Source organism: Staphylococcus schweitzeri (assembly GCF_002902405.1).
Taxonomy (GTDB): domain Bacteria; phylum Bacillota; class Bacilli; order Staphylococcales; family Staphylococcaceae; genus Staphylococcus; species Staphylococcus schweitzeri.
Genome location: NZ_PPQS01000008.1, coordinates 1 through 57,016, shown reverse-complemented (window position 1 = coordinate 57,016; position 57,016 = coordinate 1). Strand labels below are relative to the sequence as shown.

The window sequence follows — 57,016 nt, the reverse complement described above, 5'->3', positions numbered from 1 at the left end:
GTAAGCCACGACGGTGACGGATACCACGGTATGATGAAATTTCCATTAAACGTTTAATATTTAAGTTAGTTTCACGACGTAAGTCACCTTCAACTTTATAACCGTCTACAACTTCACGGATGCGACCTAATTCGTCATCAGTTAAATCTTTCACACGAGTATCAGCTGATACGTTAGCTTCTTCAAGAATTTTTTGAGCAGTTGCCGTACCGATACCGTATATATAAGTTAATGAGATAACTACGCGTTTTTCACGTGGAATATCTACTCCTGCAATACGTGCCATATTAATTTACACCTCTCTTTTATTAACCTTGTCTTTGTTTGTGTTTTGGATTTTCACAAATTACCATTACTTTACCTTTACGTTTAATGACTTTACATTTTTCGCAAATAGGTTTTACTGATGGTCTTACTTTCATTTTTATACCTCCCTATATTATGGAGTGACGATTATTTATAACGATAAGTAATTCTTCCGCGTGTTAAATCGTACGGAGACATCTCAACAGTTACTTTGTCGCCAGGTAGAATACGAATGTAATTCATTCTGATTTTACCACTTACGTGAGCTAAAATCTCATGACCGTTTTCTAATTCTACTTTAAACATTGCGTTCGGTAAAGTATCTAATACAGTACCTTCTAATTCAATTACATCTTGTTTAGCCATTGATTAACTTCCCCCTTTTTGCAATAGTAAGGTAATCGTCAATAGACAACTTTATTGTTACGAATCTATCAGTGATTAATTTTATAAGTTAAACAAAAATTACGGGAATTAATTATCGTTAATTGCCACTCTCATCTATCTAATATGATTAAATCATGCCTCACTTAAAATAGACCGCTTAAAGTTGATCTATTACAAATGATCTAAAATATCAATGACATCTTTGGTAACGTCGCTAATGTCTTTTGAACCATCAATATTTTTCAATACACCTTTTTTATCATAGAATTCTAAAATAGGTTTAGATTGTTTAATATTGACACTCAAACGATTAGCTACCGTTTCAGGATTATCATCTTCTCGTTGATACAATTTACCACCATCGATATCACAAATACCTTCGACCTTCGGAGGATTAAATACAAGATGATACGTTGTACCACATGACTCACAGATTCGACGACCTGTAAGACGGTTCATTAATTCTTCTTCCGGAACTTCGATATTGATAACAGCATCAATGTTTCTGCCAAGCTCAGACATAATGTTATTTAATGCCTCAGCTTGCTCGATTGTTCTTGGGAAGCCATCTAATAAAAAGCCTTTTTTTGCATCGTCTTCAGAAATTCTTTCTTTAACGATACCGACAGTAACTTCATCAGGAACTAATTCGCCACGATCCATAAAGGACTTAGCTTCTTTACCTAATTCAGTTTCTTCTTTTATAGCTTTTCTGAACATGTCACCAGTTGAAATGTGGGGTATTGGGAATTTCTTGACAATTTCACTTGCTTGAGTTCCTTTACCTGCACCAGGTAAACCCATCAAAATGATATTCATAAGTGCCCTCCTAAAATTATCTACCACCAAAGCCTTTATATTCTTTTTGAGTTACTTGAGCTTCTAGAGACTTCATTGTTTCAATTGCTACACCGATAACGATAAGTAAACTTGTACCACCAATCTGAATTGATTGCGGTAATCCCATAAACTTAGTTGCTAAAATCGGTAATATTGAAATAACGGCTAAGAAGATAGAACCTACAAAAGTTAAACGATATAAAACTTTGGTAATATATTTTTTGGTTTGTTCACCAGGTCTAATACCTGGAACATAACTACCTTGCTTTTTAAGGTTGTCAGCCATTTTTTCCGGATTAACTTGTACAAATGCATAGAAGTACGTGAATAGTATGATTAGCACGATATATACTACCATACCTACATTACTTGAAGGATTTGCAGCATTCGCAATGTTTTGTGCCCATTCTTTATCTGGATAGAACAATGTTAATGTTCTAGGCAATAAGAAGAATGCCATTGCAAAGATTACAGGAATAACACCGGCTGAGTTAACTTTTAAAGGTAGATAAGTTGCTTGTGAACCTAATCTTTGAGCAGTTTGTTTCTTAGCATATTGAATCGGAATTTTACGAACGGCTTCAAGTACATAAATAGCTCCGACAGTTAATAGTATTAATGACACTAATAGTCCTAGTACTTTCAACCAAGCTAAAGATGTATCTTCTTGCCCAACGAACGCAGATTGTCCAAATTGAATTAGACTAGCTGGTAACGTTGATAAAATACCTGCGAATATGATAATAGAAATACCATTACCAACACCGAACTGAGTGATTTGATCACCAAGCCATATTAAGAAAGCAGTTCCTGCTGTCAAAACTAGTGCAATTAATAAATAGCTCATAATTGACTGATTAATAATCAGTGCACCTTTGAGATAATTATTAAATTGGAATGCCATACCTATAGATTGGATAAATGCTAAAGAAATTGCTAAATAACGTGTAACGTTATTTAATTTTCTTCTTCCTACTTCACCTTGTTTTGCCCATTCTGAGAATTTAGGAACAATATCCATTTGTAATAATTGCATTACGATGGATGCAGTGATGTAGGGCACAATACCCATTGCAAAAATAGAAAATCGTTTCAAGGCTCCGCCACCAAAAGTATTTAATAACTCAGTGGCACCTTGAGAACCTTGGGGATTATCAAAAGCTGCAGGATTAACTCCTGGAGCTGGTATATAAGTCCCTATTTTAAAAATTACTAACATTGCTAGTGTGAAGAAAATCTTGTTACGAACTTCTTTTGTTCTAAAGAAATTCACAAGGGTTTGAATCATTAGATCACCTCGTGTGCTCCACCTTTAGCATCAATAGCTTCTGCTGCTGAAGCTGAGAATTTATGAGCTTTCACTGTCAATTTCTTATCAAGTGAACCATTACCTAGTATTTTAATACCAGATTTTTCATTCTTAACAACACCAGATTCTACTAATAAAGCTGGAGTTACTTCAGTACCATCTTCAAATTTATTAAGTTGGTCTAAGTTAACAATAGCATATTCTTTACGATTTATGTTAGTAAAACCACGTTTTGGTAAACGACGGAATAATGGTAATTGACCACCTTCAAATCCTGGTCTTACACCACCGCCTGAACGAGCTTTTTGACCTTTGTGACCGCGACCACTTGTTTTACCGTTACCTGTCGCAACACCACGTCCAACACGATTGCGTTCTTTACGTGAACCTTCTGCCGGTTTTAACTCATGTAATTTCATTTCGGCACCTCCTTGATTATTTTTCTTCTACTGTTAATAAGTGCTTAACTTTGTTGATTTGCCCACGAATAGCAGGGTTATCTTCAACAACTACTGAACTGTTAGTCTTTTTAAGACCTAAAGCTTCAACAGTTTTACGTTGTGTTTCAGGACGACCAATAACACTACGAGTGAGGGTAATTTGTAATTTAGCCATAACTAGTTTTCCCTCCTTAATTGTATAATTCTTCTACTGTTTTGCCACGTAATTTCGCAACATCTTCAGCATTTTTAAGGTTTTGTAAACCATTGATTGTCGCACGAACCATGTTAATTGGAGTGTTTGATCCTAATGATTTACTTAAGATATCTGTAATACCTGCTAATTCAAGCACGGCACGAACAGGACCACCAGCGATAACCCCTGTACCAGGTGCAGCCGGTTTCATAAATACGCTTCCTGAACCGTAACGGCCAGTAATTGTGTGTGGAGTTGTACCTTCAACACGTGGAACAACTACTAAATCTTTTTTAGCTGCTTCTACAGCTTTTTTGATTGCTTCAGGTACTTCTTGTGCTTTACCAGTACCGAAACCTACACGACCATTTTTGTCTCCAACTACAACTAATGCAGTGAAACGGAAACGACGACCACCTTTTACAACTTTTGCTACACGGTTGATTGTAACAACGCGTTCTTCAAATTCTTTCGTCTCTTCTTCTCTACGAGCCATGTATTTGTCCCTCCTTTAAATTAAAATTCTAATCCGCTTTCTCTTGCAGCTTCTGCTAATGCTTTAACACGTCCGTGATATAAATATCCTCCACGGTCAAATACGATTTCTTTAATGCCTTTGTCAGCAGCTTTTTTAGCAATTGCTTCACCGACTTTAGATGCTAATTCAACTTTAGTTGCTGAAGTAGCAATGTCGCTATCTTTTGAAGAAGCTTGAGCTAATGTTACGCCTTTATTATCATCAATAATTTGAGCGTAGATATGCTTGTTTGAACGATATACGTTTAAACGTGGCTTTTCAGCTGTACCTGATAAGTTAGTACGAACACGAGCATGTCTTTTTAAACGCACTTTGTTTTTATCAATTTTACTGATCATTTCAATACTCCTTTCTGTAGAGTTTTATCTATTATTTACCAGTTTTACCTTCTTTACGGCGAACATATTCACCTTGGTAACGAATACCTTTACCTTTATAAGGTTCTGGAGGTCTTACTGAACGGATGTTAGAAGCTAATGCTCCAACTTGTTCTTTTGAAATACCTTCAACTTTAACAACTGTGTTTTTCTCAACTGAGAAAGTAATATTCTCTTCAGCTTTAATTTCAACTGGGTGAGAATAACCAACGTTAAGGATTAAGTCTTTACCTTGCATTTGAGCACGGTAACCTACACCAACAAGCTCAAGTACTTTTTCGTATCCTTGAGAAACACCTTGCACCATATTGTTTAATAAAGCACGAGTTGTACCATGGTTTGTTCTATCTTCTTTAGAATCAGATGGTCTTACAACTTCAATTGTGTTTTCTTCTTGTTTGAATGTCATTCTTTCATTTAAAGTTCTTGATAATTCACCTTTAGGACCTTTAACAGTTACATGATTTCCATCAAAAGTTACTGTTACGTCACTAGGAATGTCAATAATTTTCTTACCAACACGACTCATGTTATGGCACCTCCTTATTTTTTATTACCAAACGTATGCGATAATTTCTCCACCAACATTACGTTTTCTTGCTTCTTTATCAGTGATTACACCTTCAGAAGTTGATACTAATGCGATACCTAAACCATTTAATACTTTAGGCATTTCGCTAGCTTTTGCATAAACACGTAAACCTGGTTTTGAAATACGTTTTAATCCTGTGATAACACGCTCATCGTTTTGACCATATTTTAAGAATAAACGAAGTACACCTTGTTTATCATCTTCTACGTATTCAACATTTTTAATGAAACCTTCACTCTTTAAGATTTCAGCAATTTCTTTTTTGATATTTGATGCAGGTAATTCTAATTTCTCGTGACGCACCATGTTTGCGTTTCTTACACGAGTAAGCATATCTGCGATTGGATCTGTCATTGTCATTGATTGTTGCCTCCTTTCAGACTCTTTTTTATTACCAGCTAGCTTTACGAACGCCAGGGATTTGGCCTTTGTAAGCTAATTCACGGAAACAAATACGGCATAATTTAAATTTACGATATACAGAATGTGGACGGCCACAACGTTCACAACGAGTGTATTCACGAACTGCATATTTTTGTTTTTTTTGTTGCTTAGCAACCATTGAAGTTTTAGCCACTTAATTAGCCTCCTTTAAATAATTATTTACGGAATGGCATACCGAAGTTAGCTAACAATTCACGAGCTTCTTCATCAGTGTTAGCAGTAGTTACGATAACAATATCCATTCCTCTAACTTTACTTACTTTATCATAGTCGATTTCTGGGAAAATTAATTGTTCTTTAACACCTAAAGTGTAGTTACCGCGTCCGTCAAATGCTTTTTTAGAAACACCTTGGAAGTCACGTACACGTGGTAATGATACTGAAATTAATTTGTCTAAGAATTCATACATTCTTTCACCGCGAAGTGTTACTTTCGCACCGATTGGCATACCTTCACGTAAACGGAAAGTCGCGATTGATTTTTTAGCTTTAGTTACTAATGGTTTTTGACCAGTGATTAATTCTAATTCTTCAACAGCATTGTCTAATACTTTAGAATTTTGTACTGCGTCACCTACACCCATGTTCACAACGATTTTATCTATTTTTGGTACTTCCATCACTGAACTATAATTGAATTTTTTCATTAAACTTTCAGTAACTTCAGTATTAAACTTTTCTTTTAAACGGTTCAAAGTGGGATCCTCCTTTCAACTTGTTATTAATTATTAGTTTTGATTTCTTCGCCAGACTTTTTAGCGATACGAACTTTTTTACCATCAACAAATTTGTAACCTACACGAGTTGGTTCGTTTGTTTTAGGGTCTAATAATTGTACATTAGAAACATGGATTGCTGCCTCTGTTTCTAAGATTCCACCTTCAGGATTTAATTGAGTTGGTTTTTGGTGTTTTTTCATAATGTTAACACCTTCCACAACGACACGGTCTTTTTTAGGTAGAGTAGCGATTACTTTACCTTCTTTACCTTTGTCTTTACCTGCGATAACTTTAACGTTGTCACCTTTTTTGATATGCATGTGGGCACCTCCTTATTTGTATTGGTTGTTATTTATTAAAGTACTTCTGGTGCTAATGATACGATTTTCATGAAGTTGCCTTCACGTAATTCACGAGCAACAGGTCCGAAGATACGAGTACCACGTGGGCCTTTGTCATCACGAATGATAACACATGCATTTTCATCAAATTTAATATATGAACCGTCATTACGACGAACACCTGACTTAGTACGTACGATTACAGCTTTGACAACGTCACCTTTTTTAACAACGCCACCTGGTGTTGCATTTTTAACAGTACATACGATAACATCGCCGATGTTTGCTGTTTTACGACCAGATCCACCTAATACTTTGATTGTAAGAACTTCACGAGCACCAGAGTTGTCTGCTACTTTCAAGCGTGTTTCTTGTTGGATCATTAGTTAAACCTCCCTTATCTCTAAACTTGTATTAAATAATTACTGACTCTTCAACAATCTCTACTAAACGAAAACGTTTTGTTGCTGATAAAGGACGAGTTTCTTGAATTTTAACAATGTCTCCTAATTTAGCTGAATTGTTTTCATCATGAGTTTTGTATTTTTTAGAGTATTTTACTCGTTTACCGTATAATTTGTGTGTTTTGTAAGTTTCAACAAGCACTGTAATAGTCTTGTCCATTTTGTCTGAAACAACTTTACCTACATAAACTTTACGATCGTTTCTTTCGCTCACTTTTGTAACCTCCTCTTACTTAATTATTGATTAGCCTTACTTTGTTCAATTTCTCTTTCACGAGCAACAGTTTTTAGACGTGCAATCGTTTTTCTTACTGTACGAATACGTGCAGTTTCTTCTAATTGACCTGTAGCTAACTGAAAGCGTAGGTTAAAAAGCTCTTCTTTTGAAGATTTGATTTGTTCTTCGATTTCTGAAGTGGTTAAGTCTCTAATTTCCTTAGCTTTCATTTGTTTCACCACCCAATTCCTCACGTTTTACAAACTTAGTTTTTACTGGAAGTTTGTGACTTGCTAAACGTAGTGCTTCACGCGCAACTTCTTCAGATACGCCAGCAACTTCGAATAAAATTCTACCTGGTTTAACAACTGCGATCCAGCCTTCAACCGCACCTTTACCAGCACCCATACGTACTTCTAAAGGTTTTTTAGTATATGGTGTATGTGGGAAGATTTTAATCCAAACTTTCCCGCCACGTTTCATGTAACGTGTCATTGCTATACGAGCAGATTCGATTTGACGAGATGTGATCCAAGACGTTGTAGTTGCTTGTAAACCAAACTCACCAAATGTTACGTAGTTACCGCCTTTAGAACGACCAGTTGTTTTAGGACGATGTTGACGACGATATTTTACACGTTTTGGTAGTAACATTATTATTTTCCTCCTCCACTAGTGTTCTTAGTAGGAAGAACTTCTCCACGATAGATCCATACTTTAACGCCTAATTTACCGTAAGTAGTGTCAGCTTCAGCATGTGCATAATCGATGTCAGCACGTAATGTATGAAGTGGAACAGTTCCTTCTGAATATTGTTCAGCACGAGCGATATCAGCTCCGCCTAAACGACCAGATACTTGAGTTTTGATACCTTTAGCACCAAGTTTCATAGCTCTAGTAATTGCTTGTTTTTGTACACGACGGAATGAAGCACGGTTTTCTAATTGACGTGCGATGTTTTCTGCTACTAAACGAGCATCAAGATCAACTTTTTTGATTTCAATTACGTTGATGTGTACTTTTTTATCAGTTAACGCATTTAATTTGTTGCGTAATTTTTCGATTTCTGAACCGCCTTTACCAATTACCATACCAGGTTTACCAGTATGAATTGCAATGTTGATACGGTTTGCAGCACGTTCAATCTCTACGTGAGAAACTGATGCTTCTTTTAATTCATTATCAATAAATTTACGGATTTTTAAATCTTCGTGTAAAAGTGAAGCGAAGTCTTTTTCAGCGTACCATTTAGCTTCCCAATCACGGATAATACCAACACGAAGTCCGATTGGATTAATTTTTTGACCCACAGTATTCCCTCCTTAAAAGTTAATTAAGCTTCTTTAGCTTCTTCTTTACCGTCACTTACGACGATTGTAATGTGGCTTGTACGTTTGTTAATCGCACTTGCACGACCTTGCGCACGTGGACGGAAACGTTTTAATGTTGGTCCTTCGTTAGCATATGCTTCTTTAACAACTAATTCATCTGTGTTCATGTCATAGTTATGTTCAGCATTAGCTAAAGCGGACATTAATACTTTTTCAATTACTGGTGATGAAGCTTTGTTTGTTAATTTTAAAATTGCAATAGCTTCAGCAGCATTTTTACCTCTGATTAAGTCAAGAACTAATCTTACTTTACGAGGTGCGATTCTTATTGTTCTAGCAACCGCTTTTGCTTCCATTAGGATGTCCTCCTCTACTTAATAAATATTATCTTCTTGTTTTCTTGTCGTCTGCAACGTGTCCTTTGAATGTACGAGTAGGAGCAAACTCACCTAATTTATGACCTACCATATCTTCAGTTACATATACAGGTACGTGTTTACGTCCGTCGTATACTGCAAAAGTATGTCCGATGAAATTAGGGAAAATTGTAGAACGACGTGACCATGTTTTGATTACTTGTTTCTTTTCGCTTCCTTCTTGAGCTTCAACTTTTTTCATTAAATGCTCATCGACGAAAGGTCCTTTTTTAATACTACGAGCCATTTGGGCGCCTCCCTTCTTATTATGTGCGTGCAGCTTTAAGCCGCACACCCAAATAAGTTGATTATATTATTTTTTCTTACGTCCACGAACGATAAGTTTGTCTGATGATTTTTTACCACGACGAGTTTTCTTACCAAGCGTAGGTTTACCCCATGGTGACATTGGAGATGGTCTACCGATAGGAGCACGACCTTCACCACCACCGTGTGGGTGATCGTTAGGGTTCATTACAGAACCACGAACTGTAGGACGGATACCTTTCCATCTTGAACGTCCAGCTTTACCAACGTTTACTAATTCGTGTTGTAAATTACCAACTTGACCGATTGTAGCACGGCAAGTAGATAAGATCATACGAACTTCACCAGATCTTAATCTGATTAAAACGTATTTACCTTCTTTACCAAGTACTTGAGCACTTGCACCAGCTGAACGAGCGATTTGTCCACCTTTTCCTGGTTTAAGCTCGATGTTGTGTACTACTGTACCAACTGGGATATTTTGTAATGGCAATGCGTTACCAACTTTAATGTCAGCTTCTGCACCACTTTCAACGATTTGACCTACTTCTAATCCTTTAGGAGCAATGATATATCGTTTTTCACCGTCTGCATATACAACTAATGCAATGTTTGCTGAACGGTTTGGATCATATTGAATAGAATCAACTTTAGCATTGATACCATCTTTGTTACGTTTGAAATCGATAACACGGTATTGACGTTTATGTCCACCACCATGGTGTCTTACAGTCAATTTACCTTGGTTGTTACGTCCCGCTTTTTTCGGTAGCGGTTTTAATAATGACTTTTCAGGTGTAGTTTTCGTGATTTCAGCGAAATCTAACGAAGTCATATTACGACGACCATTTGTTATTGGCTTATACTTTTTAATAGCCATTGTCGCTTACCTCCTTAATGGTAATTGGTTTATTAGTTAAATAAGTCGATTGAACCTTCTTTAAGTTTTACAATCGCTTTTCTTCTTTTGTTTGTATAGCCTTGGTAACGGCCCATACGTTTTTTCTTAGGTTTGTAATTCATGATATTAACACTTGCAACTTTTACGTTGAAGATTTCTTCAACAGCCATTTTTACTTGTGTTTTGTTAACACGAGTATCAACGTCGAAAGTGTATTTGTCTTCAGCCATTGCTTCAGAAGATTTCTCAGTGATTACGGGGCGCTTAAGAATATCTCTTGCTTCCATTATCCGAGCACCTCCTCAACTTTTTTAGCAGCAGCTTCAGTGATTACTAAGCTGTCAGCATTAGTGATATCTAATACATTTAAACCTTGAGCAGTTGTTACTTGAACGCCAGGAATGTTACGTGCTGATAATTCAACATTTACATCTTCGTTTTCAGTAACTACTAATACTTTTTTAGGTTGTTCTAATGTAGTTAATACATTTTTGAATTCTTTAGTTTTTGGTGCTTCGAAGTTGAATGCGTCAACTACAGTTAAGCCGTTCTCTTGAACTTTGAAAGATAATGCTGAGCGTAAAGCTAAACGACGCATTTTCTTAGGCATTTTGTATGCATAACTTCTTGGAGTTGGTCCGAATACGATACCACCGCCACGCCATTGTGGAGCACGGATTGTACCTTGACGAGCACGACCTGTTCCTTTTTGCTTCCATGGTTTACGTCCGCCACCACTTACTGCTGAACGATTCTTAACAGCATGTGTACCTTGACGTAATGAAGCACGTTGTAAATGAATAGCTTCGAAAAGAACGCTATTATTAGGCTCGATACCGAATACTGCATCGCTTAATTCGATTGAACCTGATTTAGTTCCGTCTAATTTTAAAACATCATAATTAGCCATTATGCATTTCCTCCTTTCACTTCTTATTATTTATTACCTTTTTTGATTGAAGTTCTGATTTCTACTAAACCTTTTTTAGGTCCAGGTACGTTACCTTTTACTAAGATAACTTTGTTTTCTGTGTCAACTTGAACTACTTCTAAGTTTTGCACAGTAACTGTGTTTCCGCCCATACGTCCTGGCATTTTTTGGCCTTTAAATACTCTTGAAGCATCTGAAGCCATACCTACAGAACCTGGCGCTCTGTGGAAATGAGAACCGTGTGACATAGGTCCACGAGATTGTCCGTGGCGTTTAATTGCACCTTGGAAACCTTTACCTTTTGATACGCCTGTTACGTCAATTACGTCGCCAGCTACAAAAGTATCTACTGAGACTTCTTGACCTACTTCGTAAGCATCCACGTCTACATTGCGGAATTCACGAATGAAGCGCTTAGGTGCTGCGTCAGCTTTTTTAGCGTGACCTTCAGCTGGTTTATTAGCATATTTATTAGATTTTGCATCTTTTTTGTATGCTTTTTTGTCTTCAAATCCAACTTGGATTGCGTTGTATCCATCAACTTCAACAGTTTTCTTTTGTAATACAACATTTTCTTTAGCTTCTACTACTGTTACAGGGATTAATTCACCGTTTTCTCCGAATACTTGTGTCATCCCAATTTTTCTTCCTAAGATTCCTTTGGTCATCGAAAGTCCACCTCCTAAAATTGTCTATTATAATTTGATTTCGATGTCTACACCAGATGGTAAGTTTAAGCCCATTAAAGCATCAACTGTTTTTGGTGTTGGGTTAACAATATCGATTAAACGTTTGTGTGTACGTTGTTCGAATTGTTCACGTGAATCTTTATACTTATGCACGGCACGGATGATTGTGTAAACTGATTTCTCAGTTGGTAACGGAATTGGTCCAGAAACATCTGCACCAGAACGTTTCGCTGTTTCTACAATCTTCTCTGCTGATTGATCAATCACGCGGTGATCATAAGCTTTTAATCTGATTCTGATTTTTTGTTTTGCCATAATTTTCCCTCCTTATTCGTCTACATTTAGTGATAGACTTCTCCACGAAAACTATCTTACACAGCGCCATGGCAAAGCGGCCGGGTGTGTCAGTAACCTTTCGCTTCATCGCTTTTCTTAAAGTCCAACGTTAGTTATGTTACACGAAAAACATCGATAAATCAAGGCTTTTCACATAATTTTTCTATCTGTCTAACACATACTTTTATATTTTACTTTATATACTAAGCCAGTTCAACTATTTTCGAGATATTTTTTATTTGTTCTTTTATTGTAAAATGCTATCTTGAATCTTTTTATTATTATCCTTGAAAATTATTCTATATAATTAGTCTTAAGGATGGTGGTGAAGTAATATGAAGAATGGACCAAAATTAACTTTAGCGATTATAGGGATCTTTTTAATATTATGTGAGTTTTTCTATGGGATACCATTTTTAGGAGCAGCATTTATTTTAAGCTTTGGATGGCAACCGTTAACATTTAATGCATTACTTTATTTAATTCTCACTATTATTTTATTAGTAAATAGACAAAATGCTATTAGACCTATTGTCGTTATTCCTTTAATAGGTCTTGCAGGTAGCTTTTTAGCTATAATCCCTTTCTTAGGTATATTAATTCATTGGGTTTTATTTTTCCTAATGATTTTATTTGTGCTAGTAGTTCTATCAGCACCAACATATATACCTAATAAAAATGCACGTGTTATTTATACTCAATACAAGGACGGTCATAAAGAATAACAATTTCATCTAAAGCTTAAATTGTTGTATATAATATAGAAGAAACGCGTTCAACTTTTTTCAATAATCACTTCTAAATATGCAATGTAACTTTGTGTTGATGCCTATTAAACACTATATTCGTTAATTTTTATAATAGCGCTTAGTAAGTATGTCGATTAACGCAAATTAAAAACGACTCCCCAGCATGTTGGGCAGTCGTTTTATTTTGTCACGTTTTAGCCATGAACGAATATAAAATAAAGAATGAATAACACCATTAAAACGTACATTATCGGATGTACTTCTTTATGTTTTTTAGAAATAAGCATTGTAATTGGATAGAAAATAAAGCCACATGCAATACCAGTAGCAATTGAATATGATAAAGGCATCATAATAATTGTAATAAATGCTGGAACTGCCACTTCAAAACTTTTCCAGTTTATTTCAGCAAAGTTTGCAGCCATCAGTACACCTACAACTACCAATGCTGGTGTTGTTACTGCACTCGTTACCACTGCAATTAATGGGCTGAAGAAAAGTGCTAATAGGAAACAACAACCCGTTACTATACTAGCAAAGCCAGTTCTAGCACCTACTGCTACACCTGATGTTGACTCGATATAAGAAGTTGTTGTAGTTGTTCCAAAAATCGACCCTACAATCGTAGCCAAAGAATCTGAGAACAAAGCACGCCCAGCTCTTGGTAACTTATTATCTTTCATAATACCTGCTTGTGTAGCTACGGCTACTAATGTACCTGCAGTGTCAAAGAAATCAATAAATAAGAATGTTAGTATAACAATTAAAAATTGTATCGTTAATAATTGACTTGGATCTTTAAATGCTTCAAATGCAGCACCAAAAGTTGGTTCAATACTAGGAATCTTACCAACAATTCCATTTGGCATTTGAATCAATCCTGTAAACATACCTACGATTGCCGTGATAATCATACCGATAAATATAGAGCCTGGTAATTTAATTGCATATAAAATAACTGTGATAACAATACCGAAAATAGCTAAAAGTACTGGTGCATCTGTCAAATGCCCTAATGTTACTAAAGTAGATTCATTTTTAACTATAATACCTGAACTTTGGAGACCAACAAATGTAATGAATAGTCCAATACCAGCCGAAACAGCCATCTTCATTTGGTATGGTATCGCATTAATAATAACTTCTCTAAATCCTGTAACGGTTAATATTGCAAAGAATATCCCCGAGAATAATACGCCCGTCAAACCAACCTGCCAAGGAATACCCATTGTTAACACAACAGTAAATGCAAAGAAAGCATTTAAGCCCATACCCGGCGCTAATGCAATTGGATATTTAGCTATTAACCCCATAAATAGCGATCCTACAAATGCCGCTAATGCTGTCGCTACGAAAATGGCCCCTTGATCCATTTTCATGCTTTCAGATACGCCTTTAACGCCAGCTAAGCTTAGGACTTGTGGGTTAACCGCTAAAATATAAGCCATTGATAAGAAAGTCGTAATACCACCTAGAATCTCTCTTTTAAAGTTTGTTCCATATTTATCGAACTGGAAATAGTTTTTCACGAATGGATGCTCCTTTTTTTAAAATACTTTAATAGTTTAATATCATTCTTAATAAAAAACAATACTAAAAGCGAACTTTTCATTTTTTCAATTCAACTTTGTTCGATTTTAACTATAAATTCAAGTTTTTCAATGCATCTTTAAACGGATTATTGTCCAATCCTTCATCTTGGTTCATGTATTTCTTCATTTCTTTACGTGATACTTTACCAGAAGTCTTATTCTTCATACGTTGATCCATATGTGCCTGCGTTTCAGAATGACCACACACACAACGATATACTGCTTCTTTACCTCTACCAAAAAGTGTTAGTTTTTTCTTACAGTTCGGACATCTTGCATTTGTTTTACGTTGAATATTCTTCTTCGTCTTACACGATGGATCTTGACAGACTAACATTTGACCATTTTTAGTTTTAACTTTAATCATGAATTTTCCACACGTTGGACATTCAGTCGTCGTTAAATTATCATGCTTATATTTTTGTTCGCTATTTTTTATTCCGTTTACAACATCTTTCGTAAAATCTTTCATTTCATTTATGAATTTTTTCGATTGATATTTACCACGCTCAATTAACAATAGCTTTTCTTCCCACTGCGCCGTCAAAAGTGGCGATGTTAATTCTTCTGGTGCTAATTCTAAAATTTGTTTACCTTTCGACGTTACTTTAATTTTACCGTCTCTTGATTCGATGGCATTCATATTAAATAACTTATCGATAATATCTGCCCTTGTTGCAACCGTTCCGATTCCCCCTGTTTGCTTTAATGTTTGTGCATATTTTTTATCTTTCAATTGAATAAAGTTCTGCGGATTTTCCATCGCTTTTAGTAATGAGCCTTCATTGAAATATTCGGGTGGTGTTGTTTCATGTTCTTTAATTTGCACTTTCTTAATAGACACATTAGCACCTTCAACAAATGGTTGTTGCTTTTCGGTTACTGAGTCACCTTGTCGCAATACTTTAAACCCTAATGCTGTCGTTACGTTTTCTTTTAATACGAAAGTATAATTTGCTATTTTCAGTGTCACAGTAATAGCATCGTATTCATGCGGAGGCATTAATGCTTCTAAAAAACGTTCTACAATCATTTCATATAGCCTAGTTTCCCTATTACTCAAATCTGATATCATAGGCCTAACTTCTGTCGGAATTATTGCGTGATGATCTGATACTTTTTGATTATTAAATATCGACATTTTAGACGTAATTGATTTAGACAACAATTGGCGTGCATAATTTTTGTAGTTTGTAGACATTGTTGCTTGGATACGTTCTTTCATTGTATCCACCATGTCTGTCGTTAAATAATTGGAATCTGTTCTTGGATAAGTAACTACTTTATGTCTTTCATATAAGCTTTGGAGCGTATTTAAAGTTTCTTTAGGGCCTATTTTATATCGTTTATACATATCTTGTTGCAAATCCGTTAAATTATATAATTGCTGTGGATATGACTTCTTATGTCTCGTTACAACTGACGCTATCGTTCCCGATTCATTTTTAAGTTTATCAACTATCTTTTCTAAAGTGCCCTTATCTTTAAAGCGTTCTTTCGATTCTAGTTGAAAATCAAATCCATTAACACTTATAGATAACGAATAATATTTCTGTGGTTTGAAAGTATTAATCTCTTGTTGTCTTGTATACACTAATTGAATTGTTGGCGTTTGAACACGCCCCAACGAAAGCTGTGCATCATATTTTGTTGTCAGCGCACGTGTCGCATTAATCCCCACAATCCAGTCGGCTTCACTTCTTGCTAAAGCCGCATGATATAAATCATCATATTGACGTCCATCCTTTAAGTTTTTAAAGCCTTGTTGGATTGCTTTTTTAGTAACTGAGCTAATCCATAAACGTCGTAATGGCTTCTTATTACCAATTTTATCTAAAATAAGTCGAGCAACTAATTCGCCTTCTCGTCCGGCATCAGTTGCAATAACAATGTCTTTCACTTTACTATCTAACATTAACGCTTTAACTGTTTTAAACTGTTTACTCGTTTTACCAATAACAACTGTTTTCATATATTTAGGTATAATCGGCAAGTCCTCTAATCGCCATTCTTTCAAATGCTTATCGTATTGCTCAGGCGTTGCATTTGTAACAAGATGACCTAATGCCCAAGTAACTATATATTCATTATTTTCAAAATACCCATTTCGTTTTTGATTTATTTGTAGTGCATCAGCAATATCTCTTGCTACTGATGGCTTTTCAGCTAATATTAAAGATTTCATAAATTATCCTTTCTCACGCGTTCTAAATCAATCGAGCGCATTTCATCCATTCACGCTAATCACTATTTTAAAATTACTGATTGCAAATGATGTGTTAAATGTATTGTAACATGTTAATATCACTATTAACTTTCATTTCAGTTGAAATATTATATAATTAAGGTAATAAAAAGTACGGAGGTCATGACATGGGCATTGTTCAGTTATATGATATTACACAAATAAAATCGTTCATTGAACATTCAAATTATGAATCAGCATCATACTTATACAAACTTCCTCAACAGTACAAAGAAATAGATGAGTTAATAACAAACGCAATTGAATTTCCAGGCGTATTCGCAATTCAAGAAAATGATTCAATCAAAGCAATTATTCTATCTTTCGCATATGATAAAGATAAATTTAAAGTAATCGGTCCTTTCATTACTGATAATTATGTCTTAGAAATAGATACATTTGAGTCATTATTTACAACAATGACATCTAGTCAGCCAGAAGATGCAGTTTTTAACTTTTCATTCGAAGAAGGTCTACAGCAATACAAACCTTTAATGAAAGCCATTCAAGCAAGCTACAATTTCACTGATTACTACATTGAAGCTCACAAAAGGTTAGAAGACGATATGCATCAACCGAATATTATTCCATATCATAAAGGCTTTTACCGAGCATTCAGTAAATTACATACAACTACGTTTAAATACCAAGCACAACATCCGCAAGAAATTGTTGATAGTTTAGATGAAACTCATCATCTATTTTTATTTGTTAGTGAAGGTCTACTAAAAGGTTACTTATATCTCGAAATTGATACACAACAGTCTATCGCTGAAATTAAGTATTTTAGTTCTCATGTTGACTATCGCCTAAAAGGTATTGCTTTCGAATTACTAGCCTATGCTTTACAATACGCTTTCGATAATTATGATATTAGAAAAGTTTATTTTAAAATACGTAATAAAAACAATAAACTCATTGAACGTTTCAATGGTTTAGGCTTCCATATTAACTACGAATACATCAAATTCAAATTCGAATCACGCAACGTTAAAAATCAGTCGATTCCCGAATAATATTTTCAATATGTTTCCCACAATATGCTATGAAAGTGTATTGTGGGTTTTTCTACTTTTTGTAAACATTGAAAACTTTAAGTAGTTGTTTTTTACTAATAGCACAGAATGCTTTACAATAACATGCAAGTGTCAATTAAGGGGAGCACTTGCATAAATAGCATAGGAGAGTGAGTAGTCTTGCAATTTTTTGATTTCTTAATAGCCCTTTTACCAGCTTTATTCTGGGGAAGCGTTGTTCTTATTAATGTGTTCGTCGGTGGCGGACCATACAACCAAATTCGTGGTACTACGCTAGGTGCCCTTATTGTTGGATTGGCTTTACTTATAACTGGTTACGCAAAATTCGATAACCCTACTGTCATTATTGTCGGTCTTATTTCTGGTGCATTATGGGCATTCGGACAAGCGAATCAGCTTAAATCAATCAGTTTAATTGGTGTATCTAATACTATGCCTGTATCAACAGGTATGCAGTTAGTTGGTACAACATTATTCAGCGTTATCTTTTTAGGTGAATGGAGTACAATGACTCAAATTATCTTTGGTTTAATTGCCATGATTTTATTAGTTACTGGTGTCGCTCTTACTTCACTTAAAGCTAAAAATGAACGTCAATCTGATAATCCAGAATTTAAAAAAGCAATGGGTATTTTAATTATATCTACAGTTGGTTATGTCGGATTTGTTGTGCTTGGTGATATTTTCGGGGTCGGCGGCACAGATGCATTGTTCTTCCAATCTGTCGGTATGGCAATTGGTGGATTTATCTTATCAATGAACCATAAAACTTCACTTAGATCAACAGCGCTTAATCTTTTACCAGGTATCATTTGGGGTATTGGTAACCTGTTTATGTTCTATTCACAGCCTAAAGTTGGTGTAGCCACAAGTTTCTCATTATCACAATTACTTGTCATCGTTTCTACACTAGGTGGTATTTTCATTTTAGGAGAAAGAAAAGATCGTCGTCAGATGAAAGGTATATGGGCGGGTATCATAATTATTGTCATAGCCGCGATTATACTCGGTAATTTGAAATAGTAGCATCTAGATATATGATTTGTATAACTACTTACCGGGTTCGATAAGTGCACTCTTTTCATTAAAAACTAGTTTATTCAGTGATATTTTAAAGCAAAATCATTTCTTGTATATATAGCCCAGAAAATATACGATTTGAAAAATGACTATGTGCCACTTCAAATTATCTTTGGTAAGTTAATGATGTTTTCAACATTCAATGAGACTTAGAATGAGAACTTTATTTAAATTAAAAACGCCTTTGATCCAACATGTCCTGTAGATAGTAATATCGTATGACACATAACATTTATCTATTGATTATCGTCATTTTAGTTAATTCTACAAATAAATCACATGTCACAAAATCCCCCTTTCTACAACAACCATTTATATGTTGAGGTAAAGGGGGATTATTTTATTAAAAAACGTCATGGTTTCATTTTCAAAAATATAGCCTACACAAACACAGCTTGATACACATATAAAATAATAATACTAATAATGATTGTCAAATTTGTCGTCATACCGATGAACGGCAGCGTTCGATATTTAAACTGGATACCATATGAAATAATTGCAACGCCAACTGGGAACATCCATGTAATAAGTAGCGTTGTCTTAATCATATCGTCAGATACAGGCAATAAAATGTGCACAAGCAACCCTGCAGACAATGCTAATCCATAATGTAAACATAGATATTTAATCGTTGCAGGAATAAATTTACGCTCAACTGTAAAATTCAACATGACACCTAGCAAAATCATAGACAGCGGCATGTTTGCGTGTGAAAGTACACTAAAAAAATCAATCGCCACGTGCGGCAAATGAATATGACTTAAATTCAAAATAAACATGATAATATATGTAACTAATGGTACCGATTGTAATAATTTTTTTGCTAAAAATTTAAAATCAAATTGATTACTACCTTCACTAAAGTAACTCCCTACAAAATAAGTAATTCCAAACATCACAAAAGCACCACCAATATCAGCCATACCAAAATATACAAGTCCTGTTTTAGGCCATATCGCTTCTATTAAAGGATAGGCAAATAATCCGATGTTCATAGCACCTGTCATCATCCCTACTGATCCACGCATTTGATTGTCATATTTTCTAAAAAACCAAATAGCAATGATTTTCGCTACAATGCCGTAAACTATCATCAAAATCGGCAAAATTGAGAATGACAATTTTAATTCTGCACTATTTAAATTAACAATAACTAAAGAGGGAAGTGTAACATTCAGCACTAATGTGGCAATGACTTGGCTATCTGTTGCCTTAATATAATTAATCCGCTTCAAAAAGTATCCTAGCGCAATTAATAAAATAATCATTGTAAATTGTTCGGTCAATGTTACCCCTTCTTTCAATAACCTTCATAATTTATTACTTTAACATATTTCACAGATGTTTTAGTAGTCCGCTATTTCATGCTATAATCAACAATAAATGCACTTAATTATATTTCAAAGGAGTGTCGTAGTATGTCTTTAGAAAGTCAATTAGCCGAACTTAAACATGATTATATTCGACTTCAAGGCGATTTAGAAAAGCAAGAATCACTTAATTTAGATACGTCAGCACTTGTTCGTCAACTTAAAGAAATTGAAAATGAAATTAGAAATGTTCGAGCTAAGATGGACAATTAACAAGTTACTGTTAGTTAATGCTGTTTTGCTATGCATTTTCACAGATTCAATTATAATACAATCTTTGGATTTCTATTCGTGATCATAGCAGACACTAAACAGCCCGCGTCATCAAGCTATACACATAAGTTTTCTATGATGAATACTATAGTTACATGTAACCTTTGAATTGGAGAGGAAGTTATCATATGCAATTTTATCTGATTTTACTAGCAATACTTTATTTAATTGTTAGTTTTATTAGTATTTTTAAAATGGAAGTTGTATTTACACGTATTTTGAGAATCATTATGGGTGTTTTGCTATTATTCGTCTTAGCATTAACGACGATGAGCTTCCCGAAGGAAAATTGGTGGGTCTTTATTGTCTTACTATTACTAGTTGGTAATGTTGAAGTAACAGGATTTAAAATGCTAAAAAAAGATTTAAAAGGTGTTAATATTTTAAATTTAATATCTCTATTTATCTTTGTTATATACTTTATCTTAACCATCGTATTATTCTAATTAGAAAATCAAACATGCAACAACATGATTTCAACCTTTAGTTCAGTGTCTGATTACACATCTAACCATTATACGTCTTTGTTAAATAACTAGATTGATTATCAGGGAGTGGGACAGAAATGATATTTTCGCAAAATTCATTTCGTCGTCTCACCCCAACTTGCACATTATTGTAAGCTGACTTTTCGCCAGCTTCTATGTTGGGGCCCCGCCAACTTGCATTGCCTGTAGAATTTCATTTCGAAATTCTCTGTGTTGGGGCCCCACCCCAACTTGCACATTATCGTAAGCTGACTTTTCGTCAGCTTCTTTGTTGGGGCCCCTGACTAGAATTGAAAAAAGCTTGTTACAAGCGCATTTTCGTTCAGTCAACTACTGCCAATATAACTTTGTAGAGCATAGAACATTGATTTATGTCTCAGGCTCTTCCCCAATTTTAAAAAGCCATCAAAACAGTCAACTTCATGACCGCTTTGATGGCTTTCTTATTATTTATCGTTTTGTAATTCGATTTTTAAAAGTAAATAAAATTTCGTAAATCACTGGTACAACTACTAATGTTAACAACGTTGATGAAATTAAACCGCCAATAACTGTAGCTGCTAAACCTTTTGATATAAGGATTGAGCTATCTTGACCGAATAATAAAGGAACCAATGCACCTATTGTTGCTATTGCAGTCATTAAAATCGGTCTTATTCTAGTGCCGCCCGCTTCAATTAAAGCCTCTTTCATCTCCATACCTTGCTGCTCATTATTGATAACTCTATCTATTAATACAATTGCATTTGTTACTACAATACCTATTAACATTAACATACCTATCAAACTTGGTACTGATATCGTTTCTCCAGTTATTAAAAGTGCAATGATCACACCAATAACTGTAAATGGTAATGAGAATAGAATCGTGAATGGTGCTAAACCACCTTTAAATGTAATAACTAAAATTAGGTACACTATAATAATAGCTGCTAACATTGCAAATGCTAATTGCGTCATTGCATTATTAATATCATCTGACGCACCACCAATATTTACTTTTACATTGTTCGGCTTGTCCAGCTTGTTTATCTTAGACATCACTTGGCGTGTTGTACCGCCTACATCTTTATTTGTTACTTTAGCTGATACTGTCGTTGCATAATCACCTTGTTCTTGCGTCAATTTACTTGGCGTTGTTGTTTTTACTAAAGTAGCTATATCTCCTAGTTTAATTGTACCTCCATCCGGCTTTTTCAAAGTAATATTATTCAACTTATCTTTTGACCAGTCTGTTTTCTTATTTTGCTTCACTTTAACATCGATGGATTTACCATTTTCCTTAACAGTCGTCACAGTTTTCTCTGGTAAGTTTTCATTTAAATGCATTGCAAGTTGACTTGCAGAAATGCCATTCTCTGCTGCTTTATTCTGATCTATTTTAATTTCAAATTGATCATATGTTTGAGATAAATCCGATTTAACATTCGCTAATCCTTTAACTCGTTTCATTTCTCGTTCAATGTGTTGTACAGTCGATTTAATTGCATCTGTAGATGGGCCTTTCACCGTAACTTCTACAGATTTATTACCTGCACCCGTTCCCAAATCTTGATTTTTCCATTCTCCAGGATGTTTAAAACTATCTACATGCTTAATAACTTTATCTGCTTCTACATCGAAGTTTGGTGTGTCATTATCATATTCGACCATAATTGCCATACTATTTGTGCTACCCGTTGGATCAACTGGACTGCTTCCACCCACTGAATATTGAATTGTTTTCACATGCTTTTTCTGTTTTAAATATTTTTCAACATCTTTCGCATGATTTAATACAGATTGTTCAGTTTCACCTGGCTTTGGTGTATACGTAATTGCTAAAAACTTATCATCTCCAGCTGAAATAAAGCTGGTTCCAAGTCTAGGCCCACCAAATACAATTGTTAAAATTAAAATCAAAGTACTTAAAATAATGACAATCCATTTGTGATTTAAAGACCATTTCAAAACTTTTTTATACGTTGTACTTACAACACCTAAACCTTCTTGATGTTGTTTATTTCGACGTTTAACACCCTTTTTAAATAGTGTTGATGCCAATGCAGGAACTAATGTAATTGAAACTAATAACGATGCTAATAAACTAAATGCAATTGCTAATGCAAATGGTCTAAACATTTCACCTACCGAACCTGAAACAAACACTAGCGGTAAAAAGACGATAATTGTCACAAGTGTTGATGACATAATCGGTTTAAAAACTTCTGATGTAGCACTGATAATAAGATTTTCACCTTTTATTTTTTCCTCTGGGTCTGTTAGACGTCGATAAATATTTTCCACTACAACAATCGAGTCATCTATAACCCGACCGATAGCTACCGTTAATGCCCCTAACGTTAATATATTCAAAGAAACATTACTTAATTTCAATGCAATAAGGGCCATTAGTAAAGATAATGGAATAGATATAATCGAAATTAATGTTGTACGAATATTTCTTAAGAATAATAGAATAACTATAATTGCTACAATTGTACCTAATGCTGCTTTTTCAACCATCGTGTATAAAGATTTTTCGACAGGTTTAGCAGTATCCATTGTTTTAGTTACATTTAAATCTTTATTTTCTTCAATAAATGTATCAATTTTATGTTGAACATCCTTGGCCACTTGAACGGTATTTGCATCTTGAGCTTTGGTAATTTGCAAATTAACTGCATCCTTACCATTTGTTTTAGAAATAGATGAACGTACATCGCCAATTGTGATGTCTGCTAAGTCTTTTAATTTCGCTGTCGGTATACCACTTACATTATTTGACGTAGCCGATTTCGACATTTGTTGTGAAGATGCTTGATTAACATCTGACATAGCTGAATTTTGTTTATTGTCACTTTGAGTCTGTGCCTGACCTTGTCCACCTACCAGCGTTAGTGGAATATTAATATTTTTAAACGCATCAACAGATTGGTATTGTCCGTCTACGACAATCGATTTATCTTTATCACCAAATTGGAATAATCCAAGTGGAGTTGTTCTAGTCGCTGTTTTCAAATAATTTTCAACGTCATCCGCAGTTAAACCATACTTTTCAAGTTCATCCTGCTTAAATTTAAGCGTAATCTCACGGTTCGTCTGACCATTCAATTGTGCGTTTTGAACGCCGTCAACCGTTTGTAATTTTGGTATTAACTGTTCATTCAATACTTTCGTCACTTTTTTCAAATCATTATCTTTATTTGAAAACGAATACGCTAAAACTGGGAAAGCATCCATTGAATTACGTCTTAATTCAGGCTGACTAACTTCGTCTTTAAATTTAATTTTATCAATTTCTTTTTTTAGTTGTTCTTCTGCTTTGTCCATATCTGTATTATTGTCATATTCTACTGTCACAATCGATGCATTTTGTATCGATTGTGTTTTAACATCTTTTACATATGCCAAAGATCTAACTTGATTATCTATTTTACTGCTTATTTCATCTTGCGTACTTTGCGGTGTTGCACCTGGCATTGTCGTTGTAACTGAAATAACAGGATTTTGAACATCTGGCAATAACTCTAATTTCAATTTAGCACTCGCATAGACGCCACCTAACACAACTAAAACAACCATTAAAAAGATAGCAAACTTATTTCCTAAAGAAAATTGTAGTAATTTTTTTATCACTGTAACTGCCCCTTTTTACTATTTTAAAAAAATTTTGCTCAACCAATCTATACTGTGTAAAAAAATCTGAACGCCAGTGCCAATCGTATAAGCGTTCAGATTTGTGTCTTTAATTTATTTACGTTTCAATTTACGTGATATTTTGATTTTAGCTTTCGTCAAGCGCGGTTTAACTTGTTCAATTAATTGATACAGCGGTTGATTTAGTACATAATCGAACTCACCAACTTTTTCACTTAAGTATGTTCCCCACACTTTTTTAAATGCCCACAAACCATAATGTTCAGAATCTTTATCTGGATTATTGTCTGTACCACCAAAATCATACGTTGTCGCACCATGATCACGTGCATATTTCATCATCGTATACTGCATATGATGATTTGGTAAGAAATCTCTAAATTCATTAGAAGACGCACCATATAAGTAATATGATTTCGACCCAGCAAACATTAGTAACGCACCAGAAAGATAAATACCTTCTGGATGTTCACGTTCTAATGCTTCCAAATCACGTTTCAAGTCTTCATTTTTAGCAATTTTATTTTGAGCATCATTAATCATATTTTGTGCTTTTTTAGCTTGTTTCTCAGATATTTCTTTCTTCTGTTGCCATTTAGCAATTTCAGCATTAAGTTCATTTAATTCTTGATTTACTTTAGCTATATTTTCTTTGGGATCTAATTTCACTAAAAATAATTCAGCATCCCCATCTTCATGTAATGCATCATAAATATTTTCAAAATAACTAATATCACGTGTTAAAAAGCCATCACGTTCTCCAGTAATTCTCATTAATTCAGCAAATGTCTTTAATCCTTCTCTATCAGAACGTTCTACCGTAGTGCCACGTTTCAAAGCTAGTCTCACTTTTGAGCGATTACGACGTTCAAAGCTATTTAATAATTCATCATCTGTTTTATCAATCGGTGTAATCATAGTCATACGTGGTTGAATATAGTCTTTTGATAAGCCTTCTTTAAATCCTTTATGTTTAAAACCTAGTGCTTTCAGATTTTGTAATGCATCTGTACCTTTATCGACTTCAACATCGGGATCGATTTTAATCGCATATGCTTTCTCAGCTTTAGCGATTTCTTTCGCACTTTCTAACAACACATTCAGTGCTTCTTTATTACTATAATCAACAACAAATCCACGTGAAATATAACATAACGTATAAGGTAATCTAGGAACCTTTTTAAATAATAACTGAGCAACCCCTTGAAGCTCACCGTTACGACCGACAGCGATTCTTCTTGCGTACCAACCAGTTAATTCTTTTGTTTCTGCCCATTTCGTTAATTGTAGTAAATCTCCATTAGGATGAGATTTAACAAATGCGTCATGTTCTTGATTAGTGATATGCATCTTTTCCATGATTTATGATATCTCCTTCTATTTAACAATACATATAATTATACAGTTTGTATCTTATAGTGTCGATTCAGACCATACTTATCAAATCGATATTTCTTTTTTAATGCTCTTGCTTTGCGTCGATAAAAATATGCACCTAAAGTCACTTCGTTACAAATACAATTATGATTTTAACGAAGTACCTTTTCACCGCCTTGTCTTTTCTGTATTTATATATTACTGTCCTTCACATTCAGAAAAATCATTGCAGATTAATAATATTTTCATCAAAAGCTCATATTAGCATCAAATTTAAATTTGAAATAGCTCAAACACTTTAATGTTCATACACAAATCCCCTTGTTATAATAGCAATAATCTAATTATGAGGTATTTTAAATGAGAACAATTATTTTAAGTTTATTTATAATAATGAACATCGTCGCAATTATCATGACACTTAGCCAACCACTAACAGTAAATTACTTTAGTTTACGTGTCATACTAATCTTTTTCACATTTATATTATCAGTCTTTTTCAAATTAATTAAGTCATCACGTTTAAACAATATGTTGACTATTTTATCTATCATACTCGCCATCATTCATATGGCCATACTTGCACATAGTACATACGTTTATCTATACTAATGGTTCGAACCGATATATAGCACCTCTTATAAAAATTGAATATGGTGAAGTTGCCTGTGAATCTTTAATAATCATAGTATGATATTTTGTAACTTTACCATCTTCAATTCTAAAATAAATATCATCATTTTTTAAAATCAAATCTGTATAATTTTCACTTTCTTCCACAATATCCATATCGTACCACTTCACCCAATTTTCTACTGTTTGTGACCGATTTGTACTTTTTATAATAATTGTCTCAACAGAAAATTGTGTTTGATAATATTTTTTAAGTTTTTCAGTTCGAACTGAATCACTTTCTTCCCATTGAATAAAAAATGGAGGTTTTATATCATTATCATCTTGCTTCATGATATAAAGTAATTGCCACTTCACTTTACCATCTTTATGTGTATCTCTTTCCATATGAATAGGACCTACTACTTCAACTTGTTCGCTTTGTAATCTATTCTTCACTGTTACTATATCATCTGTACGAATGCAAATATTTTTAAAACCTTGTTCATATTTTTCTTGAACAATTTGTGTAGCAAAAGCAACATCACCTTCTATCGTTTTTGCCATTTTCTTTAATTTTTCATTATTTTCTACATCCAATAGTTCAATATAATTTTCATTAATGTAACCTAACTTATTAAATGTTCCAAATTTATTATGATGCCCACCTGAATGCAACTTTATAACGTCTCCTGGAAAATTAAAATGATTCAACTGGTCAATATAATGAATAATATGATCAAATTTTAATACCATGGTATCCCCCATTTACATGTAATTACGCTTATTTTAACAAAGTATAGAATTTTATGCTTTTAATAATTATATATTGCTTTCCATTTATCTTCGTTTTATAATTACTAATGTTCTAAAATGGTTAGCCAAGCTAACCAACAAAAAGGAGATGCCACTATGCTAGCACATGAATTTTTCAATAGTTTTATTTCGGTTTATAGACCTTATTTAAAATTAGCTGAACCGATTTTAGATAAACACAATATATATTATGGTCAATGGTTAATCTTACGTGATATCGCAAAACATCAACCAACCACACTCATTGATATTTCACATCGACGTGCGATTGAAAAACCAACAGCAAGAAAAACATTAAAAGTACTAATTGAAAATGAGTTAATCATAGTGGAAAACAGTTTAGAAGATAAACGACAAAAGTTTTTAAGTTTAACCGCAAAAGGAAATGAATTGTATGGAGCCGTTTGTGACGATATACAAATACTTCAACAATCTATCATTGATAAAACAGATATTTCAACTACCCAAATGACAGAAACAGTTAAAACAATGCATCAAATTCATGAAACGCTATTGAAGGAGGCAAGTAAAAATGAATCAAGCATCAAGTAAAACACCCATTTTCACCAAAAGTTTTACCATTAACTTTATAGTTAATTTCATTGTTTATTTATGCATGTATTTATTACTTGTAGTCATAGCTGGTTACAGCAAACAAACATTTCACGCCTCTGATTCACTAGCCGGTCTAGTAGTTGGATTATTCATTGTTGGGTCTTTAATAGGTCGTTTTGGTACTGGTAAATTCGTCAATCAAATTGGTCCAAAACGTATATTATCCATTGGTTTGGTTGCTTTAATCCTGACACAATTACTTTATTTTGTTGATGGTTCTTTAGCATTTTTAATATTTGTTCGTCTTATTAACGGTATTGCCACTGCCATTGTAACTACGGCGACTGGTACTATTGCTGCTTACGTCACACCTGTGAATAGAAAAAGTGAAGGCATCAGTTTATTTTCACTTAGTTTGGTTTTAGGTACAGCAATTGGACCATTTCTTGGTATGTTACTTATCACAAAATATAGTATCAATTTACTTTTCATTATTTGTGCAGTATTAGGTGTATTAGGATTAATCATCTCATTATTTATAAAAGTTGATTTTGATATGTCCGAAAATAAGACAAATCATAATGTGATAGAAAAGCGTACATTTAGCATTCATCAATTTATTGCTAAAGAAGCCATTCCTGTGGCCTCAGTCATGCTCTTAATAGGTGTTACCTATGCATCAATCTTAACTTATTTACAAGCATTTGCTATCGAGCGTCAACTCGTAACAGCAGCAAGTTATTTCTTCATTTGTTACGCGATTGCGTCATTATTTACTAGACCGATTGCCGGCAGATTGATGGATGATAAAAATGAAAATGTGATTGTATACCCAGCATTTCTTATGCTCTTCTTGTCATTCGTATGTTTAATTATAAGCCATCAAAGTTGGCTTATATTAATTGCTGGTGCATGTCTTGGTTTAGGTTACGGAAATTTATCATCTGCTATGCAGTCAATTGCAATTAAAGTCTCACCACCAATTAAATATGGCATTGCTACATCTACGTTTTACGTAGGTCTTGATGCTGGTGTCGGCTTTGGTCCATCGTTTCTAGGAATTTTTAGTCACATGTTTTCATATAGTGAAATATTTGGCTTTATGGCAGCTTTAGCTATTATTACCATGTTTGTTTATTTCTTTGTTCATGGGCGACATGTTACACATAATGCGTCACACTAACTGTTAAGTATAAAAAAGCATGCTAATCAAATCACATCATTTGTCTGTCCCCAAGACATTGATACGATGCATTGATTAGCATGCTTTTATTATATTAATTTGTAACGCTCAATACTTCTATTTCTTTTTTTATTTTGTCTAGTACTTTCTTTTGTGCTGCACTATAGAAATAGAATACTTGTCTTTCATCCGTTTCAGAACGCAGTTTAGAAATAAGTTCTTTTTTGTAGATTTTACGGATAATTACATCAATTTTACTTGTATCCCATAACATTTCGAAGTGTAATGTATCTCTTAATTCCTTACCACTAATCTTTTCAGCTTCATACACTTTAAAAAGTACTACAAACTCTTCAATAGATATCTTGTGTGTTGATTTCAACCAGTGCTTTAACTGACTTAACTCTCTTTCTGCTTCTATAAAACGTTGAACCTTATTACTCATAATATGATGCCTCCTATGTTTCTTCTTAGATGTTTGTAATTCATATTATAATACAATTACTTAAATTAATTATATATCAAACTTAGCATTTTATCTATTACAAATATTAAATTGATGTCTATATCTTGTTTAGATTTATATCTTTTGGACAACTTGTTGTTTAATCGACAACATTTATACCTAAATACGATATTTTACAACTTAATAACTCGCTACTACTTTTGATAATAACATACATGTTGTTCGTATACATTTTTATATTTTGATAGCGTTAGCTAATTTCTTTATATAAACGTAAAAACGATCATCTCTATATAATTTGGTATAGATATGACCGCTATTTAAGTAGGAAATCTTGTTATCTATAAAATTAAAGCTCATAGACCATAAATTAATAATTTTTTAACTTCGCAGAAAATCGTCTGCTAACCTAATTTTAATTTAAAAACACATCATAGCATCATAATTCAATAATCACCTATATTATTGATGCTTAATGTTTTATTATATTGTAACTATCATACTTATAGTAACTATATGATTTCTATTTTCTAACAATATAACATTGATAAATAAAAAATTATTTTAGTCAATGTGAGGTTAAATCATTTAACCTCCAATATAATTCATATTGATTTTTTTACGTTGACGATTGGCAACTGTTTGTGCAGTTCTTTCATCTGAATAACGATCATCTCGCACATGCCATAACGCTTTGAACTGCTTTTTTAATTCTTCATCAGATACGCCAGAGCGAATAAATGACTTAACATTAAAACCTTCGACAGTTGAGAATAAGCACCCGTAAAATTTTCCATCTGATGATAATCTTGCACGAGTACATGACGAACAAAATGATTGTGATACACTTGTAATCAATCCAAATTTAACACCATTGTCCTTGTGACGATAATATTTTGCAACTTCTCCAAAATATTTAGGTTCAACAGGTTCTATATCAAAATTTTGTTCAATCATTTTAAGCATTTCATCTTTAGTTACTACCTTATTAAAATTCCATCCATTATCATTACCGACATCCATAAATTCTATAAATCGAATTTCAATGTGCTTTTGTTTAAAATAGTTAAGCATTGGTATAATTTGACCATCATTAATTCCTTTTTGTATGACAACATTGACTTTAACATTGAAACCTATAGATTTCGCATAATTTATTTGTTCCAATATTGTTGTAGCTTTAATATTTCGGTTATTAATTGATTGAAACAACATATCATCTATAGCATCTAGGCTAACATTAATTTTACGGAGTCCAGCATCATATAATTTTTGACCATGTTTTTTTAATAATAAACCATTTGTTGTTAACCCAATATCTTCAATACCGTCGATTTGAATTAATTTTGCAATGAGTTGATCTAAATCCCTTCTCATTAATGGTTCACCACCAGTAATCCGAATTTTTTTCACGCCTAATTCCGAATAAATTTTAGCAATTCTGGTCATCTCATCAAAAGTTAACAATTCATTTTTAGGTAAAAATACAAAGTCATCTCCAAATACTTCTTTAGGCATGCAGTAATCACATCTAAAATTACAACGATCTGTCACAGATAACCGTAAGTCACGGATTGGACGTCCTAGTTTATCTTTAATTTGTTCTACCATTTCTGGACCCCCTAACTACTTACAATATTTTTATTAATGTGTCCAAATCTTGTTGATAATTTATATTCTTATACCAATACGTTGGTGCATCTACATCATTCACGTCTAAACAGTCTGTAGATAACTCACGATATACATTTTTAAAACTATAATTGTCTGAGTTTAAAGCTCTAGTTATAGCATCTAATGCATTCGGACTATAGAAGGCAATTGTTGGTATAAATCGTCCATCTTCTTTAAAAGCTGCAACATCCAAATGCTCTTCGAGTAGGTGCGATACTAAAAATTGATACAAACTGCTAACAGCTTTACCGGTAATCATAGGCGTGTCGACAGAAACGACAAAAAACAACTCCTCTTTAGGGTGTTGTTTCATAATTGTATAAATACCTGATAATGGACCTTTATCTTGATGCTCATCATCATCAATAACAACATTCGGATAATCAAATTGCGTTGACAATTGCGCATTTGTGCTTATAATAATTTCATTAAACATATTTGTTGAATCCAACGTGTTAACTATTTTTCTATAAAAAGGTTCGCCGTTCAATTCTGCAAACGCTTTTGGTTTACCAAAACGTTCTGAATGACCACCTGCAAGAATAATTGCTTTCATATAATTTTACCCCCCACTAACTGGCGGAATCAGTGCAACGGTATCATTCGGATTTATGAAATCTGATTTCTGTACAAATTCCTCATTTACAGCAACTTGAAATTTTTTATTATTTATTTGTGGATAACGTTCAAATAAGAAACTTTCAAATTGCTGCACAGTTACTGCTTTTTCAAGCACAATATCTTCTTGTGACTTTTGTAAAATTTCTTTAATTTCTGCGAAGTAAAGTACCTTCATTTCTATTATTCCTCCCTCTTCGCTTCCTCATAATTCCCTTTTTGATGACCTTGCCATTCAGAACCATCTTCCCAAATTTCTTTTTTCCAAATTGGAACGATTTCTTTAATTCGTTCAATAGCGTATTCATTTGCTCGGTATGCATCTTTACGATGTGGCGATGACACTGCTATTAATACTGCAACGTCCGAAATTTGTAATGGCCCTATTCTATGTACAATACTCGTAATCGTCCCAGGCCATTTTTCATTTATTTCATCCCCGATTTGTGCTAATTTCTTTTCAGCCATCGGAACATATGCTTCATATTCGAGATATTCCGTTTTAACTCCCTTAGTCCATTCTCGTACATGACCTGTAAAAACAACTACAGCTCCTTGATATTCATTAATAGTGAAATCTCGGTATGGGGCTGTTTCTATCGGATCAGTCACGATTTCAAATTGTTTCATTCATTTCAATCCTCTATTTAAATTGTGTACCACAGTTATTTTTTCACTTTATTTAATAGCCAATCATCAAATAAGGTAAAATCATTTGTCTCCCTGACGTTAATGCTATAGCATATATTTGATAATTGTCGCAATTTCTCTAAATCTTTCTCATTTTGATAGACAATCACTTTGTCAAAAACTGCATTTTTGAAACCTTCAACTAAAATGATATTGGTGTCAATTGTAACAGATTTTTCAATAATTTGAGTAAGATTTTGATTTTCAACTCGTGTAACAGTTTGTTGAAATTTTAGACCTTGCACAATACTTTGATCTGCTCCTGCTTCAAAATGTTTCATATGATCTACGTCAGTATGCTGTAATTGAATATCTTCATCATAATGACCATGATGTTTAATCGTAGCAACTTTATAACCTTGTGATTTTAGCAATGATACTGCATGTGACATCAGTGTTGTCTTTCCAGCATTTTTATAACCTACGATTTGTAAAATCATAAATGTAGTTCCTCTTCAGCAGATTCTGATTCTGTCAAAATCACATCAACAGTATGACCTGCTTTGAAACCACGTGTACCACTAGGCAGCATTATCATACAGTTCGCATGTGCAATCGCAATAACTGCACCTGATTTATTAAATCCAGAAGGCACTACAGTGGCACCGGCACTAGTTAATGAGGCCTTGGCACGAATAAAACGAGTGAATGGATTTGCTTTTGAAAAATCTTCCATTAAAGTTGCTTTAATTACTTGTGGAAAGACTTCTAGTGCTCCACACATATGTTTCACAGCTGGTTTGACAAATAGTTCAAATCCAGTGAAACATGCTGATGGATTCCCAGATAATCCAAATAAGTATTTGCCATTTGCAAATGCGACTGTTGTGACACTACCAGGACGCATTGCAACTTTATTAAATAGTACTTCAGCATTTACCGCTTTATAAATTTCTGGTAAATAATCAAAGTCTCCTACAGAAACACCGCCAGTCGTGATTACGATATCATGATTACTCATGGCCTCTTTAACAATTTGAATACCACTTTCTAAATCATCTTTTTGCGTTTTATAAATTCCTACTTCAAGACCTAATTTTTCAGCTAAAGAACGAATCATAGGCCCATTTGAATTACGAATTTTCCCATTTTCTAATGGGTCACTGACATCTAATAATTCACTTCCTGTTGCAATGACAGCAACGCTTGGTTGTTTAATAACTTGGACCTCAGTATAGCCATACGTTGCTAATACCGCTATGGCACCTGGGTTAATCACTTGCCCTTTTTTCAGCACAATATCTCCAGTTGTTGTCTCCTCGCCTTTCAAAGAAATATTTTCATTTTTAGTAAAAGGTTTTCGGATTGAAAAAGTATCTCCAAGTTCGATAGTTTGTTCAAACATAACGACTGCATCTGCACCTTCCGGAATTTGTGCCCCTGTCATAATTCTTACTGCCTCGTGCTCACCTACAACTTTATTGGAAACTGATCCAGCACCAATATGATCAATCACTTCAAATTCAATGCGATGTTGACCACTTGCACCTTGTGAATCTACGCTACGTATAGCAAAACCATCGTATGGCGATTTATCAAATCTAGGAATATCATATGTAGCAACAATATCTTCAGCTAAAATATGACCTGAACTATTTTCAAGTGAAACCTTTTGTGATGGCATCGTACTTTGTTGCTTAACGATACGTTGTATTGCTTCTTTAACCGGAATTGGGTTTCTTTTTTCTACTACCATTAAAAATCATCTCCAAAACTTTTATTTTTTCATGATATACTGGATGCATTAGGAGGGGTAAAATGACTGAATTTACTCATATTAATCAACAAGGTCATGCAAAAATGGTCGACGTTTCTGACAAAAATATTACAAAAAGAACTGCTGTCGCTCATTCAAGTATTACTGTAAATGAAACCATTTACAATCAAATAACTACAAATACCAATGCTAAAGGTAACGTATTAAATACTGCACAAATTGCTGGTATTATGGCGGCTAAAAATACATCAACAATTATACCTATGTGTCACCCTTTACCATTGACTGGCATAGATATTTATTTTCAATGGGATGAAACACATGCGCCAATCTATACATTAAATATACAAACATCAGTCTCGACTACTGGCAAAACTGGTGTTGAAATGGAAGCTTTAACTGCAGCATCTGCTACCGCATTAACCATTTACGACATGACAAAAGCAGTCGATAAAGGTATGATCATTGGCGAAACATATCTTGAAAGTAAATCTGGCGGTAAATCTGGAGACTATCACCGATTATCTAATTAGTAACCAATTATTTTGTCAGCTCATGAATCAGATGATTTAATTCTGGTTTAATGAGCTTTTCTAATGCCAACTTAACTGCACCAGTTGACCCTGGTATCGAGAAAATCAACTTGTCATTAACAGTACCTGCAATAGCTCGAGATAATAAGGCACGAGTACCTACATCTTCTACATAGCTTAAATATCTAAATAATTCTCCAAATCCTTCTATTTCTTTAGTAAGCATTGGTTTTACCGCTTCAATTGTTACATCCCTTTGTGCGATACCTGTTCCGCCAGTTGTAATGATGACATCTATCTCTTCATCTAACCAATTTGTAATTTGCGTTGTAATTGCTGTTATGTCATCTTTCACTATTTTATAGTGTGTATCTGTCACTTCAACCTGTGCTTGTTGTAATAGTTCACGTACGCATTGACCACCTTTATCTGTAGTGAAATTTCTCGTATCAGATACTGTCAAAACTGCTGCTTTTACAGTACGATTTAATTCAACATTTTTATGTTCGCCCATTACAAATCACTCCTTTTATTTAATTAACCAAATAATAAATTCATTAAATGCGCTGCATCTGATATTCGTGTCATACCATGAATTAAAAACCTTCCACCATCAAACGCAACAATACGATGTCCTTTAAATTCAAACATTACCATATACGTATTACTTCGATAATTTAATTGCTGTTCATTTAAAAATTGAATGAGCATGTCTTGTGTAATTGCTGTATTTTCGTATTGAACTGTATCTCTACCACATAGTGTTGCATAATATTGCTCATTTTTATTCAAATAAGGATAACTTGGTGCAGCACCACAAGTTGTACAGTTTGAACGTTGCATTTTACTGAAACCAAATGAATAATGACTACCTTCCCAAATGTCACCGTAAGTAATTTTAGTTTCAATCGGTTGCTCTGTAAGTATTTTTATCGCATCTCTCAACTGTAAGCTCGTCGTCATCGTCACTGCAGGTTGAATAACCCCGACTGTATCACATGTTAAATTTAATGCCGGTAATTGAGGTACTAAACAATTGAAACATGGCGTTTCTCCAGGAATAAATGTGGCTTCTGTATATGTACTTTGTACTACACCGCCATAAATCCAAGGAATACAATGTTTATATGCAAAATCATTAATTAATTGGCGAGTTTCAAAATTATCTGTTGCATCAATGATAACGTCTACACGCTGTACATGTGACTCTAAAAAGTAATAATCAACATGTGCAATAAAATCTTCAACTTCAATATCACTTCGAATAGCTAACAAATGCTTTTTGGCAGCAACTACTTTGGGCATCATTTTCAATGCATCATCTTCTGTAAATAGCGTTTGCCTTTGTAAATTACTAAATTCAATATAATCTCTATCAACGATTGTTAATTTAGCAATGCCTGCTCTCGTAAGACCTTCTGCTACATGAGTGCCTAAAGCACCCATTCCTATTATTAGTGCATGTTTATGATTAATTTTGTCTTGACCCTTTTCGCCAATTTGTTTAAATAAAATTTGTCTTGAATAACGTTCTCGGCTCACATTCAGTTATCCTTTCTTTTTGTCATTACTTTCATTATATGACGCGCATCAATTTCTCTCAAAATTCACGCCCAAAAAAGAGTCTAAAACATATTTAAAATGACGATAGAATCATTCACTTCTATCATGTTTAAAACGTTTTAAACTCTTACTTAATACACACTTTAATGATTACCCAATTGTGATAATTTCATGCGCCATCTGTTCAGCTTCATAATTAGAGTGTGTCACAAAGATAATTGGTATATGCCATTCTTTAAAAATACGTTTAACTAATGTTATACTTTCATCTTTTGTAACATCATCTAAGCTAGAAAAAGGTTCATCTAATAAAATTAAATCTGGCTTGGTACTGAGCGCCCGTGCAAGTGCTACACGTTGTGCTTCTCCACCAGATAATGTCATAGGATATTGATCAATTAAATGATTGATATTTAATGTTTTCATTAACTGATTAATGTGCTCTGATGGTTCAGCCATAAACGTGATATTTTTATAAACAGTCATGTTTGGAAATAGTTGATAATCTTGAAAAAGATAACCAATATGGCGTTGTTGTATTTTAACATTAATATTATTTTCAGTATCTGTAAGCATTCGCCCATTCACTTCAATAATTGCTTTATCTGCTTTTCGTAACCCTGCAATCATGTTTAAAACAGTCGTTTTGCCGATACCAGAAGGGCCACGCACTGCATATATTTTAGGTTCAATGTCATCTATATTTATGTGGATTAAAGTATCTTTTAATTGATATTTCAAACTAATTTTAAGCATCTAGTCGGCCTCCTTGTATTTATCTCTATTCAATAAATTGATAGTTGAAATGACTACAATAGAGAATGCAACTAGTACTAATACCCATAACCAAGCTTCATTTTCACGACCTTGCTCAACTAAGAAATAAATTTCTAAAGGTAGCGTATTCGTTTTATTTGGAATATATCCAGCAACCATTAAAGTAGCCCCAAATTCACCTAATGCGCGAGCAAAACTCATCATAACACCTGCTAAGATAGAACGTTTTGCTAAAGGTAAAATTAATTTAAGAAAAATTTTCGTTTCACTAGCTCCCATGGTTCTAGCTGTATTAATCATTTTGGCATCTATACCTCTAAAACCTTGTACTGTATGTTGATACATTAACGGAAAACTAACAATGACAGATGCAATTACAGCACCTGTCAAAGTAAACACTACGGGTAAATGCAGTACATTCGCAAAGAATTGACCAATTGGTCCCCTTGGCGAAAAAATGATTAATAGAATAAAACCTAATACCGTTGGCGGTAAAACAATAGGTAATATCAAAATACTTTCCAATACTTTAACCCATGAACTTTTACGACGATACAACCATTTTGATATGAATATACCTAAAATTGTCACAATTATCGTACTGATAACAGCAACCCGTATTGATATCCAGAAAGGTGTTAAGTCAGGCATGGATTACAACTCCTTACGCAGCAAAGTGATATTCTTTAAGAATTTCTTTAGCTTTATCAGATTTTAAGAATTCCATCCATTCTTTTGCTAATTTATTATCTGATGTCGCGCCTGCTTCATACGTAATTGGTTTCTTCAATTGAATATCTTGAATTTCTTTTACAGTATCAATTTTTTTGTTTTGTTTATATAAATCTGTTTTATATACAAAACCTTGTTTCGCATTACCTTTTTCAACGTAGTTTAATACTTGTTTTACATCTTTCGCGTATACAATTTTGTTTTCAACATCTTTAAACAAATTATTATTATCTAAATATTGTTTAGCGTATTTACCAGCTGGTACAGTTTTCACTTCACCTAAAGCTAATTTGTCACCATCTTTTAAATCTTTAACGGATTTATAGTTAGAATTTTTATCGCCGATTAACACTAATGTGTTTTTCGCATATTTATATGTATCATGTGCTTTATTTTTATCTTTTAAAGCATCTACATCTTTAGTATTTGCAGACATGAAGACGTCAACTGGTGCTCCTGATTCGATTTGCTTTCTTAATGCACCTGAGCCACCATAGTTAAATTTAATATCAGCATTTTTATGCTCTTTCTTAAATTCTGATTCCAATTTTTTTGTTACATCTGTTAAACTCGCAGCTGCTGCAATTTGGATTTCTTGCTTTTCACCATTATCTGCAGTATTTTTCTTACTATCTTTACTATCATTTGAATTTGAACATCCTGCTAATACTAGACATAATGTCATGATAATAGTTATAATATGTTTCATTTTCATCGTGTGATACCCCCATTTTCAATAATAATTACACTCCTATTATACACCTGCTCATTTTTTTGAAAAGATGTATTTATTTTTAAATGACCTTTCAAACACTTACCAAAAGTCTATATAGTTTTTTGTTACTCCATGAACAACAAGTAAATAAAGTCATTTCTTCGCATAACTTAATAATTATTTTCTATTATTTTGATTTTGAAAAATTTGTGACATAAGCAGATATGTTAAAATATTAAGCAAATTGATTTAAAATGAAGACCAAGTTATATAAAGGGGTTAGATGATGAACAAAGATGTATCTTTAGATCAACAAATTGTTAGATACGAAGATGGAAAGTTATTTGAAACAACAGATCAATATGTGACAGAATTCCCACTTACAATTATGGTTAACGGTGAAGAATTTGCCACAGTCATATGCAGTCCAACAAATCTTGAAGAACTTGTTATTGGTTTTTTAGCTTCCGAGGGAGCGATTTTAAAAAGAACTGAGTTAAAATCGATAATGATAGATGACAGTAAAGGTTTTGCACATGTTGAACTTACTAAAGATTTAGGAGATCGTTTTCAATATTCAACAAAGCGCATGATTGCATCTTGCTGCGGGAAAAGTCGTGAATTTTATTTTCAAAATGATGCTGCCATTGCTAAAACTTCGATGTCTAAAATCACTTTAACCCCTCAACAAATTATTAATATGATGACTCGCCTTCAAAGCGCTAGCCATATTTTCCAAGAAACAGGTGGTCTTCATAATGCTGCCATTAGTGATGGTTTTTCATTTTTTGAACATCGACAAGATATCGGTAGACATAATGCCCTTGATAAACTTTATGGGTTTTGTATTCAGCGACATATTACAGTTCGAGATAAAGTATTAATTTTTAGTGGTCGAATTTCATCTGAAATTTTAATTAAAGCTGCGAAAATTGGCGTAGGTGTTATCTTATCCAAGTCGGCACCAACAACACTTGCGGTAACTTTAGCAAACGATCTTAATATTACTGCTGTTGGATTTATACGAAATGGTGGTTTTAATATTTATAGCCATTCCGAGCGCATAGTTGAATCTGAAAAATAAGTAAATAAAAATTATCTTAATATGAGAATTCACCACATCTTTCAATTGCTACATTTTATAGGAATACATGAATCCCCCCTGCATAAGAAAAAGTATTTCTCTATGTTGGGTCCCGCCAACTTGGCATTGTATTTACATGTCTTTACAATTTATTATCGTACTTTAATATTTAGCACAAATTCTATCTACACCTACCTATAAACATAAAAAGAGCAGAAAATCGTTTCCATAAATTGAAATTATTTTCCTGCTCTTTTTAATTATTAATGTTTATTACGTATTACTACATGTTTAATTATTTAAAAGCTAACTTTGCTTACCTATCTATATATCTTCTTTTAATAATTGATAGCAAAACGATTGATAAATATATCCTTGTTTCACATACATGTCTTTAGCTGTATCTTCACCATCAGCTACTAAAATAATTGGTTTATGCTTTCTAGACATTGCATATTCACCTATCAATGATTGTATCGTTGAACCAATTCCTTGATTCCTAAATGATTCTAAAACACCAAATGCATCTATTTCGATGTAATTTTCACTTTCTATAACGTCTACTACACCAACAGGTTCATCATTTAAATAAGCAACTAAGCGTTTAATTGCATCATCTTGATAACTGACTTTCATCATTTCTTCATGTGCATCTGCATATTCAGTTCCAAAAGGCAAACTAAATTGATACGACACTTTTAAATAATCATCAATATTTATTTCATCAACAAGTGCAATTTTAATCTCACTATTGCGTGGTAATTTAGCAAGTTGTTCACTTTCAATTGCATATAATTCCATAATGCCTAATTGAAAATTCATCTTTTTAAACATAGTCATCCAAGATGGATTTAATAATTCATTTTCTGGGAAATAAAACGAATAATGATTTGAACCTTGCTCAGTATGTAATTGATGTTGTCGTGTTAAATCTAGTAACCATTGATCTTGTGTAGGCGTCTTTTTGTATATCCACGTATTATTAGTATATTGAAATGGAGTTGAAGGCGTTAAATAAATCGTTTGCTTATCATTATTTTCAAAAATACTACCATCACAGTATATATTTGACATATTTATCTTATTCATTATCACGCACTCCTTTCACTGCATACTGTAATAAAACCGACCTACTTGTGTACCTTAACATCAATTATTTCATTCCCATAATTTGACGGAATTTTGAGTGATTCAATAGAGCTGAACCAATCAAACTTGCGATAATTGCTTTTAAAATATCTCCCGGTAAGTATGCAATTGAAATTGATATTGCCTTTGTAAAAGGTATATTTATAATCATTCCCATAATCAAAGTTCCAATAATATCTAGACCGATGACACCAAAGGCAAAAACGCCTGCAAATAATACCCAAAAGTTGATTTCATTGATGAATCTATCGCGTACCGCACCTATCATAAATGCTACAACTGGATATAATAGTAAAAATCCGGCAGATGGGCCTGCGAATACGGCAATACCACCGCGACCACCTGATAATAATGGTAAACCTGCGACGACTAGTAATAAAAAGACAATAACACTTAATGTGCCATATTTACGTCCTAAAATTATACCTGCCAAGAAAATTCCAATATTTTGTAAGACAATTGGTACTGCTGAAAACGGTAAAGGTATTACCGGAACCAAGCCTAAAATGGCTATTATTGCCGTCATTAAAGCTGTATATACTAATTGTTTTGTTGTCATAATTTACTTCCTTTCATATTTCATGGAAATAATTATAGCATCATTGTAAACTTTATAAAATAAAAAGTTTACAATTAATAGCTCTATGCTCATTAAAATAATTATTATTGCGTACACAAGTTAATCCACTTTTTTAGCTAGTGTTGTAATATAATCGAAAAATGCTTTGTTATCAACACTATTAATAACATTTACTTTACGACCATTCGCACATTCATATGTCTTCCCTTGACTTGGACCATGACTTATTACATCTACTGTTTTCTCAACTGAATAAACTAAATCAGGCATTCCTATATACGCAGTTGTTAAAACATCCCATAAAAAGTATGTAGAATTCGTAATGAAGTGTGTCAATGGTGGCACTGCTGCATAACTTACACCTAAGAAGTCCACACCTGGATATTGACGTGCATTCGCCCATCTTTGTCTAACATCTAACGTTAACGGTACTTGATTAGTACTTTCTAGTGCAACCATATCAATCTGAATATCACTATCAAAGACAACTTTAACCGCTTCTGGATCCCAAAATGCATTCCATTCTGCAGTGCCATCATGTTCAGGTTCTTCAACATTTCCTTTCGGCAAAAATGTTCCACCCATCCAAACTAAGCGTTCAATACGCTTTTTAATTGAAGGATTTTCATGTAATGCTTTAGCTAAATCTGTAAGTGGCCCTGTAAATAATAGTATGACATTTTCTGTTTGCTCATTTAAAACATGAATGATATCTTCATATGCTTTTTTGTCACTTACATGTGAAGTTGTCTCTATAACATGTTCATTTAGAATCGGCAATGCATCCATAAAGAAGGCGTGCATTCGCCATTCTTTTGGGAATGGATTTTTTCCTCTTTCATATGATGGGGCAACTTTAATGTTGTCGTTTGAAAATCGATTAATAATTTTTATAGATGCGCTAACAGATGGTTCTAAATAACAATCTGCGCCAATTGTGCTTACACCTACTAATTCTACATTCTCCATTTGTAATAATAAAAATAATGATATTAAATCATCTACGCCACCATCATGATTAAAATAAACTTTCTTAGTCATTTGAAATCCCCTTCGAGTTAAAATTTTAACTATACCTTGTTATTAATAATCAAAGCACCATCTTATCTTATTTAACAAATTATACCATTTCGATAGATTATTTCTTCATTTCACCATTTTCTTTAAAAGATTATAATGTATTATTTTTAAAATCAAAACACAATTTAAATACAGTAAAAAATAAGAGCTTAACACGATATCAAAAGTTGATTCGTACTAAACTCTCATTCTACTTATTTATACATCTTCATTATTTAGATGCTTTAATTAATTTTTCTTTTAAGTCTTTTCTCATGAAATCTAAAGTATAAGGATCGTTATACCAATACGTACCTGCATCTACTTTTACAATGTGTCCTTCTTTTGTTGCTTTCAAGTTCTTCCACATGTTAGTAGATTCGTATCCAGGTGTTGGTTTTCCTTCACTTGTGCTTACAATATAATCGCCAGCATATTTTTCAATTTCTTCTTGTTTCACTTCAGCCCAACCTGCTTTTCCAGTTAACTTTTGTTGTTCAGGTTGCATTTTTAAACCAAACGCTTGATATAAGACTTCTCCACCACGACCCCAGTTATCGCCGTATGTGTAAAGTTTTTTATCGAATTCATCAAACAATGATACAGTTGCATCTTGTCCGATTGCTTTTTTGATTTCCTTACCGTCTTTAGCTGTTGTTTCTTCCCATTCTTTCTTCCAAGCTTTTACTTTGTCTTCTTTACCAACAATTTTTCCTAACATTTCTTGTTGTTCAAGATATTTGTGCTTGTTATAGTCAACTACTACTGTAGGCGCTACCTTTTGATATTTTTTAATATCTTTATCTGTTGAATACACGATAATTAAATCTGGCTTTTCTTTAGCAACTTTTTCTACATCGCCATCACCAATTTTTGTAACGCCTTTAAATTTATCTTTTAATATTTTGCTTTGATCAACTTGTTGATTCACTGCTACAATATTTGCACCTAATTTTTTAAGACCACCAGCGTATGTTGGTGCAACAACTGCTATGCGTTTAGGATTTTTTGGTATGTCTACCGTTTTGCCATCGTCCATTTTGTATGATTTAGTTTCAGCTTTGTCATTTTTTCCACCTTGGTTCCCACACGCTGCTAATACTAAGACCAAAATTATTAATGGTAATAATAGTTTTTTCATAATTTCCTCCAATTAATTAATATTGAAAATGATTATCAATTACTACAAAATTATACAAGATTGCATATTCATTTACAATAGCTTTCAATGTTTAATTTTTAAATTTTGCAAAAAATTTTGTAAAATCTCCTAAATACCCATATTTAAATGATTCAATCGCATAAAAAAGATGAACCACTACATCGAACTTTATACTAACTTCATTCAACAAATGATTCATCTTTTTAATATTAAAATGTATTTGTAATACTTTTAGCAATATTAGTATACGCCGCATCTTCCATAGGTGGATTGTGTAATCCAGCACGCATATCACGATAGTATCGTTGTAAAGGACGGCTCATTTCTAAACTTTTAGCCCCGACAATTCTCATTGCAATATCAACTACTTCAAGACCTTGATTCATTATCATCACTTTACTCGCACTTGTTGCATTTCTAATTTGACTATCATTTTTAAATTGTTGATAGCCTTTTGCTGTGCTCCATAAAAATTGTCTAGCAGATAACAACAAAGTTTCCATCTTACCTAAATTTTGTTGTACAGTTGGCAATGTTGCAATTGTACCTTCAATACTGTTTGGACTATGTTGGATTGCAAAGTCTACAGCATAGTTTCTGGCTGCTTGAGCAATGCCTAAATAACAACTTGGTATATGCAAAATCCAACCATTAGGGGCTTTACTTCGTTCTGTTTCAACTAAGTGATTTAACGGTACTTTTACATCATTTAAAATTAAGTCGTGACTTTCTGTTGCTCGCATACCTATAACATTCCAATTGTCAGCAATTTCAACACCTTGTGTATCTCTATCTACTAAGAAAAAGCCAACAGTTCCTAAATCTTCTATAAATGCACCAACAATAATGTGCGTTAGCACTTTACTCATCGATGTATAAGTTTTTACACCATTTAGTAAATAACCATCATCAACTTTTACCGCATTTGTACTTGGTCTTCCTCCTCTAGTTGGGCTACCCATCTCCGCTTCACTGACCGCTCTATTTACTAATGCACCTTTTTTGATTTCATCAGCAAATTGATTCAACATTTCTTGAGACCATAATTGTTGCTCATAAATTTGTCCTATTACACTGACATGCCACCCAATTGATAATGCTGTAGCGCCATCTATTTCACCTAAAAATGATTGCAGTATGACCATATCTTCCACAGTGGCTCCTTCACCACCATATTTTTTTGGTAAAGTCAATTTCCCGTATCCTTCTTTAATTAACCATTCGATATTACTATAAGGAAACTCACAATGTTTATCATTATGATTAGCCTTTGCTTTGAATGTATCTTCAATCGATTTAAATTTTTGAATCCATTTCTTTTGAATATCACTCGTAATCAAAAAGGAATTTTCCATACCATTCATCTTCGTCACCCCACACAATACATAATATTAATTATTTATTCCTAGTGTAACACTCGACTTTAAAAATAAAAAGGAACGTGCTGTGAACTTTATAATTCAAAATTAAATAAGCAACTTTATACTTCATTATAAATTTAAAAATAAAATGCATCTTAAACCATTTATCGTGGTACATGATTTAAGATACATATTCATATAGGTTGCTATTAATTTTACTACGCGATGTCTTCTCTTTCTTGTCGAATTCCTGCAAACATCAATATCCAAGTGGCAATAATAAACGGCAAAGTTAATTCAGGTAAACCAAATGGTTCGAGTAACGTAGCTGTTCCTAATTGTACTACAACTGTTAATAATGTCCCTAAAAATGTCGCTATATACGGATTAATCGCTGTTTTGAATGTATATCCCAAAGCGATAGCCATCAATATGAAATTATAACCAAACAAACCTTGGTTTATATCATCGTAGTTTCCACCTAAGAGTGCCACAATGAGAAAACTTAATAAACTCGCAACAATCGCTAATAACGCCGCTTTTCTAGATGCTATCAAAATTCCTATTAAAATAAATATACCGCCAAGCACACTTGCTTCAACGAATACTTGACTAAAGCCTTCAAACAATGACTGAACAAAATGTATTTGATCACTATTATGATTAAATTTGATGTCTTCAATATTTTCCGGAATTAACTTTAATGGTGTCCCGACATACTTAACTTGGCCTGATAACAAAATCGTTAACCACGTTACAATGACAAACGGCATTGTCAACATCGGTATTTTATATGGTCTTAAAACTTCTCTTACTGCAGCTGCTACCGGTAATGTTAATAAAGTCGCTACAAACGTTATGACAACATCTAATACCGATTTATCCAAAAATATTGTTAATGCAACAGCAGTTAATACTGGGTTAAACCCTGCTAAACCATCATTAATTTCATCTTTACTATAATTAATATAACGTGCAAATACATAAGCAATAAGACTACCAAATATTGTCGCTAAGCCAACTGTCCAATCAGCAACAAATAAACCAATTAAAATAAACAAGCCAGTCCACTTATTATTTAATAACACCACCTGAGATATATTTTTTAAAAGAACGTCTATAACTTTCAAAATATTCACCTTTTCCTTGAATGTTTACTTTTAAATATACTACCATTCTACAAAAAGTTATATTAAAAACTCTTTTCTTTTAAAAATAAATACATTTTACCATTTGAATGATACTAGATTATTTAATTTTAACAAGGATATGCCAAAAATATAATTTTCATTCTACACAATTATAGTTGTATATTACTTGTTTATCACAACAATTAGGATTAAGATAAATTTTGTAATTTCTATCTTATATGAAAGTGGGGGTTTTAATTTGCATTTTACACAACGAGAGCAAGACAAATTAATGATTGTTGTTGCAGCGGAAGTTGCACGTCGTCGTAAAGCAAGAGGTTTAAAACTTAATCATCCTGAAGCATTAGCTTTAATCAGTGATGAATTATTAGAAGGTGCCCGAGACGGCAAAACTGTTGCTGAGTTAATGAGTTACGGTAGACAAATTTTAAACAAGGAAGACGTCATGGATGGCGTAGAACACATGATTACAGATATAGAAATCGAGGCTACATTCCCCGATGGTACAAAGTTAATTACAGTGCATCACCCTATTGTTTAAAGGAGGAAGTCAAATGATACCTGGAGAAATTATTACTAAAAGTACAGAAATAGAAATCAACAAACATCATCCAGAAACTATTATCGAAGTGAAAAATACGGGAGATCGTCCAATTCAAGTTGGTTCACATTTTCATTTCTACGAAGCAAATGCAGCATTAAATTTCGAACGTGAGATGGCATACGGCAAACATTTAGATATTCCTGCTGGTGCAGCTGTTCGTTTTGAGCCTGGAGATCAAAAAGAAGTTCAATTAGTTGAGTATGCTGGTAAACGTAAAATTTATGGTTTCCGTGGTATGGTCAATGGCCCTATCGATGAATCACGTGTCTATCGTCCAACTGATAAAGATGATAAATATGCAGGTGTATTTGGAGATGAAGGTGAAGAAAACGTGAATAAAAAAGGAGGAAAAAGATCATGAGCTTTAAAATGACTCAAAATCAATATACGAGTTTATATGGTCCAACTGTAGGAGATTCCATTCGATTAGGTGATACAAACTTGTTTGCACAAATTGAAAAGGATTACGCAGTATATGGTGAAGAAGCTACTTTCGGTGGTGGTAAATCTATCCGTGACGGTATGGCTCAAAATCCTCGTGTAACACGTGATGATGTTAATGTAGCAGACTTAGTTATTTCTAATGCCGTTATTATCGATTACGATAAAGTTGTAAAAGCAGATATAGGTATTAAAAACGGTTATATCTTTGCAATCGGTAATGCCGGCAACCCAGATATAATGGATAATGTCGACATTATTATTGGTTCTACTACAGATGTTATTGCAGCAGAAGGTAAAATCGTAACTGCTGGTGGTATAGATACACACGTTCATTTTATCAATCCTGAACAAGCAGAAGTAGCACTCGAAAGCGGTATCACAACGCATATTGGTGGCGGTACTGGTGCTTCAGAAGGATCAAAAGCTACTACTGTAACACCTGGCCCTTGGCATATTCATAGAATGTTAGAAGCTGCAGAAGGTTTACCAATCAACGTTGGCTTTACTGGTAAAGGACAAGCAACAAACCCAACTGCACTTATCGAACAAATCAATGCAGGTGCAATTGGTTTAAAAGTACATGAAGACTGGGGTGCAACACCATCAGCTTTAAGCAATGCTTTAGATGTTGCTGATGAATTTGATGTTCAAATCGCCTTACATGCCGATACACTAAATGAAGCAGGATTTATGGAAGACACGATGGCAGCAGTAAAAGACCGTGTACTTCACATGTATCATACCGAAGGCGCTGGTGGCGGACATGCCCCTGATTTAATTAAATCAGCAGCTTTTTCAAATATATTACCTTCATCTACGAATCCAACATTACCATATACGCAAAATACAGTAGACGAACATTTAGATATGGTCATGATTACTCACCATTTAAATGCCGCTATTCCAGAAGATATTGCATTTGCTGACTCTCGTATTCGTAAAGAAACAATCGCTGCAGAAGATGTACTTCAAGATATGGGTGTATTTAGTATGATTAGTTCTGATTCACAGGCTATGGGACGTGTAGGTGAAGTTATTACAAGAACATGGCAAGTGGCGCACCGTATGAAAGAACAACGTGGTCCATTAGATGGCGACTTTGAACATAATGATAATAATCGTATTAAACGTTATATTGCTAAATATACAATTAACCCAGCCATTACACATGGTATTTCTGAATATGTGGGTTCTATCGAGCCTGGCAAACTGGCTGATATCGTTTTATGGGATCCAATATTCTTCGGTGTTAAACCTGAATTAATCGTAAAAGGTGGTTTAATCAATTCGGCCGTTAACGGAGATGCCAACGGTTCTATTCCCACATCTGAACCACAGAAATATCGTAAAATGTATGGTCAATATGGTGGTAATATTACTAGCACATCAATGACATTCGTATCTAAAACTGCTTATGAAAATGGTATTAATCGTGCATTAAACTTAAAACGCATGGTGCGCCCTGTTAAAAATATTAGACAATTATCTAAAGCAGATATGAAAAATAATAGTGCAACCCCTAATTTGGATGTTGACCCACAAACGTATGAAGTATATGTAGATGGTGAAAAAATTACAAGTCAAGCAGCAACAGAGTTACCATTAACTCAAAGATACTTCTTATTCTAGGAGGAACATAAAATGATTATAGAAGAAATTCAAGGCAATATTGCCAATTTATCAGATTCAGAAAAGCAAAAGCATGTTGAAAAAGTCTATCTTGAAAACTCGGATCTCGTTAAACGTATTCAAAGAGTCGTTACAGATCATGGTAATGAAATTGGTATCCGTTTAAAACAACCAATCGACTTGCAATACGGAGATATTTTATATGCTGATGACCATAATATGATTATTGTTGATGTAAATTCAGAAGATGTCTTAGTCATTCAACCACGAATACTACAAGAAATGGGTGATATTGCACATCAACTAGGAAACCGTCATTTACCTGCGCAATTTACAGAAACTGAAATGTTAGTACAATACGATTATTTAGTAGAAGATTTATTAAAAAGTCTAGGTATTCCATATGTTCATGAAGATCGTAAAGTTAATAAAGCCTTCAGACATATAGGACATTCTCATGATTGAGCATAAGCATTTAAGATTATTTCAGTTCTGCGATTCACAGTTTCCAACAGGCGCATTCAGTCATTCGTTTGGTCTTGAAACATACATTCAAAGAAATGTGATTCATGATGACCAAACATTTATTGCATGGCTAAAAATGTTTTTAACAGAACAACTCACCTATTCTGATGGTTTAGCAATGCGGTTAGTTTATGATGCATTAGAAAATAATGATGCGCAAAAAGTATTAAAAATAGACAAACTATTATTTGTTCAGAATTTACCTAAAGAAACGCGTGTTGGCGCAAAACAAATGGGTACGCGTATGGTTAAATTAGCATTAGAACTATATGATAGCGAGTGGATAACTTGGTATCACCAACAAATGGAAGAGAAACATGCAAAATTAAATCCAGCAATATGTTTTACAATGTTAGGACACTATTTAGATGTAGATATTGAAACAATTATTGATTATTACTTATATCAAAATGTTTCAAGTTTAACTCAAAATGCTGTTCGTGCTATCCCACTTGGACAAACTGCTGGTCAGCAAGTGGTTACTCATTTGATTCCTTATATCGAAGCAACGAGGAAATATATTTTCGAATTAAAAGAGTCTGATTTCGGCATGACAGCGCCTGGTTTAGAGCTAAACCAAATGGCGCATGAAAACGTCAATGTCAGAATTTTCATATCATAGGAGGTTATAATTGTGGCAAATCCGATTAAAATTGGTATTGGTGGACCTGTTGGAGCAGGTAAAACACAATTAATTGAAAAAGTAGTAAGACGTCTTTCCAAAGAAATGAGTATTGGCGTTATTACAAATGATATTTATACTAAAGAAGACGAAAAAATATTAGTTAACACTGGTGTTTTACCAGAGGATCGTATTATTGGTGTTGAAACAGGAGGTTGTCCTCACACAGCTATTCGTGAAGATGCTTCTATGAACTTCGCAGCAATTGATGAACTATTGGAACGTCATGATGATATTGAATTAATCTTCATTGAATCTGGTGGTGATAACTTAGCAGCAACATTCAGCCCTGAGCTTGTTGATTTTTCAATTTATATTATTGACGTTGCTCAAGGTGAAAAGATTCCACGTAAAGGTGGACAAGGTATGATTAAATCTGATTTCTTCGTCATTAATAAAACTGATTTAGCACCTTATGTTGGTGCATCACTTGAACAAATGGCTAAAGATACTAAAGTGTTCCGTGGTAATCGCCCATTTGCCTTCACTAACTTAAAAACTGATGAAGGCTTAGATGAGGTTATTGATTGGATTGAACGCGACACACTGCTTAAAGGATTATCATAATGGATGAACAACAGTGGACTGGACAACTTGATATAACAGTGTTTTTTGATGGTAATAGATCCGTATCACGTGATATCTTCTTCGAAAAAGCACTTAAAGTGATACGTCCAGTCTATCTAAATCAATCACCTATTCCTACATTTTATATCGTTAACGTAGGCGGTGGTTATTTAGATGGCGATCGCTACCGTATGAATATTAATGTCGAAGATAACGCAAAAGTGACATTAACGTCACAAGGTGCTACAAAAATATATAAAACGCCTACCGATCATGTTGAACAGTATCAAACATTCACATTAAAAGACCATGCATATTTGGAGTATGTAGCTGATCCAATTATCGCATATGAAAATGCTGAATTTTATCAACACAATACTTTCAACCTTAATAGTTCAAGTTCATTATTTTATACCGATATTTTAACGCCAGGTTATTCAAAAAATGGCGAGCCTTTTAAATACCGCTATATGCACTTGATTAATGAAATATATGTTAATCATGAACTCGTCACGTATGATAATCTTTTACTAGATCCAAATAAACAATCAATTAATGATTTGGGTTATATGGAACACTATTCTCACTATGGCTCAGCATATTTTATTCATAGTGAAGTGAACCAAAAGTTAATTGACAAAGTATATGAAACTATTCAACCTTTAGCTTCTATATTCGATTGTCGCATTGCAATATCTCAATTACCTACACACGGTTTTGCAGTTAGAATTCTAGCACACCGTACCCAAGTTATTGAGAAATTACTAGGTGCAATTCAAAGCTATATTGCAGAAAACATTTACGATCGCAAACTTGATTTTCTAAGAAAATATTAAAATAAAAAAGACTAGTGTACTTATCTTCACTCTTACCGTGATGAAATAAGGTATTACTAGTCTTTAACTTTAATTAAAGCATCTTCAATATTTAAATTTTAAGTTAATATTATGTCCCAATGCTGAATAAATGACTTTCGTTTTAATAAATCATTATTGTTCAATGCTATTAAACGCAATTAACCTTGATTTAATTTTTAATGTATTCTTCTAATTCTGAAATCAATTTTTGAATATTTGCTTTTTGTGTATCTGTAACAAAAACGATTACTGTTCTTTCGTCGTGTAAACTTCTTTTCTTAGATAATAATTTTAAATCTTTAAGCTTTTGTAAAGCTTTAGTTAAATAGTAAGGCTTGAACTCTGAACATTTAGCAATCTCTTTAGAAGAGATTTCGTTAGACTCACTTTTTAAAATATGATTTAAAATATAAATCTCTTCATAGTTCAAATTGTATTTTTTCTTTGTATCTCTGAAAAATTTCTTAACTTGAAATGTTGCGTTGACTAAATCATTAATGTCATTAATTTTACTCATTATTAAACCACTCCTCTGATGCACATCTTGTTGTAGCAAGGTTCACATGTATTTATTAAATCGAAACTCTATCCAACTATGTTATAAAGTTTATTCTAAACAAATAAGTATAAAAATTCAATATTTTTATTACTAGAATATGGATTTATACATTTATTTCTTATAATAATTTGACGTTTAAGATATTTTGCCAAATTCAAAATTATTAGTCTGAATATTTTGTATCTTATTTGATATTTAAAGTTTTAAAATGCACTTAAATAGCAACGAGTTTGATTTGATATTTTTCATATTAAATTGATGACTTGTTCACTAAATATTTAAAATAAAAAAAGAAGAGCTTTAAATCATAACGCATGCCATTTAATGCGATGGGTTACGATTCGAACTCTTCATATCAACCTACATACATTGATACTATACTATCATATGTTGTTTTACATATTCAACAAATGATTCGACATTATCACTTTTAATATCATACATAGGTACTTTACCAATATTAAACTTAAAAGTTATTGTCTGTCCATCATAATCTATTGCTTCTACTTCATTATAGCTAATACTTCTATAATAAAATTGCCCGTTCATATCTACATTCATAATTAAACGTTCATTCGTAGCAATAAATGCACCTTCAAATTCGTTATTACCATGAACTTGATACTCAATTATTCCTAGCACTGAAGGTCCCTTTTTCTCTGTTGGAAATAAATCATTTGGATTCACATTATCTAAAATCATATTATCCCTCCCATTTAAATCTACGAACTATGTCTCGTAGACCAATAGTATACAAGCCTAACATTATTTTTCCTTGTCTTGTATTCCTTTTTCGAGATAATTATAACATGCATGAATAAGCTTAGTGACTTTAGAAAACTGTTCTCGTTTAATTATTATAATGACTCGCCTTTCATCTAATTCGCAACGTTCTTTTTGAACCAATTGTTTTATGATCAAAGTTTTTAAAATTGGGCTGATGCTAAAAATTGGATGATGAAATTCTCCTTGTAATTCTTTAACTGTTAATTGCCCCTGATGTAAGTATAATATTCCTAAGACATACAGCTCTTCTAATGTTAATTGGCATATATTCAGATAACACTTCAACCTCTCTAACAAATCCTTACATCTTAATAAATAATTAACATAATCACTAGTTGTTTGAAGTGTATATTGAGCAAAATAGCGTTCTATATAATCATTAACTTCATTATTCATATATTCTATTTTATTCATATGGTTTTTATTTAAAGCTATCTTCAACTTACGCTGATCTCGTTGATCTCTTTGTTTAGATAGCCATTGATGGTTATTTAAATAACTTAACATTTGAAACAAAGCTATTTTAGATTGAATTTCATTCAATTTTAACAAGCAATCAATTGACGGTACTTTTGATTTAAGTCCATCAGATTTGACTAACAGATTAAGCAATTTCACTTGAGTTAATGTAAGATGAAATGAATACTTCAGCATGTCATTAATGACTTTCAACATTAGTATATGTGCAGTTAAACGTTTAACTTTAAATTTAGACATTTTTAAAACCTCTCTTAAACCATGCCTATATCTCAAGATGATATTTCAAATGAACAATACTATTGCTTGAGACCATTAATGAATGATCATAAATATTTTTTTCTATAAAATTAGCTTTCCAAAACTTGTGTTGTTGCATAATATCATTCACAAATACACCATTCTCGGAAGTATGCTTATCTTTATCTATACTCAAAACAATCTGCTTAGTTTCAGCATGGCTAAATTGTTTAAGACCCCTACAAGTTATACGTGCAGAGCCTGATTTCTCATTTAACAATGCGACAGGGAAACAAATGACACACTGAATTTCATGTTTAAATTTTGTTACAATCATCGTGTCATTTTGATAAATAACCACTCCTCGTAATTGATTTAATATATTAATGATAAATATTAGCATGGATAACTTCGTCAAACTAGTTTCATTGATTACTTCATAAACCATAGACATTTGTATACAAAGTCCATTGTAATTTGAGTAATTCTCCATAAGTTGAGACATCAATCTTATATCCGATAAAGTTATAATTTCTTTTGAATACGTGCTTTCATTAATAACATCAAAATCACAAATCAGCTTTGAACTAGATACCGATATTTGTTCCAATTGGGTCAGAGTCACGATAAATCGATCTATTAAGTAATCGATTTCGACATCATATTGTGTATCAACTTCATTTTGATCAAGAATATATATTAACTCAAACTTTTGAATATAATTGCTAATTAACCTTTTAACTTTTTGTATAGCTCGCACTTTCAAATTATAAATTAGAAATGCAATTTTTGATCTATTTCTTTCAAATGTCATATTAAAAATAGTTTCTACAAGTATTTCTATTCTAGTTCTTTCAGAACTCGTTAATAACTCATCATATTCGTGTTTAATTTTAAAGACCACATTGACACTATAATTTATAAATTTTTGCAATAATAATTTGATTTGTTCAGTTGATAATTCATCTTTTGAAACATCAACAGTTAAGATAATATACAAATTTTCAGGATTAACTCTTAACCTTAGAATCATTTGTTCAATCATATAATAATCAATCCAGTAAAAACTATTTCCTTTAATATAGATGTTTTTAGGCTCATAATTTTTAGGATTATCAATCGGTTCCCAAGGCACCTGTATCTCTTTTACTTTAGTCATATCATTTATTGATTCATCAATTAATTTGATTATGCTTTCATCAATATCAACTATTTGGGAGTGGTTAATTGAATGAGATGTTGGTCTATATGTTTTCCTAATTAATTTTGGAGTGTCACCATATGTTTCTTTAAAGAGGTGTATAAAACGAGAGTAGTGATTAAAACCATGATTACTGGCTATTTCTTCTATTGGCTTCATTGAAGTTAAGATATCTATTAGACAATGCTCAAGTCTAATATGATTTAAATATTGAACAAAATTACTGTAAGGTGTCACTTTAAACATTTCACTTAAAGCTTTACTTGTTATATTCACATGATTTATAACATCTTTTCTATTAATCTTTTTATGATGATTATGTGTTAAATACTCATGAACTTCCTCAGCTACTATGTGATATCTGTGATCATTTGTATTGAGAGACATTAATTCCACACACATATAACTAATAAGTTTATCATTCGTTATATTTGCTTGCTGTTCGACTTGATTATGAATTAAATACTTTATCAAAATTCTAAAAGTGCCCCCAATATCATTTGATAATAATTGACCACTAACCATGCAATTAGTATTCATAAATCTTAAGTATGTCTTTGCACTAATTTCAACAACACAGCAAACACTTTCTTCATGACTTTCAATCTGATATAAATCATTCAACATTATAATGGTGACATCATTAGCTTTAACTTCATAACGTTGTAAATTAATAGTAATTACACCTGTGCCCTGTAACCAATATACAATTTTTAAATTTGCTTCCTTTGCATTACCCACTTTCATATTCTTTAAAATATGTAGTGAAAAATTATCTATCATCTTACATCCTCACATATACAAATATATTGATTTACCCCTTTTTATCTTTATCAAATCAATTGTCAACATCTAATATTCACTAACAATTATATCGCCACAAGTTTATTAGCAGTAACAAAACATAAATCGATTATATCAAATAACACTTTTATTAAAACATTTTTTTATGCTAAAAAAGGATATTTTATCCATAATATATACATTTTCATCCAAATCATAAAGCTTTTGATATTACTAAAAACTTGATCGTTCGTGTCATATTTTTATGCATTTTCTGATTAAAAGTCCATCATTATGCAATAAATATTCATTTTGAATTTTCAGTAATATTACATTTATGTAACGCCATTATTTTCTCAACATTCTGTTTTTATAAAGAATGCCGTAGTTATAAGTTTTGCAAAATGCAATTTCTTATACTTTTACAATTCTATTGTGTCAAGATATTAGCAAAAAATTACAAAACGTTAACAAAGCACACAAAGACGCCATTTTCTGTTATAGTCTTTCTTGTCGTTTAATAACGAGAGATAACTTTTAAATTAATTTGTCACACGGACAGTACGAAAATATTTAGTTTTAAAATTTTTAGGAGGATATTTTTACAATGAAGAAAATCGCTACAGCTACTATCGCAACTGCAGGATTCGCTACAATCGCAATTGCATCAGGAAATCAAGCTCATGCTTCTGAGCAAGATAATTATGGTTATAATCCAAATGACCCAACATCATACAGCTATACTTATACTATTGATGCACAAGGTAACTACCATTACACATGGAAAGGTAACTGGCATCCAAGTCAATTAAACCAAGATAATGGCTACTACAGCTATAACTACAACAATGGTTACAATAACTATTCAAATAGCTACAACAATTACAATGGTTATAGTTACAATAACTATTCAAATAGCTATAAATCATATAACTACAATAACTACAATAGTTACAATACAAACAGCTACCGTACTGGTGGTTTAGGTGCTAGCTACAGCACTTCAAGCAACAATGTTCAAGTAACTACTACAATGGCGCCATCATCAAATGGTCGTTCAATCTCAAGTGGTTATACTTCAGGACGTAATTTATACACTACTGGTCAATGTACATACTACGTATTTGATCGCGTAGGCGGTAAAATCGGTTCAACATGGGGTAATGCAAGTAACTGGGCTAATGCAGCTGCAAGATCTGGTTACACAGTAAACAACACGCCAAAAGCTGGTGCAATCATGCAAACAACTCAAGGTGCATACGGTCACGTTGCATACGTTGAAAGTGTAAACAGCAATGGTTCAGTAAGAGTTTCAGAAATGAACTATGGCTATGGCCCAGGTGTTGTAACTTCACGTACAATCTCAGCTAGCCAAGCTTCATCATACAACTTCATTCACTAATTTGTGATAAATGGGTTTTAATCCAACAAGATTTCAATCATCTTGTTGGATTTTTATTTAAACTTAATCATTTTCCTATCACTTCATTATTTTAGAAACAAAAAAGAAAAAGAATGAGCTTGGGACATTAAGTTCTTAGGCAATGTAAAAAAGCTGATTTCTATTAATT

72 protein-coding genes and 2 pseudogenes (1 of these 74 cut by a window edge) are annotated in these 57,016 nt (G+C 33.1%); 19 read left to right on the top strand and 55 right to left on the bottom strand.

Features of this window, described 5'->3' with window-relative positions; all coding sequences use genetic code 11:
• The 26 genes from rpsM to rpsJ all read right to left on the bottom strand — a co-directional run.
• Window positions 1–286 carry the 5' portion of a 30S ribosomal protein S13 gene (gene rpsM, locus CD116_RS01920; RefSeq protein ID WP_047426037.1) on the bottom strand. Its footprint begins 80 nt before the window's first position, so 286 of the gene's 366 nt are visible here — the first part of the coding sequence; its start codon is at window positions 284–286; its stop codon lies off the left edge, out of view.
• Between the two features lie 22 nt (window positions 287–308).
• Window positions 309–422, bottom strand: a complete 114-nt coding sequence (rpmJ, locus tag CD116_RS01915) for a 50S ribosomal protein L36 (protein ID WP_000868342.1) — start codon at window positions 420–422, stop codon at window positions 309–311.
• A 31-nt stretch (window positions 423–453) separates the two neighbouring features.
• Window positions 454–672, bottom strand: a complete 219-nt coding sequence (gene infA / locus CD116_RS01910; protein WP_001118443.1) for a translation initiation factor IF-1 — start codon at window positions 670–672, stop codon at window positions 454–456.
• Window positions 673–864: 192 nt separating this feature from the next.
• Window positions 865–1,512 (bottom strand): adenylate kinase, encoded by a 648-nt coding sequence (locus CD116_RS01905; RefSeq protein WP_001021467.1) that lies wholly within the window; start codon window positions 1,510–1,512, stop codon window positions 865–867.
• A gap of 16 nt (window positions 1,513–1,528) precedes the next feature.
• Window positions 1,529–2,821 carry a preprotein translocase subunit SecY gene (gene secY / locus CD116_RS01900; protein WP_000616781.1) on the bottom strand — a complete coding sequence of 431 codons (1,293 nt, stop codon included), beginning with the start codon at window positions 2,819–2,821 and terminating at the stop codon, window positions 1,529–1,531.
• On the bottom strand, window positions 2,821–3,261 hold the full coding sequence (rplO, locus tag CD116_RS01895) for a 50S ribosomal protein L15 (protein ID WP_000766074.1): 441 nt from the start codon (window positions 3,259–3,261) through the stop codon (window positions 2,821–2,823). Before rplO ends, secY begins: the two co-directional genes overlap by 1 nt.
• Before the next feature lie 16 nt (window positions 3,262–3,277).
• Complete coding sequence (gene rpmD / locus CD116_RS01890) at window positions 3,278–3,457, bottom strand: 50S ribosomal protein L30 (protein ID WP_001096576.1); 180 nt, start codon at window positions 3,455–3,457, stop codon at window positions 3,278–3,280.
• 16 nt (window positions 3,458–3,473) lie between these two features.
• Window positions 3,474–3,974, bottom strand: coding sequence for a 30S ribosomal protein S5 (gene rpsE / locus CD116_RS01885; RefSeq protein ID WP_000113852.1), 501 nt, complete (start codon window positions 3,972–3,974; stop codon window positions 3,474–3,476).
• A 20-nt stretch (window positions 3,975–3,994) separates the two neighbouring features.
• Complete coding sequence (rplR, locus tag CD116_RS01880; RefSeq protein WP_047426036.1) at window positions 3,995–4,354, bottom strand: 50S ribosomal protein L18; 360 nt, start codon at window positions 4,352–4,354, stop codon at window positions 3,995–3,997.
• A gap of 31 nt (window positions 4,355–4,385) precedes the next feature.
• Entirely contained in the window at window positions 4,386–4,922 is a 537-nt protein-coding gene (gene rplF / locus CD116_RS01875; protein WP_000091973.1) for a 50S ribosomal protein L6, read from the bottom strand.
• 24 nt (window positions 4,923–4,946) lie between these two features.
• A complete protein-coding gene (gene rpsH, locus CD116_RS01870) occupies window positions 4,947–5,345 on the bottom strand; it encodes a 30S ribosomal protein S8 (protein ID WP_000178881.1) in 399 nt (132 codons plus the stop codon).
• Window positions 5,346–5,376: 31 nt separating this feature from the next.
• Window positions 5,377–5,562: a type Z 30S ribosomal protein S14 gene (locus CD116_RS01865; protein ID WP_001140799.1), complete on the bottom strand. Its 186-nt coding sequence runs from the start codon at window positions 5,560–5,562 to the stop codon at window positions 5,377–5,379.
• A gap of 22 nt (window positions 5,563–5,584) precedes the next feature.
• Window positions 5,585–6,124, bottom strand: a complete 540-nt coding sequence (gene rplE, locus CD116_RS01860; protein ID WP_001080826.1) for a 50S ribosomal protein L5 — start codon at window positions 6,122–6,124, stop codon at window positions 5,585–5,587.
• 26 nt (window positions 6,125–6,150) lie between these two features.
• Window positions 6,151–6,468 carry a 50S ribosomal protein L24 gene (rplX, locus tag CD116_RS01855; RefSeq protein WP_000547688.1) on the bottom strand — a complete coding sequence of 106 codons (318 nt, stop codon included), beginning with the start codon at window positions 6,466–6,468 and terminating at the stop codon, window positions 6,151–6,153.
• Between the two features lie 35 nt (window positions 6,469–6,503).
• Entirely contained in the window at window positions 6,504–6,872 is a 369-nt protein-coding gene (gene rplN / locus CD116_RS01850; protein WP_000615921.1) for a 50S ribosomal protein L14, read from the bottom strand.
• A 31-nt stretch (window positions 6,873–6,903) separates the two neighbouring features.
• The gene (rpsQ, locus tag CD116_RS01845; protein WP_000004086.1) at window positions 6,904–7,167 is read right to left on the bottom strand and encodes a 30S ribosomal protein S17; all 264 of its coding nucleotides are present in this window, start codon (window positions 7,165–7,167) and stop codon (window positions 6,904–6,906) included.
• A 23-nt stretch (window positions 7,168–7,190) separates the two neighbouring features.
• On the bottom strand, window positions 7,191–7,400 hold the full coding sequence (rpmC, locus tag CD116_RS01840; protein ID WP_000644737.1) for a 50S ribosomal protein L29: 210 nt from the start codon (window positions 7,398–7,400) through the stop codon (window positions 7,191–7,193).
• Complete coding sequence (rplP, locus tag CD116_RS01835; protein WP_000926310.1) at window positions 7,390–7,824, bottom strand: 50S ribosomal protein L16; 435 nt, start codon at window positions 7,822–7,824, stop codon at window positions 7,390–7,392. The genes rpmC and rplP overlap by 11 nt, the downstream gene beginning before the upstream one ends.
• Before the next feature lie 2 nt (window positions 7,825–7,826).
• Window positions 7,827–8,480, bottom strand: coding sequence for a 30S ribosomal protein S3 (gene rpsC / locus CD116_RS01830; protein WP_000529877.1), 654 nt, complete (start codon window positions 8,478–8,480; stop codon window positions 7,827–7,829).
• Between the two features lie 23 nt (window positions 8,481–8,503).
• Window positions 8,504–8,857 (bottom strand): 50S ribosomal protein L22, encoded by a 354-nt coding sequence (rplV, locus tag CD116_RS01825; protein WP_000387527.1) that lies wholly within the window; start codon window positions 8,855–8,857, stop codon window positions 8,504–8,506.
• A 28-nt stretch (window positions 8,858–8,885) separates the two neighbouring features.
• Window positions 8,886–9,164: a 30S ribosomal protein S19 gene (gene rpsS / locus CD116_RS01820; protein WP_000124353.1), complete on the bottom strand. Its 279-nt coding sequence runs from the start codon at window positions 9,162–9,164 to the stop codon at window positions 8,886–8,888.
• A gap of 66 nt (window positions 9,165–9,230) precedes the next feature.
• A complete protein-coding gene (gene rplB, locus CD116_RS01815; RefSeq protein ID WP_000985472.1) occupies window positions 9,231–10,064 on the bottom strand; it encodes a 50S ribosomal protein L2 in 834 nt (277 codons plus the stop codon).
• Between the two features lie 32 nt (window positions 10,065–10,096).
• Complete coding sequence (gene rplW, locus CD116_RS01810) at window positions 10,097–10,372, bottom strand: 50S ribosomal protein L23 (RefSeq protein ID WP_000388081.1); 276 nt, start codon at window positions 10,370–10,372, stop codon at window positions 10,097–10,099.
• Window positions 10,372–10,995: a 50S ribosomal protein L4 gene (gene rplD / locus CD116_RS01805; protein WP_000024823.1), complete on the bottom strand. Its 624-nt coding sequence runs from the start codon at window positions 10,993–10,995 to the stop codon at window positions 10,372–10,374. The genes rplW and rplD overlap by 1 nt, the downstream gene beginning before the upstream one ends.
• Before the next feature lie 26 nt (window positions 10,996–11,021).
• Window positions 11,022–11,684 carry a 50S ribosomal protein L3 gene (gene rplC, locus CD116_RS01800; RefSeq protein WP_000160212.1) on the bottom strand — a complete coding sequence of 221 codons (663 nt, stop codon included), beginning with the start codon at window positions 11,682–11,684 and terminating at the stop codon, window positions 11,022–11,024.
• 27 nt (window positions 11,685–11,711) lie between these two features.
• Complete coding sequence (gene rpsJ, locus CD116_RS01795) at window positions 11,712–12,020, bottom strand: 30S ribosomal protein S10 (RefSeq protein ID WP_001118667.1); 309 nt, start codon at window positions 12,018–12,020, stop codon at window positions 11,712–11,714.
• A gap of 356 nt (window positions 12,021–12,376) precedes the next feature.
• Between rpsJ and CD116_RS01790 the strand changes: the two genes are divergently transcribed.
• Window positions 12,377–12,766, top strand: coding sequence for a hypothetical protein (locus tag CD116_RS01790; RefSeq protein WP_047529610.1), 390 nt, complete (start codon window positions 12,377–12,379; stop codon window positions 12,764–12,766).
• 218 nt (window positions 12,767–12,984) lie between these two features.
• On the opposite strand, the gene stgP is transcribed toward CD116_RS01790, so the two are convergent.
• From stgP to CD116_RS01775, 3 genes are all read right to left on the bottom strand, one after another.
• On the bottom strand, window positions 12,985–14,319 hold the full coding sequence (gene stgP, locus CD116_RS01785; RefSeq protein ID WP_047426033.1) for a 6-thioguanine permease StgP: 1,335 nt from the start codon (window positions 14,317–14,319) through the stop codon (window positions 12,985–12,987).
• Between the two features lie 112 nt (window positions 14,320–14,431).
• Window positions 14,432–16,567, bottom strand: coding sequence for a DNA topoisomerase III (locus tag CD116_RS01780; protein WP_047551258.1), 2,136 nt, complete (start codon window positions 16,565–16,567; stop codon window positions 14,432–14,434).
• Between the two features lie 42 nt (window positions 16,568–16,609).
• Window positions 16,610–16,690, bottom strand: a complete 81-nt coding sequence (locus CD116_RS01775; protein WP_078101790.1) for a hypothetical protein — start codon at window positions 16,688–16,690, stop codon at window positions 16,610–16,612.
• 65 nt (window positions 16,691–16,755) lie between these two features.
• On the opposite strand from CD116_RS01775, the gene CD116_RS01770 reads away from it, so the two are divergent.
• Together CD116_RS01770 and CD116_RS01765 are read left to right on the top strand one after the other, a co-directional pair.
• Window positions 16,756–17,643 carry a GNAT family N-acetyltransferase gene (locus tag CD116_RS01770; RefSeq protein WP_047551259.1) on the top strand — a complete coding sequence of 296 codons (888 nt, stop codon included), beginning with the start codon at window positions 16,756–16,758 and terminating at the stop codon, window positions 17,641–17,643.
• Between the two features lie 180 nt (window positions 17,644–17,823).
• Complete coding sequence (locus CD116_RS01765) at window positions 17,824–18,687, top strand: GRP family sugar transporter (protein ID WP_001159304.1); 864 nt, start codon at window positions 17,824–17,826, stop codon at window positions 18,685–18,687.
• A gap of 437 nt (window positions 18,688–19,124) precedes the next feature.
• Here the strand turns inward: CD116_RS01765 and CD116_RS01760 are convergent, their stop codons facing one another.
• Entirely contained in the window at window positions 19,125–20,033 is a 909-nt protein-coding gene (locus CD116_RS01760) for an AEC family transporter (RefSeq protein WP_047426029.1), read from the bottom strand.
• A gap of 132 nt (window positions 20,034–20,165) precedes the next feature.
• Here CD116_RS01760 and CD116_RS01755 point away from each other — a divergent pair, with 132 nt between their 5' ends.
• The gene (locus CD116_RS01755) at window positions 20,166–20,330 is read left to right on the top strand and encodes an SE1832 family protein (protein WP_000051321.1); all 165 of its coding nucleotides are present in this window, start codon (window positions 20,166–20,168) and stop codon (window positions 20,328–20,330) included.
• A 188-nt stretch (window positions 20,331–20,518) separates the two neighbouring features.
• Complete coding sequence (gene mspA, locus CD116_RS01750) at window positions 20,519–20,836, top strand: membrane stabilizing protein MspA (RefSeq protein ID WP_047426028.1); 318 nt, start codon at window positions 20,519–20,521, stop codon at window positions 20,834–20,836.
• A 492-nt stretch (window positions 20,837–21,328) separates the two neighbouring features.
• On the opposite strand, the gene CD116_RS01735 is transcribed toward mspA, so the two are convergent.
• Complete coding sequence (locus tag CD116_RS01735) at window positions 21,329–24,496, bottom strand: efflux RND transporter permease subunit (protein WP_047551262.1); 3,168 nt, start codon at window positions 24,494–24,496, stop codon at window positions 21,329–21,331.
• Between the two features lie 114 nt (window positions 24,497–24,610).
• Entirely contained in the window at window positions 24,611–25,876 is a 1,266-nt protein-coding gene (femX, locus tag CD116_RS01730; RefSeq protein ID WP_047551265.1) for a lipid II:glycine glycyltransferase, read from the bottom strand.
• 378 nt (window positions 25,877–26,254) lie between these two features.
• Here femX and CD116_RS01725 point away from each other — a divergent pair, with 378 nt between their 5' ends.
• Window positions 26,255–26,506, top strand: coding sequence for a hypothetical protein (locus CD116_RS01725; RefSeq protein ID WP_047426025.1), 252 nt, complete (start codon window positions 26,255–26,257; stop codon window positions 26,504–26,506).
• On the opposite strand, the gene CD116_RS01720 is transcribed toward CD116_RS01725, so the two are convergent.
• Window positions 26,498–27,262 (bottom strand): VOC family protein, encoded by a 765-nt coding sequence (locus CD116_RS01720; RefSeq protein ID WP_047551268.1) that lies wholly within the window; start codon window positions 27,260–27,262, stop codon window positions 26,498–26,500. The two genes, CD116_RS01725 and CD116_RS01720, sit on opposite strands and share 9 nt — an antisense overlap.
• A gap of 156 nt (window positions 27,263–27,418) precedes the next feature.
• On the opposite strand from CD116_RS01720, the gene CD116_RS01715 reads away from it, so the two are divergent.
• Window positions 27,419–27,874: a MarR family winged helix-turn-helix transcriptional regulator gene (locus CD116_RS01715; RefSeq protein ID WP_047426023.1), complete on the top strand. Its 456-nt coding sequence runs from the start codon at window positions 27,419–27,421 to the stop codon at window positions 27,872–27,874.
• A complete protein-coding gene (locus CD116_RS01710; protein WP_047551271.1) occupies window positions 27,855–29,060 on the top strand; it encodes an MFS transporter in 1,206 nt (401 codons plus the stop codon). The genes CD116_RS01715 and CD116_RS01710 overlap by 20 nt, the downstream gene beginning before the upstream one ends.
• A 94-nt stretch (window positions 29,061–29,154) precedes the next feature.
• On the opposite strand, the gene sarV is transcribed toward CD116_RS01710, so the two are convergent.
• Complete coding sequence (sarV, locus tag CD116_RS01705; protein ID WP_047426021.1) at window positions 29,155–29,505, bottom strand: HTH-type transcriptional regulator SarV; 351 nt, start codon at window positions 29,503–29,505, stop codon at window positions 29,155–29,157.
• 125 nt (window positions 29,506–29,630) lie between these two features.
• Here sarV and CD116_RS13800 point away from each other — a divergent pair.
• A pseudogene (locus tag CD116_RS13800) lies at window positions 29,631–29,711 on the top strand (hypothetical protein); the annotation flags it as partial.
• 403 nt (window positions 29,712–30,114) lie between these two features.
• On the opposite strand, the gene moaA reads toward CD116_RS13800, so the two are convergent.
• The 6 genes and pseudogenes from moaA to CD116_RS01675 form a co-directional block, all read right to left on the bottom strand.
• Complete coding sequence (gene moaA / locus CD116_RS01700) at window positions 30,115–31,137, bottom strand: GTP 3',8-cyclase MoaA (protein WP_047551274.1); 1,023 nt, start codon at window positions 31,135–31,137, stop codon at window positions 30,115–30,117.
• Between the two features lie 19 nt (window positions 31,138–31,156).
• A complete protein-coding gene (gene mobA, locus CD116_RS01695; RefSeq protein ID WP_047551277.1) occupies window positions 31,157–31,756 on the bottom strand; it encodes a molybdenum cofactor guanylyltransferase MobA in 600 nt (199 codons plus the stop codon).
• Between the two features lie 6 nt (window positions 31,757–31,762).
• Window positions 31,763–31,996, bottom strand: coding sequence for a molybdopterin converting factor subunit 1 (moaD, locus tag CD116_RS01690; protein WP_047426018.1), 234 nt, complete (start codon window positions 31,994–31,996; stop codon window positions 31,763–31,765).
• 5 nt (window positions 31,997–32,001) lie between these two features.
• Window positions 32,002–32,448: a molybdenum cofactor biosynthesis protein MoaE gene (locus tag CD116_RS01685; RefSeq protein WP_000808496.1), complete on the bottom strand. Its 447-nt coding sequence runs from the start codon at window positions 32,446–32,448 to the stop codon at window positions 32,002–32,004.
• A gap of 13 nt (window positions 32,449–32,461) precedes the next feature.
• Window positions 32,462–32,948, bottom strand: a pseudogene (gene mobB / locus CD116_RS01680) (molybdopterin-guanine dinucleotide biosynthesis protein B).
• Window positions 32,945–34,204 carry a molybdopterin molybdotransferase MoeA gene (locus CD116_RS01675; protein WP_047551283.1) on the bottom strand — a complete coding sequence of 420 codons (1,260 nt, stop codon included), beginning with the start codon at window positions 34,202–34,204 and terminating at the stop codon, window positions 32,945–32,947. Before CD116_RS01675 ends, mobB begins: the two are co-directional and overlap by 4 nt.
• A gap of 62 nt (window positions 34,205–34,266) precedes the next feature.
• On the opposite strand from CD116_RS01675, the gene moaC reads away from it, so the two are divergent.
• Window positions 34,267–34,758: a cyclic pyranopterin monophosphate synthase MoaC gene (gene moaC, locus CD116_RS01670; RefSeq protein WP_047449584.1), complete on the top strand. Its 492-nt coding sequence runs from the start codon at window positions 34,267–34,269 to the stop codon at window positions 34,756–34,758.
• Between the two features lie 7 nt (window positions 34,759–34,765).
• Here moaC and CD116_RS01665 read toward each other — a convergent pair whose 3' ends face one another.
• From CD116_RS01665 to modA, 5 genes are all read right to left on the bottom strand, one after another.
• Window positions 34,766–35,272, bottom strand: a complete 507-nt coding sequence (locus tag CD116_RS01665; RefSeq protein WP_047529645.1) for a MogA/MoaB family molybdenum cofactor biosynthesis protein — start codon at window positions 35,270–35,272, stop codon at window positions 34,766–34,768.
• Between the two features lie 23 nt (window positions 35,273–35,295).
• On the bottom strand, window positions 35,296–36,300 hold the full coding sequence (locus tag CD116_RS01660; RefSeq protein WP_047551286.1) for a ThiF family adenylyltransferase: 1,005 nt from the start codon (window positions 36,298–36,300) through the stop codon (window positions 35,296–35,298).
• Window positions 36,301–36,471: 171 nt separating this feature from the next.
• Window positions 36,472–37,077 carry an ATP-binding cassette domain-containing protein gene (locus CD116_RS01655; RefSeq protein ID WP_047529649.1) on the bottom strand — a complete coding sequence of 202 codons (606 nt, stop codon included), beginning with the start codon at window positions 37,075–37,077 and terminating at the stop codon, window positions 36,472–36,474.
• Window positions 37,078–37,749, bottom strand: coding sequence for a molybdate ABC transporter permease subunit (gene modB, locus CD116_RS01650; RefSeq protein ID WP_047529651.1), 672 nt, complete (start codon window positions 37,747–37,749; stop codon window positions 37,078–37,080).
• Between the two features lie 13 nt (window positions 37,750–37,762).
• Window positions 37,763–38,545 carry a molybdate ABC transporter substrate-binding protein gene (gene modA, locus CD116_RS01645; RefSeq protein WP_047529653.1) on the bottom strand — a complete coding sequence of 261 codons (783 nt, stop codon included), beginning with the start codon at window positions 38,543–38,545 and terminating at the stop codon, window positions 37,763–37,765.
• Window positions 38,546–38,831: 286 nt separating this feature from the next.
• On the opposite strand from modA, the gene fdhD reads away from it, so the two are divergent.
• Window positions 38,832–39,629, top strand: a complete 798-nt coding sequence (gene fdhD / locus CD116_RS01640; protein ID WP_047529656.1) for a formate dehydrogenase accessory sulfurtransferase FdhD — start codon at window positions 38,832–38,834, stop codon at window positions 39,627–39,629.
• A gap of 324 nt (window positions 39,630–39,953) precedes the next feature.
• Here fdhD and CD116_RS01635 read toward each other — a convergent pair whose 3' ends face one another.
• From CD116_RS01635 to yut, 6 genes are all read right to left on the bottom strand, one after another.
• Window positions 39,954–40,718 carry a GNAT family N-acetyltransferase gene (locus CD116_RS01635; RefSeq protein ID WP_047551289.1) on the bottom strand — a complete coding sequence of 255 codons (765 nt, stop codon included), beginning with the start codon at window positions 40,716–40,718 and terminating at the stop codon, window positions 39,954–39,956.
• 64 nt (window positions 40,719–40,782) lie between these two features.
• Window positions 40,783–41,337 carry a biotin transporter BioY gene (locus CD116_RS01630; RefSeq protein WP_047426006.1) on the bottom strand — a complete coding sequence of 185 codons (555 nt, stop codon included), beginning with the start codon at window positions 41,335–41,337 and terminating at the stop codon, window positions 40,783–40,785.
• Between the two features lie 120 nt (window positions 41,338–41,457).
• The gene (locus tag CD116_RS01625; protein ID WP_047551291.1) at window positions 41,458–42,399 is read right to left on the bottom strand and encodes a nucleoside hydrolase; all 942 of its coding nucleotides are present in this window, start codon (window positions 42,397–42,399) and stop codon (window positions 41,458–41,460) included.
• A gap of 250 nt (window positions 42,400–42,649) precedes the next feature.
• A complete protein-coding gene (locus CD116_RS01620) occupies window positions 42,650–43,558 on the bottom strand; it encodes an ABC transporter substrate-binding protein (RefSeq protein ID WP_047529663.1) in 909 nt (302 codons plus the stop codon).
• 230 nt (window positions 43,559–43,788) lie between these two features.
• Window positions 43,789–44,943, bottom strand: a complete 1,155-nt coding sequence (locus tag CD116_RS01615; protein ID WP_047551296.1) for an acyl-CoA dehydrogenase family protein — start codon at window positions 44,941–44,943, stop codon at window positions 43,789–43,791.
• A gap of 215 nt (window positions 44,944–45,158) precedes the next feature.
• Window positions 45,159–46,070 (bottom strand): urea transporter, encoded by a 912-nt coding sequence (yut, locus tag CD116_RS01610; RefSeq protein ID WP_047551299.1) that lies wholly within the window; start codon window positions 46,068–46,070, stop codon window positions 45,159–45,161.
• 259 nt (window positions 46,071–46,329) lie between these two features.
• Between yut and CD116_RS01605 the strand changes: the two genes are divergently transcribed.
• The 7 genes from CD116_RS01605 to CD116_RS01575 are packed head-to-tail and all read left to right on the top strand — an operon-like array spanning window position 46,330 to window position 51,378.
• Window positions 46,330–46,632 (top strand): urease subunit gamma, encoded by a 303-nt coding sequence (locus CD116_RS01605; protein ID WP_000545928.1) that lies wholly within the window; start codon window positions 46,330–46,332, stop codon window positions 46,630–46,632.
• A gap of 13 nt (window positions 46,633–46,645) precedes the next feature.
• Window positions 46,646–47,056, top strand: a complete 411-nt coding sequence (locus CD116_RS01600) for an urease subunit beta (RefSeq protein ID WP_047426001.1) — start codon at window positions 46,646–46,648, stop codon at window positions 47,054–47,056.
• The gene (gene ureC, locus CD116_RS01595) at window positions 47,053–48,768 is read left to right on the top strand and encodes an urease subunit alpha (RefSeq protein WP_047529670.1); all 1,716 of its coding nucleotides are present in this window, start codon (window positions 47,053–47,055) and stop codon (window positions 48,766–48,768) included. Before CD116_RS01600 ends, ureC begins: the two co-directional genes overlap by 4 nt.
• A 12-nt stretch (window positions 48,769–48,780) precedes the next feature.
• Window positions 48,781–49,233, top strand: coding sequence for an urease accessory protein UreE (gene ureE, locus CD116_RS01590; protein WP_047551302.1), 453 nt, complete (start codon window positions 48,781–48,783; stop codon window positions 49,231–49,233).
• Window positions 49,226–49,915, top strand: a complete 690-nt coding sequence (locus CD116_RS01585; protein WP_047529672.1) for an urease accessory protein UreF — start codon at window positions 49,226–49,228, stop codon at window positions 49,913–49,915. Before ureE ends, CD116_RS01585 begins: the two co-directional genes overlap by 8 nt.
• A 12-nt stretch (window positions 49,916–49,927) precedes the next feature.
• On the top strand, window positions 49,928–50,542 hold the full coding sequence (ureG, locus tag CD116_RS01580; RefSeq protein ID WP_047449561.1) for an urease accessory protein UreG: 615 nt from the start codon (window positions 49,928–49,930) through the stop codon (window positions 50,540–50,542).
• Window positions 50,542–51,378, top strand: coding sequence for an urease accessory protein UreD (locus CD116_RS01575; protein ID WP_047551305.1), 837 nt, complete (start codon window positions 50,542–50,544; stop codon window positions 51,376–51,378). The genes ureG and CD116_RS01575 overlap by 1 nt, the downstream gene beginning before the upstream one ends.
• A gap of 190 nt (window positions 51,379–51,568) precedes the next feature.
• On the opposite strand, the gene sarR is transcribed toward CD116_RS01575, so the two are convergent.
• The 4 genes from sarR to CD116_RS01550 all read right to left on the bottom strand — a co-directional run bounded on the left by sarR (window position 51,569) and on the right by CD116_RS01550 (window position 55,445).
• Entirely contained in the window at window positions 51,569–51,916 is a 348-nt protein-coding gene (gene sarR, locus CD116_RS01570; protein ID WP_000036077.1) for an HTH-type transcriptional regulator SarR, read from the bottom strand.
• A 417-nt stretch (window positions 51,917–52,333) separates the two neighbouring features.
• Window positions 52,334–52,660 (bottom strand): PH domain-containing protein, encoded by a 327-nt coding sequence (locus CD116_RS01560; RefSeq protein ID WP_047425995.1) that lies wholly within the window; start codon window positions 52,658–52,660, stop codon window positions 52,334–52,336.
• Between the two features lie 63 nt (window positions 52,661–52,723).
• Window positions 52,724–53,461 (bottom strand): transcriptional regulator, SarA/Rot family, encoded by a 738-nt coding sequence (locus tag CD116_RS01555; protein ID WP_047425994.1) that lies wholly within the window; start codon window positions 53,459–53,461, stop codon window positions 52,724–52,726.
• A 25-nt stretch (window positions 53,462–53,486) separates the two neighbouring features.
• Window positions 53,487–55,445, bottom strand: coding sequence for a helix-turn-helix transcriptional regulator (locus tag CD116_RS01550; protein WP_047551308.1), 1,959 nt, complete (start codon window positions 55,443–55,445; stop codon window positions 53,487–53,489).
• A gap of 607 nt (window positions 55,446–56,052) precedes the next feature.
• Here CD116_RS01550 and CD116_RS01545 point away from each other — a divergent pair.
• Entirely contained in the window at window positions 56,053–56,847 is a 795-nt protein-coding gene (locus CD116_RS01545) for a CHAP domain-containing protein (RefSeq protein ID WP_047449553.1), read from the top strand.
• Window positions 56,848–57,016: the final 169 nt, after the last annotated feature.

What these genes read in the sequence shown, in the direction of transcription:
- rpmJ (WP_000868342.1), bottom strand. Translation starts at nt 422, where the DNA reads ATGAAAGTAAGACCATCAGTAAAACCTATTTGCGAAAAATGTAAAGTC.
- infA (WP_001118443.1), bottom strand. Translation starts at nt 672, where the DNA reads ATGGCTAAACAAGATGTAATTGAATTAGAAGGTACTGTATTAGATACT.
- CD116_RS01905 (WP_001021467.1), bottom strand. Translation starts at nt 1,512, where the DNA reads ATGAATATCATTTTGATGGGTTTACCTGGTGCAGGTAAAGGAACTCAA.
- secY (WP_000616781.1), bottom strand. Translation starts at nt 2,821, where the DNA reads ATGATTCAAACCCTTGTGAATTTCTTTAGAACAAAAGAAGTTCGTAAC.
- rplO (WP_000766074.1), bottom strand. Translation starts at nt 3,261, where the DNA reads ATGAAATTACATGAGTTAAAACCGGCAGAAGGTTCACGTAAAGAACGC.
- rpmD (WP_001096576.1), bottom strand. Translation starts at nt 3,457, where the DNA reads ATGGCTAAATTACAAATTACCCTCACTCGTAGTGTTATTGGTCGTCCT.
- rpsE (WP_000113852.1), bottom strand. Translation starts at nt 3,974, where the DNA reads ATGGCTCGTAGAGAAGAAGAGACGAAAGAATTTGAAGAACGCGTTGTT.
- rplR (WP_047426036.1), bottom strand. Translation starts at nt 4,354, where the DNA reads ATGATCAGTAAAATTGATAAAAACAAAGTGCGTTTAAAAAGACATGCT.
- rplF (WP_000091973.1), bottom strand. Translation starts at nt 4,922, where the DNA reads ATGAGTCGTGTTGGTAAGAAAATTATTGACATTCCTAGTGACGTAACA.
- rpsH (WP_000178881.1), bottom strand. Translation starts at nt 5,345, where the DNA reads ATGACAATGACAGATCCAATCGCAGATATGCTTACTCGTGTAAGAAAC.
- rplX (WP_000547688.1), bottom strand. Translation starts at nt 6,468, where the DNA reads ATGCATATCAAAAAAGGTGACAACGTTAAAGTTATCGCAGGTAAAGAC.
- rplN (WP_000615921.1), bottom strand. Translation starts at nt 6,872, where the DNA reads ATGATCCAACAAGAAACACGCTTGAAAGTAGCAGACAACTCTGGTGCT.
- rpmC (WP_000644737.1), bottom strand. Translation starts at nt 7,400, where the DNA reads ATGAAAGCTAAGGAAATTAGAGACTTAACCACTTCAGAAATCGAAGAA.
- rplP (WP_000926310.1), bottom strand. Translation starts at nt 7,824, where the DNA reads ATGTTACTACCAAAACGTGTAAAATATCGTCGTCAACATCGTCCTAAA.
- rplV (WP_000387527.1), bottom strand. Translation starts at nt 8,857, where the DNA reads ATGGAAGCAAAAGCGGTTGCTAGAACAATAAGAATCGCACCTCGTAAA.
- rpsS (WP_000124353.1), bottom strand. Translation starts at nt 9,164, where the DNA reads ATGGCTCGTAGTATTAAAAAAGGACCTTTCGTCGATGAGCATTTAATG.
- rplB (WP_000985472.1), bottom strand. Translation starts at nt 10,064, where the DNA reads ATGGCTATTAAAAAGTATAAGCCAATAACAAATGGTCGTCGTAATATG.
- rplW (WP_000388081.1), bottom strand. Translation starts at nt 10,372, where the DNA reads ATGGAAGCAAGAGATATTCTTAAGCGCCCCGTAATCACTGAGAAATCT.
- rplD (WP_000024823.1), bottom strand. Translation starts at nt 10,995, where the DNA reads ATGGCTAATTATGATGTTTTAAAATTAGACGGAACTAAATCAGGTTCA.
- rplC (WP_000160212.1), bottom strand. Translation starts at nt 11,684, where the DNA reads ATGACCAAAGGAATCTTAGGAAGAAAAATTGGGATGACACAAGTATTC.
- rpsJ (WP_001118667.1), bottom strand. Translation starts at nt 12,020, where the DNA reads ATGGCAAAACAAAAAATCAGAATCAGATTAAAAGCTTATGATCACCGC.
- CD116_RS01790 (WP_047529610.1), top strand. Translation starts at nt 12,377, where the DNA reads ATGAAGAATGGACCAAAATTAACTTTAGCGATTATAGGGATCTTTTTA.
- CD116_RS01780 (WP_047551258.1), bottom strand. Translation starts at nt 16,567, where the DNA reads ATGAAATCTTTAATATTAGCTGAAAAGCCATCAGTAGCAAGAGATATT.
- CD116_RS01770 (WP_047551259.1), top strand. Translation starts at nt 16,756, where the DNA reads ATGGGCATTGTTCAGTTATATGATATTACACAAATAAAATCGTTCATT.
- CD116_RS01755 (WP_000051321.1), top strand. Translation starts at nt 20,166, where the DNA reads ATGTCTTTAGAAAGTCAATTAGCCGAACTTAAACATGATTATATTCGA.
- mspA (WP_047426028.1), top strand. Translation starts at nt 20,519, where the DNA reads ATGCAATTTTATCTGATTTTACTAGCAATACTTTATTTAATTGTTAGT.
- femX (WP_047551265.1), bottom strand. Translation starts at nt 25,876, where the DNA reads ATGGAAAAGATGCATATCACTAATCAAGAACATGACGCATTTGTTAAA.
- CD116_RS01725 (WP_047426025.1), top strand. Translation starts at nt 26,255, where the DNA reads ATGAGAACAATTATTTTAAGTTTATTTATAATAATGAACATCGTCGCA.
- CD116_RS01720 (WP_047551268.1), bottom strand. Translation starts at nt 27,262, where the DNA reads ATGGTATTAAAATTTGATCATATTATTCATTATATTGACCAGTTGAAT.
- CD116_RS01715 (WP_047426023.1), top strand. Translation starts at nt 27,419, where the DNA reads ATGCTAGCACATGAATTTTTCAATAGTTTTATTTCGGTTTATAGACCT.
- CD116_RS01710 (WP_047551271.1), top strand. Translation starts at nt 27,855, where the DNA reads ATGAATCAAGCATCAAGTAAAACACCCATTTTCACCAAAAGTTTTACC.
- sarV (WP_047426021.1), bottom strand. Translation starts at nt 29,505, where the DNA reads ATGAGTAATAAGGTTCAACGTTTTATAGAAGCAGAAAGAGAGTTAAGT.
- moaA (WP_047551274.1), bottom strand. Translation starts at nt 31,137, where the DNA reads ATGGTAGAACAAATTAAAGATAAACTAGGACGTCCAATCCGTGACTTA.
- mobA (WP_047551277.1), bottom strand. Translation starts at nt 31,756, where the DNA reads ATGAAAGCAATTATTCTTGCAGGTGGTCATTCAGAACGTTTTGGTAAA.
- moaD (WP_047426018.1), bottom strand. Translation starts at nt 31,996, where the DNA reads ATGAAGGTACTTTACTTCGCAGAAATTAAAGAAATTTTACAAAAGTCA.
- CD116_RS01685 (WP_000808496.1), bottom strand. Translation starts at nt 32,448, where the DNA reads ATGAAACAATTTGAAATCGTGACTGATCCGATAGAAACAGCCCCATAC.
- CD116_RS01675 (WP_047551283.1), bottom strand. Translation starts at nt 34,204, where the DNA reads ATGGTAGTAGAAAAAAGAAACCCAATTCCGGTTAAAGAAGCAATACAA.
- moaC (WP_047449584.1), top strand. Translation starts at nt 34,267, where the DNA reads ATGACTGAATTTACTCATATTAATCAACAAGGTCATGCAAAAATGGTC.
- CD116_RS01665 (WP_047529645.1), bottom strand. Translation starts at nt 35,272, where the DNA reads ATGGGCGAACATAAAAATGTTGAATTAAATCGTACTGTAAAAGCAGCA.
- CD116_RS01655 (WP_047529649.1), bottom strand. Translation starts at nt 37,077, where the DNA reads ATGCTTAAAATTAGTTTGAAATATCAATTAAAAGATACTTTAATCCAC.
- modB (WP_047529651.1), bottom strand. Translation starts at nt 37,749, where the DNA reads ATGCCTGACTTAACACCTTTCTGGATATCAATACGGGTTGCTGTTATC.
- modA (WP_047529653.1), bottom strand. Translation starts at nt 38,545, where the DNA reads ATGAAAATGAAACATATTATAACTATTATCATGACATTATGTCTAGTA.
- fdhD (WP_047529656.1), top strand. Translation starts at nt 38,832, where the DNA reads ATGAACAAAGATGTATCTTTAGATCAACAAATTGTTAGATACGAAGAT.
- CD116_RS01635 (WP_047551289.1), bottom strand. Translation starts at nt 40,718, where the DNA reads ATGAATAAGATAAATATGTCAAATATATACTGTGATGGTAGTATTTTT.
- CD116_RS01630 (WP_047426006.1), bottom strand. Translation starts at nt 41,337, where the DNA reads ATGACAACAAAACAATTAGTATATACAGCTTTAATGACGGCAATAATA.
- CD116_RS01625 (WP_047551291.1), bottom strand. Translation starts at nt 42,399, where the DNA reads ATGACTAAGAAAGTTTATTTTAATCATGATGGTGGCGTAGATGATTTA.
- CD116_RS01620 (WP_047529663.1), bottom strand. Translation starts at nt 43,558, where the DNA reads ATGAAAAAACTATTATTACCATTAATAATTTTGGTCTTAGTATTAGCA.
- CD116_RS01615 (WP_047551296.1), bottom strand. Translation starts at nt 44,943, where the DNA reads ATGAATGGTATGGAAAATTCCTTTTTGATTACGAGTGATATTCAAAAG.
- CD116_RS01600 (WP_047426001.1), top strand. Translation starts at nt 46,646, where the DNA reads ATGATACCTGGAGAAATTATTACTAAAAGTACAGAAATAGAAATCAAC.
- ureC (WP_047529670.1), top strand. Translation starts at nt 47,053, where the DNA reads ATGAGCTTTAAAATGACTCAAAATCAATATACGAGTTTATATGGTCCA.
- ureE (WP_047551302.1), top strand. Translation starts at nt 48,781, where the DNA reads ATGATTATAGAAGAAATTCAAGGCAATATTGCCAATTTATCAGATTCA.
- CD116_RS01585 (WP_047529672.1), top strand. Translation starts at nt 49,226, where the DNA reads ATGATTGAGCATAAGCATTTAAGATTATTTCAGTTCTGCGATTCACAG.
- CD116_RS01575 (WP_047551305.1), top strand. Translation starts at nt 50,542, where the DNA reads ATGGATGAACAACAGTGGACTGGACAACTTGATATAACAGTGTTTTTT.
- sarR (WP_000036077.1), bottom strand. Translation starts at nt 51,916, where the DNA reads ATGAGTAAAATTAATGACATTAATGATTTAGTCAACGCAACATTTCAA.
- CD116_RS01560 (WP_047425995.1), bottom strand. Translation starts at nt 52,660, where the DNA reads ATGATTTTAGATAATGTGAATCCAAATGATTTATTTCCAACAGAGAAA.
- CD116_RS01555 (WP_047425994.1), bottom strand. Translation starts at nt 53,461, where the DNA reads ATGTCTAAATTTAAAGTTAAACGTTTAACTGCACATATACTAATGTTG.
- CD116_RS01550 (WP_047551308.1), bottom strand. Translation starts at nt 55,445, where the DNA reads ATGATAGATAATTTTTCACTACATATTTTAAAGAATATGAAAGTGGGT.
- CD116_RS01545 (WP_047449553.1), top strand. Translation starts at nt 56,053, where the DNA reads ATGAAGAAAATCGCTACAGCTACTATCGCAACTGCAGGATTCGCTACA.